This is a genomic window from Bacillus sp. FSL R5-0447, assembly GCF_038606125.1.
Taxonomy (GTDB): domain Bacteria; phylum Bacillota; class Bacilli; order Bacillales; family Bacillaceae; genus Bacillus; species Bacillus velezensis.
The window spans coordinates 1,682,710-1,740,380 of record NZ_CP152012.1; the positions used below are offsets into that span (position 1 = coordinate 1,682,710).

The window sequence follows — 57,671 nt, forward strand, 5'->3', positions numbered from 1 at the left end:
AGAAAAAAATCGAACAATACACTGTAGCCTTGGCAAAAGGCCTTAACATCATCGGGTTGCTGAACATCCAGTTCGTACTGTCGCAAGGTGAAGTGTATGTGCTTGAGGTAAATCCGCGGTCAAGCAGAACCGTGCCGTTCTTAAGCAAAATCACAAAGATTCCGATGGCGAATCTGGCGACAAAGGTCATTCTCGGCCAAAAGCTTGCTGATTTCGGCTATCAAGAGGGGCTGCAGCCTGAACAGCAGGGGGTATTCGTGAAAGCGCCTGTCTTCTCATTCGCGAAGCTGAGAAGAGTGGATATTACGTTAGGCCCTGAAATGAAGTCGACGGGAGAGGTCATGGGCAAAGATTCAACCCTGGAAAAAGCGCTCTATAAAGCGCTGATTGCTTCTGGCATTCAAATCCCGAACTACGGCTCAGTGCTGTTGACTGTTGCCGATAAAGATAAAGAAGAAGGACTGCTGATCGCGAAGCGGTTCCACGCCATCGGCTATAAAATCTTGGCGACGGAAGGAACGGCGGCTTATTTAAAAGACGCTCAGATTCCGGCTCAAGTCGTCGGAAAAATCGGCGAAGAAGGGAAAAATCTGCTCGATGTGATCAGAAACGGCGAAGCGCAATTTGTCATCAATACGCTGACAAAGGGCAAACAGCCGGCCAGAGACGGCTTCAGAATCCGCCGCGAATCCGTTGAGAACGGAGTCGCCTGCCTGACATCTTTAGATACGGCCGAAGCCATTTTGCGGGTACTGGAAAGCATGACATTCCGGGCGGATCATATGCCTGCATCCGAAACCAATCAAAAGGCGGCAGTCACGATATGAAGAAAGCGCATTTGACTGTTCAATCCAACTTAGAAATTGCCGACCGGATTTATAAGATGGTGCTGAAAGGAGAGCTTGTCCGGCACCTTACCGAGCCGGGTCAATTTCTTCATCTGAAGGTGAGTGACGCGGTCACGCCGCTATTAAGAAGACCGCTCAGCATTGCGGACGTCAATTTCGCCGCGAATGAAGTATCCGTTATCTACAGAGCTGACGGTGAGGGAACGCGTCTTTTGTCCGAGAAAAAAGAGGGCGGCAGGATAGACGTTCTCGGCCCTCTCGGCAACGGATTCCCCATCCGGCGGATTGAACCCGGCAAAACCGCGCTGTTAGTCGGAGGCGGAGTGGGGGTTCCGCCTTTGCAGGAACTGTCAAAGCGCCTGACGGAAAAAGGCGTAAACGTCATTCATGTGCTTGGATTTCAATCAGCAAAGGATGTTTTTTACGAACAGGAATGTCGTGCGTACGGAGACACCTATGTGGCGACGGCTGACGGCACATATGGAGAGAAAGGGTTTGTCACCGATGTCATCCGTGAAAAGCAACTCGAATTCGATGTCCTGCTAAGCTGCGGACCGACACCGATGCTGAAAGCTCTGAAGCAGCAGTACGGCCATAAAGAGGTTTATCTTTCGATGGAAGAGCGGATGGGCTGCGGCATCGGAGCCTGCTTCGCCTGCGTATGCCGCACGGGTGAAAGCGATACATCCTATGTAAAGGTCTGCCTTGACGGGCCGGTATTTAAAGCTGAGGAGGTGGCGCTGTAATGTTAGAGGTGAATCTGCCGGGTCTCCAATTGAAAAACCCGATCATCCCCGCTTCCGGATGTTTCGGTTTCGGGAAAGAATATGCCGGATTTTACGATTTATCATGCCTCGGAGGCATTATGATTAAAGCAACGACGAACGAAGCCCGCTTCGGAAATCCGACGCCGAGAGTGGCGGAGACAAGCGCGGGAATGCTGAATGCCATCGGTCTGCAAAATCCCGGCCTCGAGCATGTGCTCAATCATGAGCTGCCTTGGCTCGAACAATTTGACACGCCGATTATCGCAAATGTCGCCGGTTCTCAGGTGGACGACTATAAAGAAGTGGCCGAGCACATCAGCCAAGCGCCGAATGTGCATGCGCTTGAGCTTAACATTTCATGTCCGAATGTCAAAACGGGGGGGATTGCTTTTGGTACTGATCCCGTTATGGCGGCCGAACTGACAAAAGCGGTGAAAGAAGTTTCCGCAGTGCCTGTGTATGTGAAGCTTTCGCCTAATGTCGCAAACATAACCGAAATTGCCAAGGCGATTGAAGCGGCCGGTGCTGACGGTCTGACGATGATTAATACACTCATCGGGATGAGGCTCGATCTCAAGACGGGACGGCCGATCTTAGCAAATAAAACGGGCGGACTGTCAGGCCCGGCGATCAAACCGGTCGCCATCCGGATGGTATACGAAGTCAGCCAGGCCGTTCAAATCCCGATTATCGGGATGGGCGGCGTTCAGACCGCAGAGGATGCATTAGAATTTCTTCTTGCGGGAGCGAGTGCGGTTGCCGTCGGCACGGCAAACTTCGTCAATCCGTTCGTCTGCCCGGAAATCATAGAACAGCTCCCCCGTGTGCTGCGCCAGCACGGCTTTCAATCTGTAAGTGAATGCATCGGAAGGAGCTGGAAACATGAAAAACAACCTGCCCATCATCGCGCTTGATTTTGCATCAGGGGAAGAGACTTTAACGTTTTTAGACTTGTTTGAAAAGGAAAGACTTTTTGTCAAAACGGGGATGGAACTTTTTTATCAGGAAGGCCCCGCCATCATTCACCAATTAAAAGAACGGAACTGTGATATATTTTTAGATTTAAAGCTTCATGATATCCCGACTACGGTCAATAAAGCGATGAAGCGGCTGGCCGGCCTCGGCGTTGATCTCGTCAATGTGCATGCGGCAGGGGGCGCACGCATGATGCGCGCGGCCCTTGAGGGACTTGAAGAAGGCACGCCGGCAGGCAGCAAACGCCCGTCTTTAATCGCGGTGACTCAGCTGACCAGCACTTCAGAGCAGGTGGCGAAGGAAGAGCTTCTGCTGCATAAGCCGCTGTTAGAAACGGTTGTGCATTACGGCAAAATGGCGGAAGAGTGCGGGCTGGACGGAGTGGTATGTTCGGTACATGAAACAAAAGCCATTTATGAAGCGGTCCGGCCTTCATTTCTGACAGTCACACCGGGCATCCGCACGGCCAGTGACACAGCTGACGATCAAGTCCGGACGGCGACTCCGTCATTTGCGAAAGAAAACGGTTCGTCAGCCATCGTCGTGGGCCGCTCAATTACAAAAGCGGAAAACCCCGTTGAAGCATATGAAGCAATTAAACTGGAATGGGAGGGCGTTCGCCGATGAAACAGGCTATCGCAAAACATCTATTACACATTGAAGCTGTCTTTTTACGCCCGAATGAGCCGTTTACGTGGGCGAGCGGCATTTTATCACCGATCTATTGTGACAACCGTCTGACATTGTCGTATCCAAAAGTGAGAAATGATGTGGCGGACGGGCTTGGCAAACTGCTGAAAGAGCATTTTCCCGAGGCGGAGATGATCGCGGGCACTGCAACGGCGGGCATTCCGCATGCTGCGCTTCTCGCAGATCGTACAGGCGCGCCGATGTGCTACGTCAGAAGCAAACCGAAAGCGCACGGCAAAGGAAATCAAATAGAAGGCGCCATTAAGAAAGGACAAAAAACAGTCGTGATTGAAGACTTGATTTCTACCGGAGGCAGCGTGCTTGAAGCTGCGGCGGCCCTTCAAAGAGAGGGCGCGGAAGTCCTCGGCGTCATTTCCATTTTTACATACGGACTGCCGAAAGCAAAAGAAGCCTTTAAAAAAGCGGGTCTTCCTTATTACTCGTTAACGGATTATGACACGCTGATTGAAGTCGCGCTTGAAAACGGAACGATTCATTCAGATGACATTGAGAAACTGAAATCATGGAAACAGAATCCCGAGTCAGAAGATTGGTTTAAAAAATAATGACAATAAAAACAGGCCTCAGGGCCTGTTTTATTATTCCTATCAAAAAACTCGGGTTGACTTCTGTTAGAATTGTGCTAAAATTTAGTACAAATCTAAAAAGCTTATCAAGAGCGGCTGAGGGACTGGACCGATGACGCCCGGCAACCTGCGTGTCATGCAAGGTGCCGCATCCAGAAAAATGCACAGCATTTTGAAGATAAGGGCTATACCGGGTCACTGTCTTTCATTCCGCTGGATTGAAAGTTTTTTATATGAAAAAAAGATTGAGGGATAAGACAACCGGCAGAAAACAACAGCTGTTTGATTGTCTCCGGGAGGAGGAAAGGAAAAATGCTAACGTATGACACATGGGAAGAGCCGGCGATTACATTTCCGGAAGACGATTCCTATAAAGGCGCGCTGTCCGTTTTAAAATGGGCATACGGCCACTACGGAGACCAGCTTGTTTACGCGTGCAGCTTCGGGATTGAGGGCATCGTCCTGATCGATTTAATTTCTAAAGTAAAGAAAGACGCGGAAATCGTGTTTCTCGATACGGGTCTTCACTTTAAAGAAACATATGAAACGATCGAAAAAGTGAAAGAGCGTTACCCGGGACTGAACATTATCCTGAAAAAGCCAAGCCTTACTCTTGAAGAACAGGCCGAGGCTCACGGAGATAAACTGTGGGAAAGAGAACCGAACCAGTGCTGCTACATCAGAAAAATTCTGCCGTTAAGAGAAGCGCTCGCAGGGCATCCGGCATGGCTGTCCGGCCTTCGCCGGGATCAAGGGCCGAGCCGGGCGAATACGAATTTCCTGAATAAAGACGACAAGTTTCAATCGATTAAAGTATGCCCGCTGATCCATTGGACATGGAAAGACATCTGGAGATATACTTCCAAGCATGAGCTGGATTACAATATCCTTCATGATCAGGGGTATCCGAGCATCGGCTGTGAACCGTGCACTTCACCTGCGTTTACCGCGGAAGATTTGCGGAGCGGCAGATGGAACGGCATGGCGAAAACAGAATGCGGACTGCATGAATAAAGGAGCTGCACGATGGAATTAGCCGCTATTTTATTCTGCCTGTTTTTTGCCATGAATATCGGAGCCAGCGGAGCCGCGGCTTCAATGGGAGTCGCTTACGGGTCCGGCGCAGTTAAAAAGAAAACGTATGCGCTGATCATCTGCGCGGCCGGAGTCCTGTCAGGGGCGGTTATCGGCGGCGGAGAAGTCGTTAAGACGATCAGCGGCGGAATCATTCCCGAACAAACCATTACGCTCACCATTGTCTGCATTATTATCGGATCGGCGGCGCTATCGTTATTCACGGCGAATGTGCTCGGCATTCCGCTGTCGACGAGTGAGGTCACTGTCGGGGCGATTGTCGGTGTCGGCGTCGCGTACAAAGTATTGTTTTTACAGCATCTTTTAGTCATCGTGAGTTTTTGGGTGCTCGTACCGTTCGTCGCGTTCTGTTTCACGTTTCTCGTCTCGAAGGTATTCAGTTCTCTGAATATTCGAGTCATTTCGAATCGGAAACAGAAGATTTTGGGGATTGTGCTGCTGATTGCGGGGTTTTGGGAAGCTTTTTCAGCCGGAATGAACAATGTCGCAAATGCGGTGGGCCCTTTGGTTGCTGCGGGCGTGCTCAGCGTGTCCAAAGGAACGCTGTACGGAGGCATCTTTGTCGCTCTCGGCGCTCTGCTTTTAGGACGTAAAGTGCTTGAAACCAACGGGAAAAAGATTACGAGATTTTCAGCCGGAGAAGGCATACTGCTTTCAGGAACCGGCGCGGGGCTTGTCATTATCAGTTCCGTCTTCGGTCTGCCGGTCCCATTGGCGCAAGTCACATCATCATCAATTATCGGTATCGGAATGGCCAAAAACGGGCCGAACGTTTTTCATAAAGAAGTCGTGAAAACGATGCTCAAAGTATGGGTCGTTTCGCCGTTTTTGTCACTGTCGATTTCGTATTTGCTTGTCTCCCTGCTGTTAAAAGGAGATTACTATTCCATCTTTATGATGGCCAGCGTGCTTTTGGCAGCTGGCGGAGCCGCCAGTCTGATGAAAGCCATCCGAAAAGAGAAACGCTCTGTCCATGAACAAGGCGGAGGCATTTAACTATTAATCTGAGTTTATTTATCTGTTAACTGGGAGGAATCATGTATTATGAGTTTAGCACCGCACGGAGGAACATTAATTAATCGGGTAAATGAGCAGTATGATCTTACATCCGTCCAAAAAGAAATTGAGCTTGATTTGATTTCGTTCGCTGATTTAGAGCTGATCGGGATCGGGGGGTACAGCCCGATTGAAGGATTTTTCACAGAAAAAGATTACGTGTCAGTCGTTGAAAATATGCGTCTGGCATCCGGGGTTGTCTGGTCCCTGCCGATCACGCTTCCGGTCGATTCAGAAAAAGCGGCTGAGCTTGCCGTCGGCGACACGGTGAAACTGACTTACGGCGGAGAAACATACGGTGTAGTCGACATCGAAGATATTTATACGCCGGATAAACAAAAAGAAGCCGTTCACGTATATAAAACCGATGATGCCGCGCATCCGGGCGTGAAAAAATTATTTTCACGCGGCGATACGTATGTCGGCGGGCCGATCACATTAGTTAAAAAAGCGTCAAAGCAGTTTCCCGAGTTTACATTTGAACCTGCCGATACAAGACGAAGCTTCGAAGAAAAGGGCTGGAAAACCATCGTCGGTTTCCAAACGAGAAATCCGGTCCACCGCGCCCACGAATATATCCAAAAAACCGCGCTTGAGACGGTTGACGGCCTGTTTTTGAACCCGCTCGTCGGTGAAACAAAATCAGATGACATTCCGGCGGATGTCAGAATGGAAAGCTACCAGGTGCTGCTCGATCATTATTATCCGAAAGACCGCGTGTTCCTCGGCGTGTTTTTGGCGGCTATGCGGTATGCGGGGCCGAGAGAAGCCATTTTCCACGCGCTTGTCCGCAAAAACTACGGCTGCACGCATTTTATCGTCGGCCGCGATCATGCCGGCGTCGGTGATTACTACGGCACATATGAAGCGCAAGAGCTGTTTGATCAATTTACAGCGGATGAACTCGGGATTACACCGATGAAATTCGAGCACAGCTTCTTCTGCCAGAAATGCGGCAACATGGGAACGGCCAAAACATGCCCGCATGACAGAGAAGACCACGTCATTCTTTCAGGAACAAAGGTCAGAGAAATGCTGCGAAGCGGCGTCATGCCGCCGGCGGAATTCAGCCGTCCTGAAGTTGTCGAGGTGTTGATTAAAGGGCTGAAAACGAAAGAAGAAGCAGGCGTTTCTTAAGGAGGAAAATAGAGTGACAAATCGTGATATCGTGTGGCATGAAGCCTCAATAACGAAAGAAGAATACCAGCAGAAAAACAAGCATAAAAGCTCTATCCTCTGGCTGACGGGCTTAAGCGGTTCAGGGAAATCCACGATTGCAAACGCCGCAGCGCGCGAGCTGTTTGAACAAGGCTATCAAGTCATCGTGCTTGATGGTGATAACATCCGCCACGGCTTAAACAAGGACTTAGGTTTTTCTGATGATGACCGCAAGGAAAATATACGCCGCATCGGGGAAGTGGCGAAGCTTTTCGTTCAGCAGGGAACCATCGTCATCACGGCTTTTATTTCTCCGTTCCGTGAGGACAGAGATCAGGTGAGAGAGCTTGTGGCGGAGGGCGAATTTAATGAAATCTATGTTAAATGCGACCTCGATATATGTGAAAAGCGCGATCCGAAAGGTTTATATAAAAAAGCAAGAAATGGTGAAATTCCGTTCTTTACGGGGATCGACTCACCGTATGAAGAGCCGAAAGCGCCTGAGCTCGTACTTGATTCAGGCAAATGTGAACGCGAAGAATGCACCGGAAGACTGGTTGACTTTGTGAAAAACAGCTTAGCATAATAGGTCCAAAAAGGCCGCGCAATCAGCCGGATATCCCCCGCAATGGCGGGATATGGTAAAATAGCTGAAGTGCGGCCTCGCGGCTGTTCTGGGAAGATTTCAAAACGGATCGGGGAGACATGCTATGGGGAAAGTATTTATCGTTGGAGCCGGTCCGGGAGATCCGGACTTATTAACGGTGAAGGCAATGAAAGCCATACAGAAAGCGGATGTTATATTATATGACAGATTGGTAAGCAAAGAGATTTTACAATATGCCGGAGAAGAAGCGGATCTGATTTACTGCGGAAAGCTCCCGGATTTTCACATTATGAAACAGGATACGATCAACCGTTTCCTTGTGAAGTATGCGAAAAAGGGGAAAACCGTTGTAAGGCTCAAGGGAGGCGACCCGTTTGTTTTCGGCCGCGGAGGCGAAGAAGCGGAGGCTCTCGCACAAAACGCCATTCCGTTTGAGATCGTTCCCGGCATTACATCAGGAATCGCGGCTGCTGCTTATGCCGGCATTCCCGTGACGCACAGAGAGGCGAGCTCCAATGTCGCATTCGTTACGGGACATTATAAACAAGAAGACGACTTTGAAGAAAAATGGAAAGCGCTGGCGACGGGTATTGATACGCTGGTGATTTATATGGGAATTAAAAATATCCGGCAGATTGAAAGAATGCTGCTGGAAAACGGCAGAAACGCCGGCACCCCGGCAGCCTTTATTCATTGGGGAACGACGGACAGGCAAAAAACAGTCGTCTGCACCGTCGGCACGCTTTCAGACACAGTGATAAAAGAAGAAATCAAAAACCCGAGCTTAATTGTTATCGGCGATGTCGTCAATTATCACTGCAAACTGGACTGGTATGCATCTGATCAGAAAAATCTGGATTTGAGCGAGGCGTTGTAAATGAAGCAGGCGATTTTATACATCGGGCACGGAAGCAGGCTGAAAAAAGCGCAGACAGAGTCGGCGGCGTTTTTAAAAGGGTGCATGCCGCACGCTGACGCTCCCATTCAGGAAATTTGTTTTTTAGAACTGCAGGAACCGTCTATTGAAGCGGGATTTGAAGCATGTGTCAGACAAGGCGCCACTCATATTGCGGCCGTGCCTTTACTGCTGTTGACCGCTGCCCACGCAAAACATGACATTCCGGCTGAAATCGCCCGTGCGGCGGCCCTGCATCCCGATATAAAAGTGACATATGGTGTTCCGATCGGAGTGGACGATGAAGTCGTAAAAGCGGTGCATCATCGCATTGAAGATACCGGAGTGCCCATTGAGCAGGCGAAAGTGGTGCTGATCGGAAGAGGAAGCACAGATCCGGCAGTTAAAAACGCAGTCAGTGAGATTGCCGGAAAACTTGAGGCGATTACACCTGTTAAAGAAGTCATCCCATGTTTTTTAACAGCATGTGACCCGCACTATAAAGAAGTGTTTGCCGGCCTTGAAGAGGATGACGGAGCACCCGTTTTTATCGTTCCATATCTTCTGTTTACCGGGCTTTTAATGACTGAGATTGAACGGGAAGTTCAAAAGCTTCAAACGATCAATCAAAATGTTCATCTCGCTTCATACTTAGGTTTTCACCCGCATATTAAGCAGGCGTTTTTGAACCGTGTGACGGAAGCTGTTCGAAACCCCGGCGGTCAGTTTGATTTTAAGGGGGGACAGTATGCTGCCTCTGCACATTAATTTAAGCGGAAAAAGAATTATCATCGCGGGCGGTGGCAATGTTGCCTTAAGAAGGCTCAAAACGGTGCTTCCGGAAGGCGCGGATATTACTGTAATCAGTCCCGATGCCCTGCCCGAAATTAAACAGCTGGCGGATGAAGGACGTATCCGCTGGGTTTCCCGTAAAATTGAAATGAAGGATCTTGCGCCCGCTTTTTTCATCATTGCCGCGACAAATGACCGCAGCGTGAATCGGGAGATAGCCGAGGGCGCTTCTGAAACGCAGCTGGTCAATTGTGTAAGCGAGGCTGAACGGGGCAGCGTGTATATGCCGAAGATCATCCGCAAAGGGCGCATTCAAGTATCCGTATCAACAAGCGGCGCAAGCCCTGCACATACGAAAAGACTGGCTGAGGACATAAAGCCTCTCATTACTGCTGATTTGGCTGAAGAAGTGGATCGATTATTTGAGAAAAGAAGAAGACCATAGAAAACACCTTGTCTGTCATCAGGCAGGGTGTTTTTTATACTGTCCTCACAGTCCCCGAATGTGAACAATTCAAAACGAAAGCGGGCAGTTTGAACGGTATATGCCGGCAAGCGGTCAGGATTGCGAAGTGATGCGTAATATCTATCTGATCCCCATGCCGCCTGGATTCCGCCCGCATACAAGGAAAGGTCAGAGACCCGCCCGGATGTGCTCAGGTGCGGCGAGGGAAGGTGACAGTATCCGCCGCCAAATCAAGGTGTGACCGCTTTAATCAGAGACGGCCCCGGCGGATCAGGCAGACATGACGGGAAACTGATCAGATACTGTATAGATCGGTTCTGACGGCTGGGAGAGTTTCATCTCCGTTTATACGTAATAAAAAACACCTCCAAGCTGAGTGCGGGTTTCAGCTTGGAGGTGCGTTTATTTTTTCAGCCGTATGACAAGGTCGGCATCAGGTGTGACAAATACGGTATGCTGGCTGTCATAGGTGACAAATCCGGGCTTTGCGCCGTTTGGCTTTTTCACGTGTCTGATTTTTGTATAATCAACGGGAACGGAGCCGGAATCTTTCGCTTTGGAAAAATAAGCGGCGATCGCAGCCGCCTCCAGTATGGATTGTTCATCTGGATCGCTGCTTTTAATCACAACGTGGGAACCCGGAATGTCTTTCGTGTGGAACCATAAATCATCCCTTGCGGCAGCTTTTGTCGTTAAGTATTCATTTTGTTTATTGTTTTTGCCGACAAGAATCGTCAATCCCCGTGAAGATTCATATTGCTCCAAAACAGGAACGTGCTGCTTCTGTTTTTTCTGTCCTCGCTGCTGTTTCGGTCGCAGATATTTGCCTTCCACAAGCTCTTCCCTTATTTCGTGAATATCCTTTGTGGAGGCGGAGGAGAGCTGCTGGATCAGCTGATCGAAATAAGCGATTTCCTCCTCGGCCAGACGGATCTGTTCTTTTACCACCTCGACGGAATTCTTCGCCTTTTGATACTTTGTAAAATACATCTGCGCGTTTTCTGACGGTGTTTTGTTCGGATTTAAAGGGATGGTCACCGTCTTACTTTCTTCATCATAATAATTGATGACTTCCGCTTCTTTGTCACCTTTTTTCAGCATATACAAATTTGCCGTCAGCAGTTCGCCGTATAGCTGGAATTCCTTCGCATTTTCTGAGTAGTCGAGCGTCTTTTCCAGCTTTTTTATCTTATTGGCGTTCTTTTTCCGTTCGTTTGCGACAAACCGCTCGAGATCCTGAGCCTGCTGTTTGACGCGGTCGCGTTCCGCCTTGCCGAAATAAAACCGGTCCAACAGCTCACTCAGTGAGTGAAAGGTGCGCTCTTCTCCGTTTACATGTGTGAGAGACAGGAGATAAAAGTATTCCTTTCCGCCGGCTGTCGTAATGTTCGGTGTAAACCTGCAATCTTTCACGGCATGGAACATTTCAATCAGCGTCTTCGGCAGCGTTATTTTGTTAGCGAGGCCCGCTCTGTGCACGGCTTCTTTTGCAAACAGCGGAGAAACACCGGAGAAATGTCTGACGATCTGCTGGTCAAGCCGTCCTTCCTGAAAACTGAGATAACGCAAAACGTCCTCTTCATCCGCGGCAAGCGGCGAAATTTTTTCCTGAGCGGGAGGAAGCTTGTAATCATAGCCCGGCAGAACGGTCCGGTAGCTGTTCATCGACGGAGATAAATGCTTCAGTCCGTCGATAATTGCTCCTTCTCCGTCAGTCAGGATAATATTGCTGTGCCGTCCCATAATTTCCACATACAGCGTTCTGACGGTTTCGTCGCCGATTTCATTTCTGCTTTTTATCCGGAATATCATAATCCGGTCTAATCCGGCCTGTTCTATTTTCTCAATAAATCCGCCTTCTATATGCTTTCTGAGCAGCATACAAAACATCGGCGGCTCGCTCGGATTTTCATAGGCCTGGTTTGTCATGTGCACCCGTGAATAGCTCGGATGCGCCGATAATAATAATTTATGGTTTTTTCCGTTAGCGCGGATATGAAATATCACATCGTGCTTAAAAGGCTGATGGACTCTCGTAATCCGGCCTCCGGCGATCCGGCTGTTTAATTCATGTGTCATTCCGTATGTAAACATGCCATCAAAAGACATATAAAACACCCTTTCCTTCTTCCTGCATTCGATAATTATAGCATGAAAAGGGACGAGTCAGAATAAGCTTGTTTACAGAGTGACATCTCTAAAGCGAGGCAGGGGAGTGGACGAGAAGAATGAAGTTTCATGAAATGGGACAAACCGATTTGCTGAAAGCAACAAATACGTCCATTAAACAGGGGTTGACCGAAAAAGAGGTGAAAAAACGCCTTGAAAAGCACGGGCCGAACGAGCTTCAGGAGGGCAAGAGGACACCGGCGATCGCCGTGTTTTTCGCCCAATTTAAAGATTTTATGGTGCTCGTGCTGCTGGCGGCAACCTTAATATCCGGGTTTTTAGGCGAATATGTAGATGCCGTAGCGATTATGGCGATTGTATTTGTCAATGGGGTTCTCGGTTTTTTTCAAGAGCGGCGGGCGGAAAAGTCCTTACACGCATTAAAAGAGCTGTCAACGCCGTATGTGTCAGCGTTGCGGGACGGGAGCTGGAAGAAAATTCAGTCCAAGGAGCTCGTTCCCGGCGATATCATGAAATTTTCAAGCGGCGACCGGATTGGCGCGGATGTGCGGATCGTTGAAGCGAAAAGCCTTGAAATTGAGGAATCGGCGCTGACCGGGGAATCAATTCCGGTGGTTAAACAAGCTGATAAACTGAGAAAGCCGGATGTTTCGTTAGGCGACATCAGCAATATGGCGTTTATGGGTACGATCGTAACGCGCGGCAGCGGTGTCGGCGTCGTCGTCGGTACAGGAATGAATACGGCAATGGGCAAAATCGCCGATATGCTGGAATCCGCCGGCAGCCTTTCAACACCGCTGCAGCGAAGACTTGAAGAGCTCGGCAAAATTTTAATTATCGTCGCGCTCCTTTTAACGGTATTGGTCGTTGCAGTCGGCGTCTTACAGGGACATGATCTTTACAGCATGTTTTTGGCCGGGGTGTCATTGGCCGTCGCCGCGATTCCGGAAGGGCTTCCCGCCATTGTTACGGTGGCATTATCAATCGGCGTCCAGCGCATGATCAAACAAAAATCAATTGTCAGAAAGCTCCCGGCGGTTGAAACATTGGGCTGCGCCTCTGTCATTTGTTCTGATAAAACCGGCACGCTGACACAAAACAAAATGACCGTCACCCATATTTGGTCAGGCGGCAAAATTTATAAAGTGTCAGGCATCGGCTATGAGCCGGAGGGCGTTTTCACCCGAGATGAGCGGGAAATCAAGCCGAAAGATGAGAAGATTCTTGAACAGATGCTGGTTTTCGGCGCGTTGTGCAACACATCCGAAATCGCACTGAAAGACGGCCGTTATGTACTCGACGGCGATCCGACAGAAGGAGCGCTGCTGACGGCTGCAAGAAAGGGCGGCTATTCAAACGATTGGCTCAGCGGGCACTACCGCGTGGTTGCCGAGTTTCCGTTTGACTCCGTCCGCAAAATGATGACCGTCATTGTAGAGGATCAGGAAAAAAAGCAGTTCGTCATCACTAAAGGAGCGCCCGATGTGCTGATTGACCGCTCGTCACATCTGATGCACGGCGCAAGAAGTACGCCTTTTTCAGAAGAAAAGAAAGCAGAAACGGAAGCGGTTCTGAAAGAGCTGGCGTCGCAAGCTTTGCGTACGATCGCGATTGCTTATAAACCGCTTAAGCCCGGAGAAAAGCCGACAATGGAGCAGGCGGAAAAAAATCTGACGATGCTCGGCTTGTCAGGCATAATTGATCCGCCCCGTCCGGAAGTCAGACAGGCGATTAAAGAATGCCGTGAAGCCGGCATTAAAACGGTTATGATCACAGGGGATCACGTCGAAACGGCAAAGGCCATTGCAAAAGATTTGCGTCTTCTTCCGAAAAAGGGGCGTGTGATGGACGGGAAGACGCTGAATGAGCTTACGGACAAAGAACTTATCGAAACGGTCGATGATGTCTACGTCTTCGCACGCGTGTCGCCTGAACATAAATTGAAAATCGTCAAAGCGTTCCAGGAAAACGGACACGTCGTCGCCATGACGGGAGACGGGGTTAATGACGCGCCGGCCATAAAGCAGGCAGATATCGGTGTTGCCATGGGCGTGACGGGAACGGATGTGGCAAAGGAAGCCTCTTCTCTCATTCTGGTAGATGATAACTTTGCTACGATTAAATCAGCCATAAAAGAGGGACGGAATATCTATGAAAATATAAGAAAATTCGTCCGGTATTTGCTCGCCTCCAACGTCGGTGAAATTTTAGTGATGCTGTTTGCGATGCTTCTCGCTCTGCCGCTGCCGCTCGTTCCGATTCAGATATTGTGGGTGAACTTAGTCACTGACGGGCTGCCGGCGATGGCCCTCGGTATGGATCAGCCGGAAGGAGATCTGATGAGGCGGAAGCCGCGGCATCCGAAAGAAGGAGTGTTTGCGAGAAAACTGGGCTGGAAAGTCGTATCAAGGGGGTTTTTAATCGGAGCCGCAACCATTTTAGCGTTTATCATCGTCTATCACCGCAATCCTGAAAATCTGCCCTACGCACAGACCGTTGCATTCGCGACTCTTGTCCTGGCTCAGCTTATACACGTGTTTGACTGCCGGAGCGAAACGTCTGTTTTCTCCCGGAATCCGTTTGAAAATATCTATCTGCTCGGGGCCATCATTTCTTCTATCTTCCTGATGGTCATCGTCATCTATTATCCGCCGCTGCAGCCGATTTTCAAAACAGTGCCGATTACGCCGGGCGATTGGATGCTGATTATCGGTATGTCGGGCATACCTACTTTTTTGCTGGCGGGTTCACTTTTGACAAGAAAAAAATAATTCCATATGATATAATCTTAGGGGTAATAGCATGTCTATTGCCCTTTTATTTTGATAACGGGAAAGAATTGGGTGTTTCATATGATACGGAGTATGACAGGCTTCGGCAGCGCAAGCAGCACAAAAGGCGATCTCTCGGCAACCGTTGAATTGAAATCCGTCAATTACCGGTTCAAAGAAGTGAACGCCCGCCTGCCACGGCCTTTGCTATATGTAGAGGATAAGCTGAAACAAACGATATTGCAGCATATACAGCGCGGAAGAGTAGAGCTGTTTCTCACTGTAAACAGTGACGCGCTCATAAAAAGAAGCCTGAACATCGATTGGGAGCTCCTTGATGAATATGTGAGCGCCGCACGCGTCATGAAAGAGCGCTACAGCCTGGCCGCAGAACCCGATGCAATGGAGTTCTTTAAATTTGAACATATTGCGCAGATACACGAAGAACAGGTGCGTGATGACAAGCTTGAAGAAGTCATCAGGGAAGCCGCTGAGCTGGCTGTAAAGGAACTTTGTGACATGAGGGAAAAAGAAGGACGGCTTTTGGCGGAAGACTGCTTTCTGCACATTGAGCGGCTTGAGACGCTGTCCGAACAGGTAAAAGAGCGCGCTTCGGCCGTTGTTATTCAATATCGCGAGCGTCTTTACGCCCGAATGAAGGAATGGACGGAGGATGCGCTCGACGAAAGCCGGCTGATCACGGAATGCGCCATTTTCGCCGATCGTTCTGATATAACGGAAGAAATTACCAGATTGAAGAGCCATTTTGTTCAATTCCGTGATATATTAAAAGAAGGCGGGGCAGTCGGCCGCAAACTTGATTTCCTTGTTCAGGAGCTTAACCGAGAAGCGAATACGATCGGCTCAAAAGCCAATGATCATCAAATCACAAAGCTTGTCGTTGAAATGAAAAGTTCTATTGAAAAATTGAAGGAACAAGTGCAAAATATAGAATAGCGACTGTGCGTATTGTTTACAGACGGCCTCTTCAGGTTACACTAGAGACGTCTATTTTACAGGGGGAACGTAGAAGATGACGATTAAACTGATTAATATCGGATTTGGCAATATCATCTCCGCCAATCGGATGATTTCGATTGTCAGCCCGGAGTCTGCGCCAATAAAGCGAATGATCCAGGATGCAAGAGACCGCGGAATGCTAATAGACGCTACATACGGACGAAGAACCCGTGCAGTTGTCGTCATGGATAGTGATCACATTATCTTATCTGCCGTCCAGCCTGAGACAGTTGCACACAGACTTTCTGTGAAAGAAGAAATTATGGATGAAGGGCAGGGGTAATTGCCGCATGAAAGAAAGAGGGTTATTAATCGTTCTCTCAGGTCCCTCCGGAGTTGGAAAAGGAACGGTTCGGCAAGCAATATTTTCACAACAGGACACGAAATTTGAATACTCGATTTCAGTCACGACGAGAAACCCGAGAGAGGGCGAGGTCGATGGCGTCGATTATTTCTTTAAATCTAGAGATGAATTCGAACGCATGATTGAAAACAACAAACTGCTTGAGTGGGCGGAATATGTCGGCAACTATTACGGAACGCCCGTTGATTATGTCGAACAGACGCTTCAAGAAGGAAAAGACGTCTTCTTAGAGATTGAAGTGCAGGGCGCGCTCCAAGTGCGGAATGCATTTCCGGAAGGCCTGTTTATCTTCTTAGCGCCGCCGAGTCTTTCTGAGCTGAAAAACAGAATCGTGACAAGAGGGACTGAAACCGACGATTTAATCGAAAACAGAATGAATGCCGCAAAAGCTGAAATCGAAATGATGGACGCGTATGATTATGTCGTTGAAAACGACGATATCCAAACGGCTTGTGATAAGATTAACGCAATCGTTCTCGCCGAGCACTTAAAACGTGAACGCGTCGCTCCGAGATATAAGAAAATGCTGGAGGTAGAATAACTTATGTTAGATCCGTCAATTGACTCTTTAATGAATAAATTAGATTCTAAATATACGCTGGTGACCGTGTCTGCAAGACGCGCGCGTGAAATGCAGATCAAAAAAGACCAGCAGATTGAACATACCATTTCTCACAAATATGTAGGCAAAGCTTTAGAAGAAATTGACGCGGGCCTGCTTTCGTTTGAAAGAGAAGACAGCGAATAACAAGCACACGTAGCAACCTATCTCTACATAGGTTGTTATTTTTTTCCGTTTGGGATTTGTCCAATGCTTTCATAAAGGGGAGAAGACTTCATGAAAAACCGAAACATTTTGCTATGCGTAAGCGGAGGAATTGCCGTTTATAAAGCTTCCGCACTCACGAGCAAGCTGGTTCAGGCCGGCGCAAACGTCAAAGTGATTATGACTGAGTCCGCGCGTGAGTTTGTTTCTCCGCTGACATTTCAGGCGCTGAGCCGGAATGAAGTATATACAGATACATTTAATGAACAAAATCCGAAGGTGATTTCTCATATTGATGCCGCTGACTGGGCGGATTTAATTATTGTCGCGCCCGCTACGGCAAATATCATCGGCAAGCTTGCCAACGGAATTGCTGACGATATGCTCACAACGACGGTGCTGGCGGCTGAGGCCCCGGTCTGGGTGGCGCCTGCGATGAATGTCCATATGTATGATCATCCGGCGGTGAAACGGAACATCTCTGTGCTTTATCAGGACGGGGTCCGCTTTATCGAGCCGAGTGAAGGCTATTTGGCATGCGGATATGTCGGCAAAGGAAGGCTGGAGGAGCCGGAGCTTATTGTTGAGCGTGTCAGAGAGCATTTTAAGTTTAAGGAGCCTGAAGACGATGCGCCGCTGAAAGGAAAACATATTGTCATTACGGCCGGTCCGACGCGCGAAGCCGTGGACCCTGTCCGCTTCTTCACAAATAAATCCACCGGCAAAATGGGCTACGCCGCTGCTGAAGCCGCCGTCCGTCTCGGGGCGCGGGTGACGCTGATTTCAGGCCCGGTGTCAATAGAGCCGCCAGTCGGGCTGTATCAGTTTCTTCCTGTGCAATCGGCAGCCGATATGAGAGAAGCCGTGCTTTCTGTGTTTGATTCATGCGACATGGTGATTAAGACGGCGGCCGTGGCCGATTTTACGCCGGCGGCTGTTTCTGATCACAAAATGAAGAAGAAAGACGGTTCGCTCGTGATCGAATTCAACCGTACGGCAGACATACTGAAAGAACTCGGCGAACGGAAAACACACCAGCTGCTGGTTGGTTTTGCGGCTGAAACGCAAGACGTCGAACGCTATGCGCGCAGAAAACTCGAACAGAAAAACCTTGATATGATCGTTGCGAATGATGTGAAAGCAGAAGGGGCCGGATTTGGCACGGATACGAATGTCGTCACCTTCTATTTCCGGGACGGAAGAAAACGGGAGCTTGCGCTTATGTCTAAACTTGACGTTTCCTTTGAAATGCTGAAGGAAATGACCGCTTTGAAAGCCGAGGACCGAAAACCCGTATGAATGTAGCAGAAGTCATTGTCGATGTCAGCTCCAAAAACATTGACAGACCCTTTGATTACAAAATTCCCGATCATTTAAAAGGGATGATCGAAGTCGGCATGCGGGTGATTGTCCCGTTTGGCCCGCGCAAGCTTCAAGGATTTGTGACCGGTTTGAAAGATTCGTCTGAATTAAACGGCGGCTCAATGAAGGAAGTCGAGAAGCTTCTTGATTTGACGCCCGTTCTGACTGAGGAACTGATGCAGCTGTCTTCATGGCTTTCTGACAAAACGCTGTCGTTTAAAATCACGGCGCTTCAGGCAATGCTGCCCGCCGCACTGAAGGCGAAGTACGAGAAAGAGCTGAAAGTCGTTGACGAAGAAGCGCTGACACCGGACATTAAACAGCTTTTCAGGAATCAAAAAAGTCTTCTGTACTCGGATATTACCGATGAAAGCATTCTTTCGTCACTTCAAAAATTCGTGCGCAAAGGAAGCATTGATGTCACATATAAAGTCGCCCAAAAAACGAATAAAAAAATGATCCGCATGATCGAAGCGGGGGCGGACAAAGAAGAACTCGCCCGGCACGCAGATTCATTGACAAAGCAGGCTTCTAAACAGCTCGCCGTGCTTACTTATTTTATCGGCGGGGGAGCAAAGATTTCCGCGGCCGAGCTTTGCAAAAAGACCGATTCCAGTTCCGCGACGCTGAAAACGCTTCTTAAAAAGGGGCTTCTTACGGAAAGCTTTGAGGAGGTTTACCGCGATCCTTATCAGGACAGAATGTTCAAAAAAACAGAGCCGCTCTCTCTTACAGAAGAGCAGCAGGCCGCTTTTGAGCCGATTAAACAAGCTGTAGCCAATCATGTCCATCACGTCTTTTTGCTTCACGGCGTCACGGGAAGCGGCAAAACGGAAATTTACCTGCAATCCATTGAAAAAGTGCTGGCAAAAGGACAAGAAGCCATCGTGCTCGTTCCGGAAATCTCGTTGACACCGCAAATGGTCAACCGTTTTAAAGGCCGCTTCGGCTCACAGGTTGCGGTCATGCACAGCGGATTATCCACAGGTGAAAAATACGATGAATGGCGGAAGATTCAGCGCAAGGAAGTCCGGCTTGTCGTCGGAGCCAGATCGGCCATCTTTGCCCCGTTTGAAAATCTCGGCATGATCATTATTGATGAAGAGCACGAATCTTCCTATAAGCAGGAGGAAATGCCGCGGTATCATGCAAAGGACGTAGCCATCCGCCGGGCCGAGCATCACAGCTGTCCGGTCGTCCTCGGGAGCGCCACGCCGACATTGGAGTCATTTGCGCGGGCGAAAAAAGGCGTTTATGAGCTGCTTCCGTTAAAACATCGCGTAAATCGCCAGCTCATGCCTGACGTTTCTCTCGTTGATATGAGAGAAGAACTGAGAAACGGCAACAGATCAATGTTTTCAAGAGAGCTGATGGAACAGCTGGAAGAGAAGCTTGCAAAAAAAGAGCAGGCCGTCCTTTTTCTGAATAAACGGGGGTATTCCTCGTTTGTGATGTGCCGGGACTGCGGTTATGTGCCGCAATGTCCGCATTGCGACATTTCAATGACTTATCACCGCTACGGACAAAGGCTGAAATGCCATTACTGCGGCCATGAGGAACCTGTACCGGGAACATGCCCGGAATGCGGCAGCGAACATATCCGCTTTTTTGGCACGGGCACGCAGCGTGTGGAGGAGGAGCTTACCAAAGTGCTGCCTCAGGCGCGCGTGATCAGGATGGATGTGGACACCACTTCAAGAAAAGGCGCCCATGAAAAACTGTTGTCAGCGTTCGGTGAAGGGAAGGCGGATATCCTGCTCGGTACGCAAATGATCGCAAAAGGGCTTGATTTTCCGAACGTGACGCTCGTCGGAGTATTAAGCGCAGATACGACGCTTCACATCCCTGATTTCAGGGCCGCGGAGAAGACATTCCAGCTGCTGACGCAGGTAAGCGGACGGGCCGGGCGGCATGAAAAGCCGGGAACGGTGGTCATTCAAACGTATACACCGTCTCATTACAGCATTCAGCTGACGAAAACGCACGACTATGAAACTTTTTTTCAGCAGGAAATGGCGCACAGAAGGGCCCAGTCATACCCGCCTTATTATTACGTGGCGCTGGTGACCGTTTCTCATGAAGAAGCGGCAAAAGCCGCGGTCACCGCAGAAAAGATTACAAACTATTTAAGAGCGGGATGCGGGCCTGATACGAAAATTCTCGGGCCGGCGGCTTCCCCGATCGCCAGGATCAAAGATAGATATCGCTATCAATGCGTGATAAAATACAGACAGGAAAACGAGTTGCAGATTCAGTTGAAAAAGATACTGGAGCACTATAAACGCGACATTGCGCAAAAGCATGTCATGATTTCAATCGATATGAATCCGTACATGCTGATGTAACATTAGTTTTTGGAGGGCAAAATTTTGGCTGTAAAAAAAATCGTCACACACCCGGCGGAGGTTCTGGAAACACCTGCCGATGAAGTGACAGTGTTTGATAAAAAATTAAAAAAACTGCTTGACGATATGTACGATACGATGCTCGAAATGGATGGCGTCGGCCTCGCCGCGCCGCAAATCGGCATTTTAAAAAGAGCGGCCGTCGTGGACATCGGTGAAGAAAGCGGCCGGATCGACCTTGTAAATCCGGTTATTCTTGAAAAGAGCGGTGAACAGACCGGAGTCGAGGGCTGCTTAAGCTTTCCAGGGGTCTACGGCGATGTCACCCGCCCGGATTACGTAAAGGTAAAAGCCTATGACCGTAAAGGAAAACCGTTTGTTTTAGAAGCGGAGGGTTTTTTGGCCAGAGCCGTTCAGCATGAAATGGATCATTTAGACGGCATTTTATTCACATCAAAAATTACGGCTTACTACACTGAAGAAGAACTGGCAGAAATGGAAGGATGATTGGATGACAAGGATCGTTTTTATGGGAACGCCCGATTTTTCAGTTCCCGTCCTGCGCACGCTTATTGAAGGCGGGTATGAAGTGGTTGGTGTCGTTACGCAGCCTGACCGCCCGAAAGGCAGAAAAAAAATCATGACGCCCCCTCCTGTAAAGGCTGAAGCTGAACGTCACGGCATTCCCGTGCTTCAGCCCGAAAAAGTAAGGCTTGAAGAAGAAATAGAAAAAGTGCTCAGCCTGAAGCCGGACCTGATTGTTACGGCGGCATTCGGACAGATCCTGCCCAAGCAGCTGCTGGACGGCCCGAAATACGGCTGTATCAACGTACACGCGTCACTATTGCCTGAATTAAGAGGCGGAGCGCCGATACATTATTCGATTCTCCAAGGCAAGAAGAAAACGGGCGTGACGATCATGTATATGGTTGAAAAGCTTGATGCGGGCGATATGATTTCGAAAATCGAAGTGGAAATTGATGAAACGGATAACGTCGGCACGCTTCACGACAAATTAAGCATAGCGGGGGCAAAGCTTTTGTCAGAGACCGTCCCGAACGTCATTTCCGGAAATATTAAACCGATCAAACAGGACGAATCAAAAGCGACTTACGCGCCTAACATTAAGCGTGAGCAGGAGCGGATTGATTGGGCAAAGCCCGGAGAAGAGATTTACAACCAGATCAGAGGTTTAAACCCTTGGCCTGTCGCCTATACAACTTTGAACGGTCAAAATATGAAAGTATGGGCTTCTGAAAAAGTTGCGGCAAAAACTGAAGCTGCGCCCGGAACAGTCATCCGCACGGAGCAAAACGGCATTGTCGTCGCATCAGGAAACAGCACCGCCCTTTTAATCACTGAACTGCAGCCGGCGGGAAAAAAACGGATGAAGGGCGAAGATTTTGCAAGAGGCAAAAATGTGCAGCCCGGTGACGTGTTAGGAGAAGCAAATGAAGAAAATTAATGTCCGGGAGCTCGCCCTTGAAGCGCTTGAGAAGCTTGAGCAAAATCAGGCATACAGCAACCTGCTTCTTACATCGGTTATCAAAACGAACACGCTCGGCGATCAGGACAGAGGACTGCTGACAGAGCTTGTCTACGGAACGCTGCAAAATAAAATCGCCTTAGACTACATGCTGAAGCCTTTTATCCGAAAGCCGAATAAAGTGAAGCCATGGGTGATTCAGCTGCTTCGTCTGTCCGCGTATCAAATGGAGTATTTAGAAAAAATACCGGATCGCGCCGCCATTCATGAAGCGGTTGAGATCGCCAAAAAACGCGGGCATAAGGGCATTGCGTCCTTTGTCAACGGCATCCTCCGCTCCCTGCAGCGTGAAGGGGCGCCGTCATTCGCTGAAATTGAAGACCCGGTTCTCCGTCTTTCCACAGAGACAAGCCATCCCGAATGGCTCGTAAAAGAGTGGGTCGAGGCGTACGGCTTTGAGGCGGCTGAAAAGATCTGCCGGATTCATCTCATTCCGCCGAAGCAGACGCTCCGTGTCAATCACATAAAGAGCGACAGGGACACGGTGCTGAATGAGATGGAGAATGCCGGTCTTGAAGCTGAAGCCGGAGACCTTTCTCCTGATGCGATTAAGCTTTTAAAAGGAAGCATCGCGAACACGGCATTTTTCCAAAACGGCCGGGTATCCATACAGGATGAAAGCTCAATGCTTGTCGCGCGGGCGCTGGACCCGAAGCCGGGCGAAACCGTTTTAGACGCATGCGCCGCACCGGGCGGAAAGTCGGCTCACATTGCGGAACTGATGGAGAACGAGGGGAGCCTCACATCGCTTGATCTTCACCGCCATAAAGTGAAGCTGATTAAAGAGGGCGCAGAACGGCTCGGGCTTACGATCATCGACGCGCAAACGATGGATGCGCGAAAAGCGGGAGAGGCCTTTGGCGCAGAACGGTTTGACCGTGTTCTCGTTGATGCCCCTTGCTCAGGTTTCGGCGTCATCAGAAGAAAACCCGATATGAAATATACGAAGACGCCGGAGGACAGCAGACGGCTGTCAGAAATCCAGCTCGGCATTTTAAGGGAAATCGCCCCATTAGTAAAAAAAGGTGGCACACTCGTATACAGTACGTGTACAATGGATCGGACAGAAAATGAAGAAGTTATGCATGCGTTTATACAAGAACACCCTGAGTTTGAACCCGATTTGTCTCTTGAAAAGCGGCTGCCTGAAAAGGCGAGACCCTTTGTTCAGGATGGAAGCCTTCAAATTCTTCCGCATTATTTCGGAACAGACGGTTTCTTTATTAGCAGCATGAGAAAGAAGGGATAAAAAATGACACAATTAAAAAAGACAAGCGTACGGAAAGAGCTGCGGACTGAGCAGCCGTCCATTTACTCTTTTGAATTAGATGAAATCAAACAATGGCTGACCGAGAATGGCGAAAAGCCGTTCCGCGCAGCACAGATTTTTGAATGGCTTTATGAGAAGCGGGTTTCTTCATTTGATGAAATGACAAACCTCTCAAAAAGTCTGCGTGAAAAACTCGAGAGCAATTTTGTGCTGACAACGCTGAAAACGGCTGTAAAACAGACATCTCAAGACGGCACGATGAAATTTTTATTTGAGCTTCATGACGGTTATACGATCGAAACGGTTTTAATGAGACACGAGTATGGTAATTCTGTATGTGTAACGACACAGGTCGGCTGCCGGATCGGCTGCACATTTTGCGCGTCAACGCTCGGCGGACTGAAACGGAATCTTGAAGCGGGAGAAATCGTCGCTCAAGTCGTGAAAGTGCAAAAGGCGCTTGATGAAACGGATGAACGCGTCAGCTCAGTCGTCATCATGGGAATCGGAGAGCCGTTTGATAATTTCAATGAAATGCTCGCTTTCTTAAAAATCATTAACCACGATAAAGGGCTGAACATCGGAGCGCGTCATATCACAGTTTCCACCAGCGGAATCATTCCGAAGATTTACGATTTCGCCGATCAAAAAATGCAGATCAATTTCGCGATTTCTCTGCATGCTCCGAATACGGAAATCAGAAGCCGTCTGATGCCGATTAACAAAGCCTATAAGCTTCCTGACCTTATGGAGGCCGTCAAATATTACATCGAGAAAACAGGCAGACGGATCAGCTTTGAATACGGGCTGTTCGGCGGCGTAAATGATCAGGTCGAACATGCAGAAGAGCTTGCAGAACTGTTAAAAGACGTGAAATGCCATGTCAATTTAATTCCGGTAAACTATGTGCCTGAACGGGATTACGTCCGCACACCGAGAGATCAGATTTTCGCATTCGAAAAAACGTTAAAATCCCGCGGTGTAAATGTCACGATCAGAAGAGAGCAAGGCCATGACATTGACGCGGCCTGCGGTCAGCTTCGCGCGAAGGAGCGTCAAGACGAGACGAGGTGAAGAGGTTGATTACAGCCTTGAAAACAGATACAGGTAAAGTCCGCCGGCATAATGAAGATGCGGCGGGCATTTTCACAAAAGAAGACGCGGTGCTTGCGGTTGTCGCCGACGGCATGGGCGGTCATCTTGCCGGAGATGTAGCGAGCAGGATGGCGGTTGCGGCGATGGAAGAGCAGTGGAACCGGACCGAAACGGTTCCATCTCTGCCGTCTGCTTGCGAAGATTGGCTGAAAGACCGGATTCATGAGGCGAATGTCAAAGTACATGACCACGCTAAAGCGAATGAAGAATGCCGGGGAATGGGAACCACCGTTGTTTGCGCCTTTTTCACCGGGAAGTTTGTCACTGTGGCTCATATCGGTGACAGCCGGTGCTACCTGCTTCAAGAGGGGGAATTCACTCAGCTGACTGAAGACCATTCGCTTGTGAATGAGCTGGTCAAGACGGGGGAAATTTCGAAAGAGGACGCCGAGCACCATCCGCGGAAAAATGTATTGACGAGAGCGCTGGGGACAGATGAAACCATCAGTCCCGACGCCCGTTCTTTTGAACTGTCTGACGGCGATCAGCTGCTTTTATGCTCTGACGGACTGTCAAATAAAATAGAAGATCACGAGATCAAACAAATGCTTCAAGCCGAATCTGATCCTCAGGAAAAAGTAGACCTTCTCATCAGCAAAGCGAATCAAAACGGCGGCGAAGATAACATCACGGCTGTGTTGATTGAGTTTTCCGCAGATGCAAAAGAGGGTGAAGACAAGTGCTAACCGGCAAGCGGATCAGCGGGCGTTATCATATCCTCCGGCCCATTGGCGGCGGCGGAATGGCAAACGTTTTTTTAGCTGAGGACATCATTCTCGAACGTGAAGTCGCAATTAAAATTCTGCGGTTTGACTTTGTGAATGACATTGATTTTATCAGGCGTTTCAGAAGAGAAGCACAGTCGGCATCAAGCCTCGATCATCCGAATATCGTCAGTATTTACGATATCGGGGAGGAAGGCGATATTTATTACATTGTCATGGAATATGTGGAAGGCATGACATTAAAGGAATACATAAACGCACACGGACCGCTTCATCCGAAAGAAGCGCTGTCTGTTATGGAGCAGATCGTCTCGGCCATCGCCCATGCCCATCAAAACCATATCGTGCACCGGGATATTAAACCGCACAATATATTGATAGATCATTTAGGGCATATCAAGGTGACGGATTTCGGCATCGCCACAGCGCTTACGTCTACGACAATCACACATACGAATTCTGTGCTGGGCTCGGTTCATTATTTGTCTCCGGAGCAAGCGAGAGGCGGTCTGGCAACGAAAAAATCAGATATTTACGCGCTCGGCATCGTGCTGTTTGAGCTTTTAACAGGTAAAATTCCTTTTGACGGAGAATCAGCCGTCAGCATAGCGCTAAAGCATCTGCAAACAGAAACGCCTTCCGCCAGAAAGTGGAACCCTTCCATTCCGCAGAGCGTCGAAAACATTATTTTAAAGGCAACCGCTAAAGACCCGTTTCACCGCTATGAAAGCGCCGAGGACATGGAAGCGGACATCAGAACGGCTTTTGACGCCGGCAGGCTGAATGAACAAAAATTTTCCGTGCAGGATGATGAGGAAATGACAAAAGCCATTCCCGTCATTACTGACGGCGCAAAAGCCGCGCCTCAGGCGGAAACGCCGGGGGAGACAGATGATAAGGAACAGCAGCCCGCCAAAAAGAAAAAACGGAAATGGCCGTGGGTTTTGCTGGCCGTCTGTTTCATTTTCATTATGGCAGCTGTTCTTGCGGTCACCGTGTTCCCGTCTTTGTTTATGCCTAAAGATGTAAGCGTCCCCGACGTACGGGGCATGAAGTACGAAAAAGCGGAAGCCCTGCTTGAAAAGAACGGGCTCCGGGCGGATCCTGATATAACGGATATTGAAGATGAAAAAATAGAAGAGGAATTAATGGTCAAAACGGACCCAAAAGCGGGGTCTACCGTTAAAGAAGGCTCTTCTGTAAAACTGTACAAAAGCCTCGGAAAACCGAAAACCCAGCTGATCGACGTGAAAGGGCGGCAGATCGGCGACGCAAAAAAAGCGCTGAAGGAAAAAGGCTTCAAACATGTCAATGTCAAAGAAGAGAACGATGACAGCGAGGCCGGCACCGTAATTGATCAGAACCCGTCAGCCGGCACCGACATGGTTGCAAGCGACGATGAAGTCAATCTAACGGTCAGCCTCGGCCCGGCGGACGTTACGCTGAGGGACTTAAAGACTTACAGCAAAGAAGCGGCTTCAGGGTATCTTGAAGATAACGGCCTGCAGCTTGTTGAAAAACAAGCCCATTCAGATGACGTGCCAAAAGGACAAGTCATGAAACAAGAGCCGGCAGCCGGCACTGCGGTTAAGCCGGGAAGTAATGTTGAAGTGACGTTCTCGCTCGGACCTGAAGAAAAACCGGCGAAAACGGTAAAAGAAAAAATCAGCATTCCTTACGAACCCGAACATGAAGGGGACGAGCTTGAAGTGCAAATCGCCATCGATGATAAGGACCACAGCATCTCTGATACGTATGACTCATTTAAAATAAAAGAGCCGACTGAAAAAACAATTGAACTGAAGATTGATCAGGGACAGAAGGGGTATTATCAAGTGATGGTCGATCATAAAGTCGTCAGCTACAAAACGATTGAATACCCGAAAGATAATGACTGACAAGGAGGGACCCTATGCCTGAGGGCAAAATTATAAAAGCGTTAAGCGGATTCTATTATGTCTTGGATGAATCACAGGACAAGATCATTCAATGCAGGGGCCGGGGCATTTTCAGAAAAAATAAAATAACGCCCCTGGTCGGCGATTATGCCGTTTATCAGGCTGAAAATGATAAAGAAGGCTACCTGCTGGAAATCAAAGAACGAACAAACGAGCTGATCAGGCCGCCAATTTCAAATGTCGATCAGGCCGTTCTTGTCTTTTCTGCCGTTCAGCCGGCGTTCAGCACGTCTTTATTGGACCGTTTTCTCGTCCTTGTGGAAGCCAACGGCATTCACCCGATCATCTGCATAACCAAAATGGACTTAGCTGCAGACGGGGAATCGAAAGAGGCGATACTTTCTTACGTGCAAGACTATCAGGCGATCGGTTATGACGTATATGTGACGTCATCAAAAGAAAACAGCGGCTTAACAGGCATTGTGAAACACTTCGAGAACAAAACAACGGTGTTTGCCGGTCAGTCCGGAGTCGGAAAATCTTCGCTTTTAAATGCGATCAGCCCGGAGCTTGAGCTGAAAACAAACGAGATTTCCGCGCATTTGGGACGCGGAAAACATACGACGCGCCATGTGGAGCTCATTCATACATCAGGCGGTCTGGTTGCGGATACTCCGGGGTTCAGTTCGCTTGAATTTACCGGCATTGAGGAAGAAGAGCTGGGCAGCACGTTCCCTGAGATCAGAGAAATAAGCGCCTCTTGCAAATTCAGAGGCTGTCTGCATCTTAAAGAGCCGAAATGCGCGGTAAAGCAAGCGGTGGAAGAAGGAGAGATTCAGCCGTACCGCTATGAGCATTACAAAGAATTTATGCAGGAAATAAAAGAGAGAAAGCCGAGGTATTAATATGATTAAGGTTGCGCCATCAATTCTTTCCGCCGATTTTGCTTCACTGGGCGAGGAAATTAAAGACGTGGAAAAAGGAGGGGCGGACTATATCCATATTGATGTCATGGATGGCCATTTCGTCCCTAACATTACAATCGGGCCGCTTATCGTTGAAGCCGTCCGTCCGGTGACTGATCTGCCGCTGGATGTCCATCTTATGATTGAAAACCCGGACCGCTACATCCCGGCATTCGCAAAAGCCGGTGCGGACATCCTTTCCGTTCATGCTGAAGCGTGTCCGCATCTTCACCGGACCATTCAATTGATAAAAGAGCAGGGGGTAAAAGCGGGAGTTGTGCTCAATCCGCATACGCCCGTCCACATGATTGAACATGTGATCGGGGAGCTTGACCTTGTGCTGTTAATGACGGTTAACCCCGGTTTTGGCGGACAGCGCTTCATTCATTCGGTTCTGCCGAAAATCCGTCAGGTCAAACAGCTGGCTGAGGAGAAAGGCCTGTCTGAGCTTTTAATCGAGGTGGACGGAGGCGTTAATAAAGAAACAGCCCCTTTATGCACTGAAGCGGGCGCCAATCTGCTTGTTGCCGGGTCTGCCGTATATAATCAGCCGGATCGGAAAAAAGCCATCGCTGACATCCGAAACGCGTAATAAACATGCTGAAAAAGAGCCCGGTGAAAGCCGCCGGCTCTTTTCGCGTCTAAGAGAGAGGAAAACATATGAAGACAATCAATATCGTTGCGGGCGGCCCGCGGGAGCTTATTCCCGATCTATCCGAATACACTGACAGAGATACGATGTGGGTCGGAGTCGATAAAGGGACGGTTGCTCTTTTGGAAGCCGGAATCATTCCGCAGGAAGCTTTCGGTGATTTTGACAGCATTACGGAAGAGGAGCTCATGCAGATTCAAAAAGCGGCGCCGGCCCTCCATGTGTATCAGGCGGAAAAAGATTATACCGATCTTGAACTCGCCCTTGACTGGGCTTTACAAATAGAACCGGAAACCATTCGGATATTCGGTGTGACGGGCGGAAGAGCCGATCACTTTTTAGGGAACATCCAGCTGCTGTATAAAGCCTTACATAAGAACACCGATGTCGAGCTGATCGACCGGCAGAATGACATTCAGATGTTCGGGCCCGGCCGTTATACAATTGAAGAAAAAGCGCGCAGACGCTATATTTCTTTCATTCCGTTTACGGAAGCGGCAGACGGCCTGACACTCGACGGTTTTAAATATCCCCTTGATAATTGTCATATTCCTCTGGGTTCCACACTATGTATTAGTAACGAACTCATTCATTCACGAGGTACTTTTTCGTTTGCAAAAGGCATATTAATAATGGTAAGGAGCGCGGATTAGAAAAGCGGCTTCTGCCATATGCGGAAAAAACCATGAATCCTAAAGTGATGAACGCAGCGGATACGGGACTTATAGGAGGGGACAAAATGAAATTTTATACCATTAAATTGCCGAAGTTTTTAGGAGGAATTGTCCGGGCGATGCTGGGCTCATTTAGAAAAGAGTAAGCCCAAGAAGCTGAAATTGCCCTCTTTGAACGCATAAAAAACGCCTGCCGCATAAAAGGGCAGGCGTTCATTTTTGCTTATACACGTTCAACTTTACCGGATTTTAAAGCCCGGGCAGATACATACACTTTTTTAGGTTTGCCGTCAACGAGGATGCGGACCTTTTGAAGGTTGGCGCCCCAAGTACGCTTAGAAGCGTTCATTGCGTGAGAACGGTTGTTTCCGGCTTTTGTTTTTTTACCTGTAATAAAACATTTACGTGCCATTTGTTTCCCTCCTAACTGCGCGAAACATCTTTTCAAACATAGTGTCTCAGATGCTTTCGTTATACAATACTTTAAATAATTTACCACAGCTAAAAACCGTTTGCAACTATTGTTTCCCTTACTTTCAAGAAAAATCACTTGACATGTAAAACCAATCACATTTCCGCGCTGAAGGCCGCTGTCTGTATCTTTTCTTTTCATAATGGGATACATATAGTAGAATAATGATAACTCTATGCACCTGAAGGAGGAACCTGTGTGTCCATTGAAATGAAGACAAAATACGGACAGATTGATATATCCAACGAAGTCATCGCAATGGTTGCCGGAGGCGCTGCCATTGACTGTTACGGAATAGTGGGGATGGCCTCAAAAAACCAGATTAAAGACGGTTTGTCTGAAATCCTCCGGAGAGAGAACTTCGCAAAAGGCGTACATGTCCGTCAGGAAGCCGAACAAATACATATCGACATGTACATTATTGTCAGCTACGGCACTAAAATATCCGAAGTAGCCCACAATGTTCAGACGAAGGTAAAATACACAGTAAATCAAACAATCGGACTTGCAGTTGATTCTGTAAATATTTATGTCCAAGGCGTACGAGTAACGAACCCGTAGTGAGGAGGATGAGTATTGTCTAGACGAAACTTAGATGGGAGAGCTTTTGCGGCAATGATTCTGGCGGGGGCTGAGACATTGTCTCAAAACGCATCCGCGGTGGATGCGCTGAACGTGTTTCCCGTGCCTGACGGCGATACCGGAACAAATATGAATTTATCGATGTCATCCGGTGCAAGAGAGGTAGAGCACATTGACTCACCCGACATCGGCAAAGTCGGCATCGCCCTGTCAAAAGGCCTGCTTATGGGGGCGAGAGGAAACTCAGGGGTGATCTTGTCCCAATTGTTCAGAGGTTTCACAAAGAGCATTGAAAACAAAAACCAAATAGACGCCAAAGAATTTGCCGCAGCACTCCAAGCGGGAGTGGATATGGCATATAAGGCGGTCATGAAACCGGTTGAAGGAACGATTTTAACCGTGGCCAAGGATGCGGCTAAAAAAGCGGTCGCCTCGGCTAAAGAAGAAACCGATATCATTGCTCTCATGGAGGCCGTTATTGAAGAAGCGGAAGCGTCGCTGAACCGCACGCCGGATCTGCTTCCTGTTTTAAAGGACGTCGGTGTCGTTGACAGCGGCGGAAAAGGTCTGCTTTGTGTATATGAAGGCTTTTTGGCTGCTTTAAAAGGAGAGGCCGTACCGAAAAAAGCGGTTCTTCCGGCACTCGATGATATGGTGAATGCCGAGCATCATAAAAGCGCGCAGAGCATGCTGAGTACAGAAGACATTGAATTCGGATTTTGTACGGAAGTGATGGTGAGGCTGGATCAAGATAAACGGACGTTCAAGGAAGAGACGTTCAGAAACGAACTGAGCCGTTTCGGCGATTCATTGCTGGTCGTGGCTGATGATACGCTGGCGAAAGTTCATATTCATGCCGAAGAACCAGGGAACGTACTCAATCTCGCACAGCGTTACGGCGATTTGATTAAAATTAAAATTGAAAACATGAGGGAACAGCATACTTCAATCATCAGCCAAGAACATGATGAAAAAAAGCCGGCCGGCGTTATGAAAGAAGCCCGCAAGCCTTTTGGCATCGTGACTGTGGCAATGGGAAAGGGCATTTCTGAATTGTTTACGAGCATCGGCGCTTCACACGTAATCGAAGGCGGCCAGACAATGAATCCGAGCACGGAAGATATTGTTGAAGCCGTTCAGTCTGTCAATGCGGAGACGGTTTTCATTCTTCCGAACAATTCCAATATTGTGATGGCTGCCAATCAGGCGGCGAGCGTGGCTGAAGAAAATGTCATTGTCATTCCGGCAAAAACGGTCCCTCAAGGCATGACCGCCCTGCTTGCGTTTAACCCTGACCAGCCGGCTGACGTAAATGAAGCCAATATGCTTGAGGCCATCCGGAATGTGAAAAGCGGACAGGTGACATATTCAGTCAGAGACACCCATATCGACGGCAAAGATATTAAAAAAGGTGATTTTATCGGCATTTTAAACAGTTCAATTATCGGCAGCGCCGAAGATCGGATAAGTGCGGCGAAATTGCTGCTGGATGAAATGATCGGGGAAGAAGATGAAATCGTAACCATCTTGTACGGAGAGGACGCGCCCGAAGAAGAAGCTGAGAAACTCGCTGAGTATATTGCAAGCGTCTGTGAAGATATCGAGGTTGAAATCCATAGCGGCAGACAGCCTCTGTATCCATATATATTTGCGGCAGAATAGAAGGGCTTATCAGGCCCTTCTATTCTTATGCCTTTATTTACCTGCGGCAGTGCGGCAGTGTGCCTGCTTGCCAATTGAGAAATGTTCAATTAGTCTAAAGAAAAGCGCTGAATGAAGTGATGTTAAGGAGGAGCAAACCAGCATGAAGTATAGAAGCGTTTTTGATATTATCGGCCCGGTAATGATCGGTCCGTCCAGTTCACATACCGCAGGCGCCGCCCGGATCGGCAGAGTGGCCAGAAGCTTATTCAGGCGGGAGCCCCGCCGGATCGTTGTGTCTTTTTACGGATCATTTGCGGAGACGTATAAGGGTCACGGCACTGATGTCGCGATTATCGGCGGCCTGCTTGATTTTGATACATTTGATGAACGGATTAAAACAGCGATTCAAATTGCGGAAGAGAAGGGCATATATGTAGAGTTCCGTACAGAGGATGCCGTGCCCGTTCATCCGAATACGGCGCGCATCGTCATTTCTGATGATGAGGGAGAGCTTGCCCTTACCGGTATTTCCATCGGCGGCGGAAAAATAGAAATCACGGAGCTCAACGGCTTTGAGCTGCGTTTGTCCGGAAACCATCCGGCTATTTTAGTCGTTCACAATGATAAATTCGGCACGATTGCAGGCGTTGCCAATGTGCTTGCGAAATTCTCCATCAACGTCGGACATATGGAAGTGGCGCGTAAGGACGTCGGCCAGCTTGCGCTGATGACGATTGAGGTCGATCAGAATATTGAAGAAGAAGTGCTTGACGAGCTTTCAACACTTCCTAATATTATACAGGTTACTAAGATAGCTGACTAAAAAGTCAGGAGGAAAATGACATGTTTCGTAATGTAAAAGAATTAATAGAAATCACTCAAGAAAAACAAATTCCGATTTCGGAAGTGATGATCACGCAAGAGATGGAAGTGACGCAAAAAACGCGGGAAGAAATCTTTCAAGGAATGGAGCGCAATCTCTCCGTCATGGAAGCAGCTGTTGAAAAAGGGCTGAAGGGCGTCACGAGTCAGACCGGTTTAACAGGCGGAGATGCCGTGAAACTTCAGGCATATATCCAATCGGGAAGAAGCCTGTCGGGCAATCTGATTTTAGACGCCGTTTCTAAAGCTGTGGCGACAAATGAAGTCAATGCGGCGATGGGAACGATCTGCGCTACACCGACCGCCGGCTCTGCCGGGGTCGTGCCGGGAACGTTATTCGCCGTAAAGCATAAGCTGAACCCTACGACAGAACAAATGATCCGTTTTCTGTTTACAGCCGGCGCGTTCGGTTTTGTCGTAGCAAATAATGCGAGTATTTCAGGAGCGGCAGGAGGCTGTCAGGCGGAAGTCGGGTCAGCATCAGGCATGGCAGCGGCTGCGATTGTGGAAATGGCGGGCGGAACGCCTCAGCAATCAGCGGAAGCAATGGCGATTACACTGAAAAATATGCTCGGTCTCGTATGTGACCCGGTCGCCGGATTGGTAGAAGTGCCGTGTGTCAAACGAAACGCAATGGGAGCATCCAACGCAATGATCGCGGCGGATATGGCGCTGGCCGGGGTTACAAGCCGCATACCTTGCGATGAGGTGATTGACGCGATGTACAAAATCGGCCAGACAATGCCGACAGCACTGCGTGAAACGGGACAAGGCGGTTTAGCCGCGACACCGACGGGAAGAGAATTAGAGAAAAAAATTTTCGGAGGAGCGCTGAAATCAAGTGACACACCATCAGCAAACTAGTATAGCGGAAATTAAGGGCATTGGGCCGGAAACAGAAAAAACATTGCACGAACTTGGTATCTATGACATTTCTGATCTTCTGAATTATTTCCCTTACCGTTATGACGACTATGAGCTGAGGGATTTAGAAGAAGTAAAACATGAAGAAAGAGTGACGGTAGAAGGGAAGGTTCATTCAGAACCTTCTCTTACCTATTACGGCAAAAAACGAAACAGGCTGACATTCAGGGTGCTTGTCGGCAATTATTTAATTACCGCGGTCTGCTTTAACCGTCCCTACTTAAAAAAGAAACTGACGTTAGGTTCTGTCGTCACGATATCCGGGAAATGGGATAAACACAGACAGACCGTTTCCGTGCAGGAATTAAAAAACGGTCCTCATCAAGAAGATAAAAGCATTGAGCCTGTTTATTCCGTTAAAGAAAACGTCACCGTAAAAATGATGAGACGGTTTATTAAGGAAGCGCTGCAGCATCATTTGGACAGTGCGGCTGATCCGCTTCCTGAAAAATTGAGAATCCGCTACAAGCTTCCTGACTACAAACATGCCCTGCAGACGATGCATCAGCCTGAAACGAGGGAATCGTTACAGCAGGCAAGACGCCGGTTTGTTTACGAAGAATTCTTATTATTTCAGCTGAAAATGCAGGCGTTCCGTAAAGCGGAAAGGGAACAGTCAAAAGGCATCAGCCATGTGTTTCCTGCTGAAAAGCTCGCCGATTTCACAGACAGCCTGCCGTTTTCGCTCACGACCGCACAGACGCGCGTGCTTCGGGAAATTACCGCTGATATGACATCCCCTTACCGAATGAACCGTCTGCTGCAAGGTGATGTCGGATCAGGGAAAACGGCCGTCGCCGCCATCGCTTTGTACGCTGCGATTTTGTCGGGGTATCAGGGGGCATTAATGGTGCCGACTGAAATTCTGGCCGAACAGCATGCAGATTCTCTCGTATCGTTGTTTGCAAATGAAGATGTAAATATCGCGCTTTTGACGAGTTCTGTCAAAGGAAAGCGGCGCAGGGAGCTTTTGGAGCGGCTTGCTCTCGGAGAGATTGATATTTTAGTAGGGACCCATGCTTTAATCCAGGATGAAGTGGAATTCAAAGCGCTGAGCCTTGTTATTACGGACGAGCAGCACCGGTTCGGGGTCGAACAGCGCAAAAAACTCAAGAATAAAGGTCAGGATCCGGATGTGCTGTTTATGACAGCCACCCCGATTCCGAGAACGCTGGCCATTACCGTCTTCGGAGAAATGGATGTTTCCGTGATAGATGAAATGCCCGCGGGGCGAAAACAAATCGAAACGTATTGGGTGAAACACGACATGCTGGAGCGGATTTTGGCTTTTATAGAAAAAGAGCTGAAGCAGGGAAGGCAAGCCTATATTATCTGCCCGCTCATTGAAGAGTCGGATAAACTGGATGTACAGAATGCGATTGACGTATATAACATGCTGTCTGACGTTTACCGCGGTAAATGGAATGTCGGCCTGATGCACGGGAAGCTCCATTCTGATGAAAAAGATCAGGTGATGAGAGAATTCAGCGCCAATCAATGTCAGGTACTTGTGTCAACAACTGTCGTAGAAGTCGGCGTGAACGTGCCGAATGCCACGATTATGGTCATCTATGACGCCGACCGTTTCGGGTTATCTCAGCTCCATCAGCTCCGCGGCCGGGTCGGGCGGGGAGACCACCAATCTTTCTGCATCTTGATGGCAGATCCGAAATCCGAAACCGGGAAGGAACGGATGAGAATCATGTCGGAGACAAACGACGGCTTCGAGCTGTCTGAAAAGGACCTTGAACTGCGCGGCCCCGGTGATTTCTTCGGAAAAAAACAGAGCGGTATGCCCGAGTTCAAGGTGGCGGATATGGTTCATGACTACAGAGCTTTGGAAACGGCCCGCCAGGATGCGGCCAATCTGGTGTCTTCAGAGGCTTTTTGGAAAGATGACGAATACCGCATGCTGCGCGGTCAATTACTTTCAAGCGGCGTCCTGGAAGGGGAGAAATTAAGCTGATTCTGCAAAATTCGGCGGCTTTCAAAAAACAATCATTGCATTCCAATCTATGAGATTATATACTACTATTAGTACCTAGTCTTAATTGTCCGGATGGTGTTTACAGATGAGAAGAAGCAAGAAAGAACGCCAAAAATTATTGCAGCAGACGATCAAATCGACACCCTTCATCACAGATGAAGAATTAGCGGGGAAATTCGGCGTCAGCATTCAGACGATCCGTTTAGACCGCTTAGAGCTCTCAATACCGGAGCTGAGGGAAAGAATTAAAAACGTGGCAGAACAAACGCTTGATGATGAAGTGAAATCACTGTCTTTAGACGAAGTGATCGGTGAAATTATTGATCTGGAGCTTGACGGCCAGGCCATTTCCATATTAGAAGTAAGACGCGAGCATGTCTTCAGCCGCAATCAAATTGCGCGGGGGCATCATTTGTTTGCGCAGGCGAACTCACTCGCCGTAGCCGTCATTGATGATGAGCTGGCGCTGACCGCAAGCGCAAATATCCGCTTTACAAGACAGGTGAAAGAAGGCGAGCGCGTCGTTGCGAAAGCCAAAGTGACGGCAGTCGAAAAAGAAAAAGGCAGAACGGTAGTTGAAGTCAACAGCTATGTGGGAGAAGAAGTCGTGTTCTCCGGCAGCTTTGACATGTACCGTTCAAAACAATCATAAAGGTGGAGCATGCATGAGAATAGCTGTAGATGCAATGGGAGGCGACAACGCACCCAAAGCTGTTATTGACGGAGTAATGAAGAGTATTGAGGCATTTGACGATCTTCATATTACGCTGGTCGGTGACAAGACAACGATAGAATCACACTTGCCAACAACATCAGACCGCATCACTGTGTTGCACGCCGATGAAGTGATTGAACCGACGGATGAACCGGTCCGCGCCGTACGCAGAAAGAAAAACTCTTCTATGGTGCTGATGGCGCAGGAAGTGGCTGAAAACAGAGCGGACGCCTGCATCTCAGCGGGGAATACGGGCGCACTCATGACAGCGGGACTGTTTATCGTCGGCAGAATTAAAGGAATCGACCGGCCTGCGCTTGCGCCGACGCTTCCGACCGTTTCAGGCGACGGTTTCCTTCTTTTGGACGTGGGAGCCAATGTCGATGCCAAACCGGAGCATCTCGTCCAGTACGGAATTATGGGATCTGTATATGCCCGGCAGGTTCTCGGTATCAGCTCGCCCCGCGTCGGATTGTTAAATGTCGGCACGGAAGAAAAGAAAGGAAACGACCTGACAAAAAAGACGTTTGAATTATTAAAAGAAACAAACGTGAATTTTGTCGGAAACGTTGAGGCGAGAGACTTGCTCGAAGGCGCTGCTGACGTCATTGTCACAGACGGCTTTACGGGCAACGTCACGTTGAAAACATTGGAAGGTTCAGCGTTATCGATTTTCAAAATGCTGAAAGATACACTGACTTCAAGTTTTGTTTCTAAGCTCGCAGCGGGAGTGCTGAAGCCGAAGCTGATGGAAATGAAACTGAAAATGGACTATTCTGAGTACGGCGGGGCGAGTCTTTTCGGTTTGAAAGCGCCCGTCGTTAAAGCGCACGGCTCTTCTGACGCACGCGCTGTTTACCATGCGCTGCGCCAGGCGAGAGAAATGGTCAGCCAAAACGTGGCCGCATTTATAGAAGAAGAAGTAAAAGAAGAAAAAACAGATGAGTAGTCTGGAGGTTACCGCATCATGAGTAAGATTGCATTTTTATTTCCCGGACAGGGATCACAATATATCGGTATGGGAAAAGACCTGTACGAACGCGAAGAAGCGTCAAAACGTATTTTTGATGAAGCGGATGAAACGCTTGAAACAAAGCTGAGCTCGCTCATTTTTGAAGGCGACGCCGAAGAATTAACCCTTACATACAATGCGCAGCCTGCGCTGTTGACAACGAGCATCGCCGTATTGGAAAAGTTTAAAGAATCCGGCATCACGCCTGATTTCACCGCCGGCCACAGCCTCGGAGAATATTCGGCGCTTGTTGCGGCGGGAGCGATGACATTTAAGGATGCCGTTTACACGGTAAGAAAACGGGGAGAATTCATGAATGAAGCCGTGCCGGCCGGAGAAGGCGCCATGGCCGCTATTCTCGGCATGGATGCGGAGTCCTTGAAAAAGGTAACGGATCAAGTGACGGAAAACGGTCATCTCGTACAGCTTGCAAACTTGAACTGCCCCGGCCAGATCGTCATTTCCGGAACGGCAAAAGGCGTGGAGCTGGCTTCAGAAGAAGCGAAAAACAACGGAGCAAAACGGGCAATCCCATTAGAAGTAAGCGGACCGTTCCATTCTGAATTAATGAAGCCGGCAGCGCAAAAACTCGAGGAGGTGCTCAGCGCCTGTGAGTTAAAAAATGCGGCTGTTCCCGTGATTTCAAACGTTTCGGCTGACGTTATGACAGAAAAAGACGATATCAAGAAAAAACTGATCGAACAGCTGTACTCACCTGTTCGCTTTGAAGAAACCATTAACAAACTGATTGACGAAGGCGTCACGACGTTTGTTGAAATCGGGCCGGGAAAAGTGCTTTCAGGCCTTGTGAAAAAAGTGAACCGCCGCCTTAAAACAATCGCGGTTTCTGACCATGAAACCATCGAACTGGCGATTCAAACGCTGAAGGAGGAGAATCAGGATGCTTAATGAAAAAACAGCAGTGGTAACGGGAGCGTCCCGCGGAATCGGGCGGGCGATCGCGCTTGATCTTGCGAAAAACGGCTGTAACGTAGTAGTCAACTACTCCGGGAATGAAGCGAAAGCGAACGAAGTCGTAGATGAAATCAAATCTTTGGGCCGAAACGCGATCGCGGTAAAAGCCGATGTATCAAATTCCGAAGAAGTACAAAACATGATGAAAGAGGCTGTCGCTGCATTTTCTTCAATTGACATTCTCGTGAACAATGCGGGGATCACAAAAGACAATCTTCTGATGAGAATGAAAGAAAATGAATGGGATGACGTCATTAACATTAACTTAAAAGGTGTATTCAACTGCACGAAAGCCGTGACAAGACAGATGATGAAACAGCGCTCCGGCCGGATTATCAACGTATCATCAATCGTCGGCGTCAGCGGAAACCCCGGCCAGGCGAACTATGTGGCGGCAAAAGCCGGTGTAATCGGCTTAACGAAGTCATCAGCCAAAGAGCTTGCGAGCCGAAATATTACGGTCAACGCCATTGCTCCGGGCTTTATTTCCACGGATATGACGGACAAGCTTTCTAAAGAAGTCCAAGATGAAATGCTGAAGCAGATTCCGCTCGCGCGTTTCGGTGATCCTTCCGATATCAGCAGCGTTGTTACGTTCCTTGCTTCTGAAGGATCGCGTTATATGACGGGCCAAACCCTTCATATTGACGGCGGAATGGTGATGTAAAGATTTGTTTTTAAAATTTCATCCTAGTTTCTCTAGTTTTTTAAAAACGAATCCTCTATAATACTTGAGGGGAGGTGAATTGCTATGGCAGATACATTAGAGCGTGTAACGAAAATCATCGTAGACCGCCTTGGCGTTGATGAAGCTGACGTCAAACTTGAAGCTTCTTTCAAGGAAGACTTAGGTGCTGATTCCCTAGATGTAGTTGAGCTTGTTATGGAACTTGAAGACGAGTTTGATATGGAGATTTCTGACGAAGATGCTGAAAAGATTGCAACAGTCGGCGACGCTGTGAACTACATACAAAACCAGCAATAAGCTGATGCTAAAAGTCCCGCCTGACAGCGGGGCTTTAGCCCTTTAATCGTTCGGTTACCGGCGTCTGACGCTGTACGCGCTGCCGATTCCGTTTACGGCGGGGAGCGCGGTGAACCTGATGTGCCTATGGAGGTTACTATGTCAAAACACTCACATTTTAAAGATAAAAAAAAGTTCTATAAAAAAATAGAGCAATTTAAAGAGTTCCAAGAACGGATTTCGGTTCATTTTCAAAACGAGAAACTTTTGTATCAAGCATTTACACATTCATCTTATGTGAATGAGCATCGGAAAAAGCCGTATGAAGACAATGAAAGGCTTGAATTTTTAGGTGACGCTGTTTTGGAACTGACGATCTCCCAATTCTTATTTGCCAAATACCCGGCCATGAGTGAAGGAGATTTGACGAAGCTGAGAGCCGCTATCGTATGCGAGCCGTCACTCGTCTCACTTGCCCATGAATTGTCATTCGGCGATCTTGTTCTCTTGGGAAAAGGAGAAGAAATGACGGGCGGCAGAAAGCGTCCTGCGCTTTTAGCGGATGTGTTTGAAGCGTTTATTGGCGCACTGTATCTGGATCAGGGCCTTGAGCCGGTTCAGCAATTCCTGAAAGTGTACGTGTTCCCTAAAATAAACGATGGTGCTTTTTCTCATGTGATGGATTTCAAAAGCCAGCTTCAAGAATTTGTACAGCGGGACGGAAAAGGATCGCTTGAGTACAAAATTCTCAATGAAAAAGGGCCTGCCCACAACCGGGAATTCGAGGCGCTTGTCTCTCTTAAAGGTGAGGCGCTCGGTATCGGGAACGGACGTTCCAAAAAAGAAGCCGAGCAGCATGCGGCACAGGAAGCTCTTGCAAAAATGCAAAAACATCATACGAAACAATAAAATCCCCCTGTTTCCCTAGGGGGATTTCAGTATGTCTGCGCCTGATATAAGCGGGTGATTATGATAATATTGAGATACTTATACGATAAGGAGGATCTGGGATGTTCCTCAAACGTTTAGACGTTATAGGATTTAAATCATTTGCAGAACGGATATCCGTTGACTTTGTAAAAGGCGTCACGGCCGTTGTCGGTCCGAACGGCAGCGGAAAGAGCAACATTACCGAAGCCATCCGCTGGGTGCTCGGCGAACAATCAGCCCGCTCGCTTCGGGGCGGAAAAATGGAAGATATCATTTTTGCGGGAAGTGATTCGCGCAAGCGGCTGAACCTTGCCGAAGTCACGTTAACGCTTGATAATGAAGATCATTTTCTCCCGATCGATTACCACGAAGTCAGCGTGACGAGACGGGTGTACCGTTCCGGAGAGAGTGAATTTCTCATCAACAATCAGCAGTGCCGTTTGAAAGACATCATTGACTTATTTATGGACTCCGGGCTCGGAAAAGAAGCATTCTCTATTATCAGTCAGGGGAAAGTCGAAGAGATTCTCAGCAGCAAAGCGGAAGACCGCCGCAGTATTTTTGAAGAAGCGGCCGGCGTGCTGAAATATAAAACAAGAAAGAAAAAAGCGGAAAACAAACTGTTTGAGACGCAGGATAACTTAAACAGGGTGGAAGATATTCTCCATGAGCTTGAAGATCAGGTCGAACCGCTGAAAATCCAGGCATCAATCGCCAAAGACTACTTAGAAAAAAAGAAAGAGCTTGAGCATGTCGAAATTGCCCTTACCGCCTTTGACATCGAACAACTGCATGGCAGATGGTCGGGTTTAAAAGACAAGGTGCAGGCTGCTAAAGAAGAAGAATTGGCGGAATCATCGGCTCTATCCGCAAAAGAAGCGATGATAGAAGAGACGAGAGATAAAATCCACGCGCTTGATGAATCCGTCAACGAACTGCAGCAGGTTCTGCTCGTGACAAGTGAAGAGCTGGAAAAGCTGGAAGGCCGGAAAGAAGTGCTGAAAGAGCGCAAAAAAAATGCCGCGCAAAACCGGGAACAGCTTGAGGAATCCGTTACACATTACACGAACAAAGAAGCCGAACTGAAAGCCGACATTGAAAAACAGTCTGCCGTCTATGATAAGCTGCGTGCGGAAGTGAAGCGGTTAAACGCCCAAGTGAAAGAAAAGCAGCAGGCTCTCAGTCTGCATAATGAAAATGTAGAAGAGAAAATTGAACAATTAAAAAGCGATTACTTTGAATTGTTAAACAGCCAGGCGTCGATTCGCAACGAGCTGCAGCTTTTAGATGACCAGATGTCCCAATCTGCGGTCCAGCAGGCGAGACTGACCGCAAACAATGAAAAATATCTTGAAGAACGTAACGATATTGCAGTCCGCAAAGCGGCGTGCGAAGAAGAATTGGCTGCCGTTGAAGAGGATATTCACAATCAGGTCGTCCGCTTTCGCGAAGTCCAGACAGCATATGAACAGAAAAAACGCCAATATGAAAAGAAAGAATCAGCGCTGTATCAGGCATATCAATTCGTCCAGCAGGCCAGATCCAAAAAAGATATGCTTGAAACGATGCAAGGCGATTTTTCAGGATTTTACCAAGGCGTAAAAGAAGTGCTGAAGCAGAAAGAGCAGCTCGGCGGCATCCGCGGCGCCGTTCTCGAACTGATTGCCACCGAACAAAAATATGAAACGGCGATCGAGATTGCACTCGGCGCAGCGGCGCAGCACGTTGTCACAGACGATGAGCAGGCGGCGCGGAAAGCGATTCAATATTTAAAACAGAATTCCTTCGGCCGCGCGACGTTCCTGCCGCTTACGGTTATGAAACCGCGCCAGCTCCAAACCCGTGATGAACAGACGGCTCAGAAGCATCCGTCTTTCCTCGGCACAGCGAGCGGGCTTGTCACATATGATGCCGCGTATCGGAATGTCATTCAAAACCTTCTCGGCACCGTGCTGATCACTGAAGATTTAAAAGGTGCGAATGAACTGGCCAAGCTTCTCGGGCACCGCTACCGCATCGTGACGCTTGAGGGCGATGTCGTCAATCCAGGCGGATCAATGACAGGCGGCGCGGTCAAAAAGAAAAACAATTCTCTGCTCGGCAGAAGCCGTGAGCTTGAGACGGTGACTGCGCGGCTTGCCGAAATGGAAGAAAAAACAGCTCTGCTCGAAAAAGAGGTCAAAACGCTGAAGCAGGCCATTCAAGAGCTTGAACATACGCTGAGCGGTCTCCGTGAAGACGGTGAAGCTTTCAGAACAAAGCAGCAGGATGTAAAAGGCAGGCTGTATGAACTCGAAGTTGCTGAAAAGAACATCAATACCCATCTGGAGCTTTACGATCAGGAGAAAGCATCACTGACGGAAAGCAGCCGGGAAAAAGAGACGCGCAAATCAGCTCTGGAAGAACAGCTGAGTGAGGCATCCGGCCAGCTGAAAGAGCTTGAGGAAGAGATGGAAAGGCTGACAAAACAAAAGCAGACCCTATCCTCAACAAAAGAAACGCTCTCTCATGAACTGACGGAATGTAAAGTGGCTGCTGCGAAAAAAGAACAGGCTTGTTCGAGTGAAGAAGACAACCTCAAACGGCTGAAAAAAGAGCTTGAAGAAACGCAGCTCGCTCTGAAAGAAACACGGGAAGATTTAAGCCTCCTGACCTCAGAGATGACGTCCAGCACAAGCGGTGAGGAGCAGCTTGAAGAAGCAGCCCATCACAAGCTTCACGATAAAACGAGAACGATCGAATTGATCGCCAGCCGGCGCGACCAGCGTGTGAAGCTCCAGCGGGCTCTTGATACGAACGAGCTTGAACTGAAAGAGATGAAGCGTCTGTATAAGCAAAAAACAGACATTCTGAAAGATGAAGAGGTAAAACTCGGCCGGATGGAAGTTGAGCTTGATAATCTCTTGCAGTATTTACGTGAGGAATACAGCTTATCCTTTGAAGGAGCAAAAGAACAATATCAGCTCGAACTCGAGCCTGAAGAGGCGAGAAAACGGGTCAAACTGATCAAGCTTTCAATTGAAGAGCTCGGAACGGTCAATCTCGGCAGCATCGATGAATTTGAAAGAGTAAACGAACGGTATCAGTTTTTAACAGAGCAGAAAAATGACCTGACGGAAGCGAAAAACACACTGTTTCAAGTCATTGAAGAAATGGATTCTGAAATGACGAAGCGATTCCATGAAACGTTTATCCAGATCCGTTCTCAATTCAACGACGTGTTCCGTTCTTTATTCGGAGGAGGACGGGCTGAACTGAAGCTGACTGATCCGAATGATCTTCTTAATTCCGGGGTGGACATTATCGCGCAGCCTCCGGGCAAAAAACTGCAAAACTTAAATCTTTTGTCAGGGGGAGAACGGGCGCTGACTGCCATTGCCCTTTTATTCTCCATTCTGAAAGTAAGGCCCGTGCCGTTCTGCGTCCTTGATGAAGTGGAAGCTGCGCTTGATGAAGCCAATGTATTCAGGTTTGCGCAATATTTAAAAAAATACAGCGGCGACAGCCAGTTTATCGTCATCACCCACAGAAAAGGCACCATGGAAGAAGCGGATGTCCTCTACGGTGTTACGATGCAGGAATCCGGCGTTTCCCGAATGGTTTCGGTCAAACTGGAAGAAACAAAAGAATTCGTTCAGTAACGAGGAAAGAGGTTGAAAGATGAGCTTTTTTAAAAAATTAAAAGAGAAAATCACGAAACAGACAGACTCCGTCTCTGAAAAATTTAAAGATGGTCTTGAAAAAACAAGAAATTCCTTCTCAAATAAAGTGAACGAACTTGTCTCCCGCTACCGGAAAGTCGACGAGGATTTCTTCGAGGAGCTTGAGGAAGTGCTGATTGGCGCTGACGTAGGTTTTACAACCGTTATGGAGCTGATTGATGAGCTCAAAAAAGAAGTGAAGCTGAAAAACATCCAGGATCCTCAGGAAGTGCAGTCCGTCATTTCTGAAAAGCTTGTCGACATTTATAACAGCGGCGACGAACAGATTTCTGAATTAAATATTCAGGACGGGCGCCTGAACGTTATTCTGCTTGTCGGGGTAAACGGCGTCGGAAAAACGACAACGATCGGAAAACTTGCCCATAAGCTGAAGAATGAAGGCAAATCCGTTGTGCTCGCTGCCGGAGACACCTTCAGAGCCGGGGCGATTGAACAGCTTGAAGTGTGGGGGGAGCGTACAGGCGTGCCTGTCATTAAACAGGCTGCCGGAAGCGACCCTGCTGCGGTTATTTATGATGCCGTACACGCGGCTAAAGCAAGAGGAGCGGATGTGCTGATTTGTGATACGGCCGGCCGCCTTCAGAATAAAGTAAACTTAATGAAAGAGCTTGAAAAAGTCAAACGCGTCATCGAACGCGAAGTGCCTGAGGCTCCGCATGAGGTTCTCCTTGCGCTGGACGCGACGACAGGCCAAAATGCGATGGCGCAGGCGAAAGAATTCTCCAAAGCGACGAATGTGACGGGTATCGCGTTAACGAAGCTTGACGGCACCGCTAAAGGCGGTATCGTCCTGGCGATCCGCAATGAGCTTCACATCCCCGTGAAACTGGTCGGCCTCGGAGAAAAGGTTGACGATCTCCAGCGGTTTGATGCAGAATCTTACGTATACGGTCTCTTTTCTGATTTAGTTGAAAAAGCCGAGGATTAATGAATAAAAAACGAGTATAAAATGGACGGTTTTATACTCGTTTTTTTATACGCATTGATAGATCGGAATGGAGGGGGCAATTGTTGGACAAATGGCTGAAAGCTGAATTGGAAAGTAAGATCGGCGCGATAAACCATATGTCGCTGTTGGATGAACAGGGAGGCACTTCAACCGTTCGAAAAATAGTGGCCGGCCAAGACGCATTTCTGCTGAAAAGTTCTTTTCAACAGAAGTATCGGGAATGGTTAATGAGAGAAGCCTTCGTTTTACAAAAACTGGCGGAAACTCGTCGTCTGCCTGTTCCTATTTATTATGGGATGATACAGGAACAGCATGCCAGCCATATCATCATGTCATTTGAGGATGGAATCACCCTGACTTCGGCTTTAAGAAAAGCAAAAGGGGATACTGAAAAGAAAAAGCTGATCAAAAGTTTCGGCCAGTTTCTGCAACGTCTGCATGAAACCGAAATGGTCCCTGGTTTACAGCCGGAATCAGACTGGCTCGATCTGCAAATCAAACGAGCCGGGGAATATGTCAAAAAAGGACAGGCTGAAGGAAGTGCAGAGCTTTTGAAGGAATTGGACAGGTACAGGCCTGTTCCTGTTCAGCAGACAATGATTCACGGTGACTGCACGACTGATAATGTGCTGGTGAAAGACGGAGAGGTCTATCTGTTTATCGATGCTGCGGGAATATCGGCGGGAGATCCGCGATATGATGAATCATTAGCGATCAGTCATTTTGTCACAAATGAAGCATGCCTCAATGCTTTTTACGAAGGCTATTGCCGCTATCGTGTATCAAAACAAGAATTCGAGTATTTTAACGACGGTCTATATGAATTTTTTTAAAAAAACTTATTATGTAAAAAGAGCATCCTGCTTTGACAAGATAAAAACTTGACACACGCTCTGAAACCATGTAAACTAAGTTTTTGTAAAGGGATTTGACTTAACAAAGGGGAGAGCTCAAATGTCGCTCGAAAAAACGACGAGAATGAACTATTTATTTGACTTCTATCAGTCGTTGCTGACGTCAAAACAAAAGAGCTATATGTCGCTTTATTATCTGGACGATTTCTCCCTTGGTGAAATAGCCGAAGAGTATGACGTTTCAAGGCAAGCCGTTTACGATAACATCAAACGGACTGAAGCGATGCTTGAACAATATGAAGAAAAACTGCTCCTTTTTAAAAAGTTTCAGGAGCGTAAAGAAATGTTTACAAAGCTGAAAGAGCTTGCTTCCGGTTTGCAGGAAGAGGAAAAAATGACGGCTCTGATTGAAGCGCTTGAGAAATTAGATTAGGAGGCGGCAAACAATGGCATTTGAAGGATTAGCCGACCGACTGCAAAAGACGATTTCAAAAATCCGCGGAAAAGGAAAAGTCAGCGAACAAGACGTAAAAGAGATGATGCGTGAAGTTCGTCTTGCGCTTCTTGAGGCTGACGTTAACTTTAAAGTCGTAAAGGATTTTGTGAAAAAAGTAAGTGAACGGGCTGTCGGACAGGACGTTATGCAGAGTCTGACACCCGGTCAGCAGGTTATTAAAGTCGTAAAAGAAGAGCTTACCGAGCTGATGGGCGGCGAAGAAAGCAAAATTGCCGTCGCCAAACGCCCGCCGACCGTTATTATGATGGTCGGGCTCCAAGGTGCCGGTAAAACGACAACCACGGGGAAGCTTGCCAACCTGCTGCGCAAAAAACATAACCGCAAACCGTTGCTCGTGGCTGCGGATATTTACCGACCCGCCGCGATTAAACAGCTGGAAACACTGGGGAAACAGCTTGATATGCCGGTCTTTTCGCTTGGCGATCAGGTCAGCCCGGTGGAAATCGCCAGACAGGCGATTGAAAAAGCGAAGGAAGAGCATCATGATTATGTGATTTTAGATACCGCCGGACGGCTGCACATCGATCATGAACTGATGGATGAGCTCTCCGGCGTAAAGGAAGTCGCAAATCCTGAGGAAATTTTCCTTGTCGTCGACTCAATGACCGGTCAGGATGCGGTAAACGTCGCCAAAAGCTTTAATGACCAGCTCGGTTTAACGGGCGTCATTTTAACAAAGCTTGACGGGGATACCCGCGGAGGTGCGGCGCTTTCTATCCGCGCGGTCACCGAAACGCCGATTAAATTCGCCGGAATGGGAGAAAAGCTCGATGCTCTTGAAGCGTTCCATCCCGAACGGATGGCATCCCGGATTCTCGGAATGGGTGACGTGCTGACCTTGATTGAAAAAGCTCAGGCGACCGTTGATGAAGACAAAGCCAAAGAGCTTGAGCAGAAAATGAGAACGATGAGCTTCACGTTGGATGATTTTCTGGAGCAGCTCGGCCAGGTCCGAAACATGGGGCCTCTTGACGAACTGCTGCAAATGATGCCCGGCGCAGGCAAAATGAAAGGCTTAAAAAACATCCAAGTCGATGAAAAACAGCTGAATCATGTGGAAGCGATCATTAAATCAATGACTGTTCTTGAAAAAGAACAGCCGGATATTATTAACGCCAGCCGGCGGAAGCGGATTGCCAAAGGAAGCGGAACATCCGTTCAGGAAGTCAACCGTCTTTTAAAGCAGTTTGAGGAAATGAAAAAAATGATGAAGCAGATGACCAACATGTCAAAAGGGAAGAAAAAAGGCTTTAAATTACCTTTTATGTAATCGGTTATACATGATAAAACCGTTGTTAAGAAAAAACACTTTACAAACACTTTTATCATTGTTAATATACTATCTTGTTGAAATATTTTCGGAGGTGCTAGTAAAATGGCAGTAAAAATTCGTTTAAAACGTATGGGAGCAAAAAAATCTCCTTTCTATCGTATTGTTGTAGCAGATTCTCGTTCACCGCGTGACGGCCGTTTCATCGAAACAGTCGGCACATACAACCCGGTTGCAAAGCCGGCTGAAGTGAAAATCAACGAAGAGCTTGCTCTTAAATGGCTTCAAACAGGAGCTAAACCTTCTGATACAGTCCGCAACTTGTTCTCAAGCCAAGGAATTATGGAAAAATTCCACAACGCTAAACAAGGCAAGTAATGACTGATCAGAACTTGGAAGATTTGATTGTCAGCATTGTGGCTCCGCTTGTCGACCATCCGGAAGACATAACGGTCACAAAGGAAGAGACTGATCAAAAGATTGCGCTGCGCTTATCTGTCAATAAGTCAGATACCGGTAAGATTATCGGAAAGCAAGGCCGGACTGCAAGAGCGATTCGAACCGTCGTTTTTGCAGCTGGCGCACAGTCTTCTAAGAAAGTTCAATTTGAAATATTTGACTGAAAAAGGGAGAGGGCCGGCACCTCCCCTTTTTTTACACGTAAAAAAGGCAAATGAACAGAAATATGTTGGAAGAGTGGGGAGTCTGGTCCTATGCAGATTATTCACAGGGTAACCGTTATGCAGGTTCTGACCGAGCAAAGCAAGGAAAAGCTTTTGGCCTCTTTTGCAGAAAAAAAGCAAACGCTTGAACGAGAATGCAGCCAGCTCTATTTTCAGCTTAGAAAACATGAAAAAGATCAGCAGAATCCCGATGTAGCAGAATCTTTTAAAAAAGCCATTGAGAAAAGACAAGACAAAATCAAAATGATCGATTTCCAAATAAGCCAGACAGAGTCGCTCCCGCTTGGAAGCGAAGTGAAGGAAAAGGAGATCGATGCGCTGCTTTCAATCAATGTCGGTGATAACTGGCATGAAAAAACAGCGGCAAATACCATCGTCATAAAAGACGGGGTAGTAATTGAAATCCGCCCGAGGTGATAATATGACAAACAGATGGTTTAATGTAGGCAAAATTGTAAATACCCACGGCATTAAAGGCGAAGTGCGGGTCATTTCTAAAACGGACTTTGCCGAAGAACGGTACAAGCCCGGCAATACGCTCTATTTGTTTGCGGAAGGGGTTGCGGAGCCAATCAAAGTAACGGTCAGCGCCCACAGGCTTCACAAGCAGTTTCATCTGCTGCAATTCAAAGAAATGCCGAGTCTCAATGAAGTCGAACACCTAAGAAACATGGTGATCAAAGTCCCTGAAGAAGACTTGGGAGAGCTTGAAGAAGATGAATTTTATTTTCATGAAATCATCGGCTGCGAGGTTGTGTCAGAAGACGGGGAACTGATCGGCACAGTGAAGGAAATCTTGACGCCAGGGGCTAATGACGTATGGGTGGTTGCAAGAAAAGGCAAAAAAGATGCGCTCATTCCGTATATTGCTTCTGTGGTAAAGGATATTAATATAAATGAGAAGAAAATTAAGATTCATGTAATGGAAGGGTTAATAGACGAATGAAAATCGACTTTTTAACACTGTTTCCCGAAATGTTTCAAGGGGTGCTCGGCTCCTCCATTCTGCAAAAAGCACAGGAAAAAGAGGCTGTCCGTTTTGACGTCATCAATTTCCGGGCTTTTTCGGATAATAAACACCAAACGGTTGATGATTACCCGTACGGCGGGGGAGCCGGGATGGTGTTAAAGCCGCAGCCCGTATTTGATGCGGTTGAAAAGCTGACAGCCGGTACGGACGCCAAGCCGCGCATTATTCTCGTCTGCCCGCAAGGTGAGCGTTATACGCAGAAGAAAGCCGAGGAGCTGGCACAAGAGGAACATCTCATGTTTATTTGCGGACATTATGAAGGGTATGATGAACGGATCCGGGAACATCTTGTCACTGATGAAATCTCCATCGGGGATTTTGTGCTGACCGGGGGAGAGCTCCCTGCCATGATGATTGCCGACAGCGTTGTCAGGCTTTTGCCGGGCGTCCTCGGAAAAGAAGCATCCCACGTGGAGGATTCCTTCAGCACGGGGCTTTTAGAGCATCCTCACTATACGAGGCCAGCAGATTATAAAGGCTTAAAAGTGCCTGAGACCCTTTTGTCGGGCAACCATGCCAAAATACAAGAATGGCGAAATAAAGAATCAATCAGAAGAACCTTTTTAAGACGTCCGGATCTTCTTGAAAACTATCCTCTCACTGATGAGCAAAGAAAATGGATTTCCGAGTGGGAAAACGAATAGATTCTATTGCGCAGGCGATGAAGATATGATAAGATACTACTTGTGGCTTAAGGAGGCTTATCCTTCAGAAGCTTGAAAACGATGTTCCGCTGTGCCTTGCAGTTGTGGCCAAGAGCATCTGTTGGAAGGAGTTGAAAACGATGCAAAAACTAATTCAAGATATCACAAAAGAACAGCTTCGCACTGATCTTCCTGCGTTCCGTCCTGGTGACACTTTACGTGTACACGTAAAAGTTGTTGAGGGTAACCGTGAGCGTATCCAGATCTTCGAAGGTGTTGTGATCAAGCGTCGTGGTGGTGGAATCAGCGAAACGTTCACAGTTCGTAAGATTTCTTACGGTGTTGGCGTTGAACGTACATTCCCTGTACACACACCAAAAATCGCGAAAATCGAAGTTGTACGTTACGGTAAAGTACGTCGCGCTAAGCTTTACTACCTGCGTGAACTTCGCGGAAAAGCGGCTCGTATTAAAGAAATCAGACGATAATGATAACGAACGAAAAGAGCTTGTTACCCGTAACAGGCTCTTTTTTTATATGAAATTTGTAAAAGCGGAACAAGCAACGTAAAATACATAAGAGATCATCGGAACATCCGGTTCCGGTAAATAAGGCAGGTGTCGAAGTCACATGACCATTCAATGGTTCCCGGGCCATATGGCTAAAGCGAGACGGGAAGTAACAGAAAAACTGAAATTAATTGATATCGTATACGAATTGGTGGATGCGAGAATCCCGATGTCATCGAGAAATCCGATGATTGAGGAGATTTTAAAAAATAAGCCGCGCATTATGCTTTTAAATAAAGCCGATAAGGCGGATGCGGCTGTGACTGCACAGTGGAAGGACCACTTTCAGGAACAGGGCATTCCCTCTCTTTCAATAAACTCCGTTAACGGGCAGGGACTGCATCAAATCGTGCCGTCCTCGAAAGAGCTGCTGAAAGATAAGTTCGATAAAATGAAAGCAAAAGGTGTTAGGCCAAGAGCAATCCGCGCATTAATCATCGGCATTCCAAATGTCGGCAAGTCTACGCTCATTAACCGGCTGGCCAAAAAAAACATTGCCAAGACGGGAGACAGGCCCGGCATTACCACTTCACAGCAGTGGGTAAAGGTAGGCAAGGAATTAGAGCTGCTCGATACACCGGGAATTTTATGGCCTAAATTTGAAGATGAGCTTGTCGGCTTGCGCCTGGCGATCACCGGGGCGATTAAAGATACGATTATCAACCTGCAGGATGTGGCCGTCTTCGGGCTGCGCTTTCTGGAAGAGCATTATCCCGACCGCTTGAAGGAGCGCTACGGACTTCAGGAAATCCCTGAGGATATCGCCGCTCTTTTCGACGCGATCGGTGAAAAACGCGGCTGTTTGATGGGCGGCGGAATGGTTGACTATGATAAAACAACGGAAGTCATCATTCGGGACATCCGGACGGAAAAATTCGGCAGGCTTTCATTTGAAACACCATCAGAATAAAGACGCGCAGCGATGCGGGTCTTTATTTTTTCCGCAGAATACCGATATACATAATGTAAGGGAGAAGAGAACGTGAATACATTAACCGTAAAAAGCGTAAAAGAACGCCTGCAAGAGGTCAGGGACGAAAGCGACCCCTTCCTTGCCCAATGTGAGAAAGACCCGAGAAAAAGCGTACAGACGCTTTTAGAGCAATGGCTGAAAAAGCATGTGAAGGAAAAAGCTCTTAAAGAGCAATGGCTGAACATGACGGCATACGAAAGACTGTCATCCAAAAAGGGCTTCCGCCTGATTGCGGGTGTTGACGAAGCCGGAAGAGGGCCGCTTGCCGGACCGGTTGTCGCCGGCGCCGTCATTTTGCCGGCAGAATGCGAAATTCTCGGTCTCACGGACTCGAAGAAATTGTCGGAAAAGAAGCTCGAGGAATATTACAGCCGGATCACGGAAGAAGCGGCGGCAGTAGGAGTCGGCATTGTCCATGCGGACGTCATTGACCGGATCAACATTTATGAGGCCGCGAGACTGGCGATGGTAAAAGCCGTCAATGCTTTAACGGAAACACCTGATTATCTGCTTGTTGATGCCATGACCCTTCCCCTTGACATTCCGCAGTCATCAGTTATAAAAGGGGATGCCAAAAGCGTGTCAATTGCCGCCGGAGCCTGCATCGCAAAAGTAACGCGGGACCGTCTCATGGCTGAGTACGCCAAAACCTACCCCATGTACGGCTTTGAAAAAAATAAAGGCTACGGAACGAAAGAACATCTTGAAGCTCTTCAGGCATACGGACCGACAACTATTCACCGAAAAACGTTCGCTCCCGTTCAATCTTATTGTTAGAAAAGAGGCTTAAGACATGAACATAAGCGGCGAAATCCAAGCGGCTTTCAGACAGCTGACGGCGGAAATCCCTCCGGACCGGCAAGACGGCGGTAAAGACAGCGGCTCTCAAAGGCTGCTGTTAGGGAAGGTTCTCCGTTTGCTGGACGATCAAAGCGCTCTTATCCAAATCGGCGGCCGGACGATGCAGGGAAAACTTGAAACCGCCCTTCGTCCGCAGGCGTATTACTGGTTTTCTTATGACAAACAGCCGGCGGAAAAAACGGGCCGGCTTCATGTCATTGACCAATTCGAAGGAAGCCCGAAAACCGTTCAGGAAGCGGCGGGAAGACTGTTAAACGCTCTTTCTGTCAAACCGGGCCCTGTGTCTCTGCAGATTGCCGAAACGTTTATGCAGCAGAAGCTGCCGATGACGGAAAACAGCCTCAAAGCTTGCATCCGCTGGGCTGAATCGCTTCCGGCCGCCGAATTGAAAAAAGCGGCGGAAACAATCGTATTTGCGCTGAAACGGGAACTGCCCGCACATCCGGAAGTCTTGTCAGCCATTCATGCCGTTAAATATCCGGTTCCGACCCGGCGCCTCCTCTCAGGACTGCTTCAGGCAATCAATCAGGCTCCGCAATCGGCAAAAGAGCTGTCTGTGCTCAAAGAGGCGGTTTCTGACGTGTTAAACGCGGAAACGGATCTTCATGCAGAACGTCTCCTGAAGAAGCTTGCCGAGACTGCACGCATGCCGCTCTCAGAAACCGGGCTGATGGATGAAGGAGAACGGACGGAATCAAAACAATCACCATTTGTCCGAGAGACTCGTGAAAACGGAAAGGCAGTCTCAAGCCAGCCTTCTCCTTCGAGTGCACGGGCAAATCCGGAACTTCCTGAAAAAACGGCAAAACAGATTATAGAGAAATTAATGACATCGGCAGAAAAAACTGAAAATCGTCCTGTAAAAGTAACGGCGGAGATCATTAAGGCTTTCATTTCTCAAGAAAAAACATTTAAAACAGCACCTGTTCTTCAAAACGCACATCTGACAGAACAGGAGGCGGCTGTTTTTGAAAAAGCCGCTCAGCTCACCGAATTGAAATATGCAGAAAAACATGATGTATTAAGCCTTTTGCAGAAAATCAAAAAAGGACTGGGCACACGTGATGAATTATCATTCATTACAGCGCTTGAAAAAGGCGTGTCTCCGCAGCCGGAGAAACAAGCGCTGAAAACAGCCCTCCAAGCCGTCCGGACGCTTCAAGAAGCGCCCCAATCCGTTAAACAAGAGGCGGAACCGCTTATTCATAAATTAAACGGCCAGCTGTTTATTGAGCAGCATAACCCTTCTTTTACGCAGATGGTGCTGTCATTTCCGCTGGGAGCGTCCGCGTATGAGAATGACATCACAGTTCTCTTTAAAGGACGGAAGAAGCCGGACGGAAAACTCGATCCGTCACATTGCAGGCTCCTGTTTTTGCTGCACCTTGAAACACTGCAAGAAACCGTTGTGGACTGCATGATTCAGCAAAATGTAATGACCATTACGGTTGAGACTGATTTTGAGCTTCAGGCGGCCATCGACCCTCTCGTACCGGCTTTAAAAGAAGCCGTAAAAGAAACGGGCTTCAGCCTGTCAGGCGTCACGGCTAAAAAACGGCGCCCGAAAGACCAGAGCGCTCTTGTGGAAGAGTTTATAGAAAAAGACGGCGGAAGAAAAGTGGATGTGAAAATATGAAAGAGCAAACGCCGTTAAGAAGAGCTGTCGCCCTGCATTACGACCGGCAGAAAGACCAAGCCCCGAAGGTTGTCGCAACAGGCAGGGGGCACGTGGCGGAAAATATTATAAAAGAAGCTGAGAAGGCGGGGGTTCCCATTCAGGAAGACAGAACCCTTGTCGAATTAATGCGCCATTTGACGGTTGACGATCAGATACCGGAGGCGCTCTATGAAACCGTTGCCGAAATTTTTTCATTTGTTTACAGACTGGACGAAACCCTGAAAAACGAAAAATAAGGACCATTCATTTCCCGGACTCCATTTAAATTTATATTTTCAATAAAATAAAAGTTAGAATGTTTGGAAGGATATAAAGATTTTGTTTTGAACCCTAGACAATTCTTCCAGTATTATATAGAATGAAAGCGCAGTCTATTTTTAGTTTTGCTACATAAGTTAGGAGGATGGGAAATGAATATCCATGAGTACCAGGGAAAAGAAGTCCTCAGAAAATACGGGGTGTCTGTTCCTGAAGGTAAAGTGGCTTTTACAGCAGAGGAAGCAGTTGAAAAAGCAGAGAGCCTGTCAAGCTCGGTTTATGTCGTAAAGGCGCAAATCCATGCTGGCGGCCGCGGCAAAGCTGGTGGGGTAAAGATTGCAAAAACAAAAGATGAAGTGAAAGAGTATGCCGAAGAACTGTTAGGCAAGACGCTCGTCACACATCAAACGGGTCCGGACGGACAAGTAATAAAACGCTTACTTATTGAAGAAGGCTGCGATATTAAAAAGGAATACTATGTCGGGCTTGTACTTGACCGCGCTACTTCAAGAATCGTTTTAATGGCGTCTGAAGAAGGCGGAACGGAGATTGAAGAAGTAGCGGAAAAAACACCTGAAAAAATTAAAAAAGCGGTAATTGATCCGGCTGTCGGCCTTCAGGGCTATCAGGCAAGGGAAATTGCATTCGCAATTAACATCCCGAAAGAGCTTGTCGGCAAAGCCGCTAAATTTATGCTCGGTTTATACAAAGCATTTGTTGAGAAGGACTGCTCCATCGCCGAGATCAACCCTCTCGTCGTTACGGGGGACGGAAACGTCATGGCGCTGGATGCTAAGCTGAACTTCGACAGCAATGCGTTATACAGACAAAAAGACATTATGGAATACAGAGATTTAGATGAAGAAGATCCGAAAGAAATCGAAGCGTCAAAATACGATTTAAGCTACATTTCCCTTGATGGAAATATCGGCTGTATGGTAAACGGCGCGGGTCTTGCAATGTCTACTATGGATATCATTAAACACTACGGCGGAGAACCTGCAAACTTCCTTGATGTCGGGGGCGGCGCAACCGCAGAAAAAGTTACGGAAGCTTTTAAAATCATTCTTTCCGATCAAAACGTAAAAGGAATTTTCGTCAATATTTTCGGAGGCATCATGAAGTGTGATGTCATCGCCGAGGGCGTTGTTGAAGCGACGAGACAAGTCGGATTGACATTGCCGCTGGTCGTGCGCCTTGAAGGGACAAACGTAGATTTAGGAAAGAAAATCCTGAATGAATCAGGCTTAAACATCACATCTGCGGAATCAATGGCAGACGGCGCACAGAAAATCGTATCCTTAGTTTAGGAAAGAATGAAAGGCAGGGGACCAGATAATGAGTGTTTTTATCAATAAAGATACAAGAGTTATTGTACAGGGGATTACAGGTTCTACCGCTTTATTTCATACAAAGCAGATGCTGGAATACGGCACGAATATCGTTGGCGGTGTAACACCTGGAAAAGGCGGAACGGAAGCGGAAGGCGTACCGGTATTCAATACGGTCGCAGAAGCGGTTCATACAACGGGCGCAGATGCGTCAGTTATTTACGTGCCGGCTCCGTTTGCGGCGGACGCAATTATGGAAGCGGTTGACGCGGAAATTGATCTTGTCATTTGTATCACTGAGCACATTCCGGTTTTGGACATGGTGAAAGTGAAGCGTTTTATGGAAGGCAAGAAAACGAGATTAATAGGGCCGAACTGCCCTGGTGTTATTACACCTGAAGAATGCAAGATCGGCATTATGCCGGGATACATTCATAAAAAGGGTCATGTAGGCGTTGTGTCCCGTTCAGGAACATTGACATACGAGGCCGTCCATCAGCTTTCAGAAGCCGGCGTAGGCCAATCTACCGCTGTAGGGATCGGCGGCGACCCGGTCAACGGCACGAACTTTATTGACGTGTTAAAAGCGTTCAACGAAGATCCTGAAACACATGCAGTCATCATGATCGGAGAAATCGGCGGCACAGCTGAAGAAGAAGCGGCTGAGTGGGTGAAAGCGAACATGACGAAGCCTGTTGTCGGCTTTATCGGCGGTAAAACCGCGCCTCCGGGAAAACGCATGGGCCATGCGGGCGCCATCATCTCCGGAGGAAAAGGCACGGCAGAAGAAAAAGTCAAAACGATGAACGCCTGCGGAATTGAAGTCGCGGAAACCCCTTCTGTAATGGGTGAAACGCTGATTAAGGTGTTAAAAGAAAAAGGCTTATTTGAAACGTGCAAAACGCACTGATCGAAGCAGGGGCAGCCGTAACGGCTGTTCCTGTTTTTGCTGAAAAAAAGAGGAGGTTTCCAGATTTGGATCAAGCATCGCGATGTTTAATGGTCTGCAGTATTAATCAAATCATTTCCCCGTCTCTTCTATTAAAATGGTGGAAAGCTGATCATTCTCTGTCTTTTTTACCGGATCCGCATCCATTAACTGTTTTATCAGAAGGGAAAACAGCCCCGGAAGCAATTTTTCGGGAAATAGAGCGCAAGGATCCGAAACTTGATGAAGTTCTGTCCGATTACCGCCGCGAAGGCATTACTGTCATTCCGATTTCATCAAGCCGCTATCCAACATGGCTTAAAGCGATTTATGATCCGCCGGCTGTCTTGTATGCAAAAGGGAACACGCTGCTTCTTGAAAAAGGCAGAAAAATCGGGATTGTAGGAACGCGGAAACCGACGGAAGACGGAATAAAAGCGGTTGGGCATCTTTCCGCCGAACTCTCAAAAAAAGGCTGGGTCATTGTAAGCGGGCTTGCATCCGGTATAGACGGATTGTCTCATAAGGCGAGCATCAGGGCAAAAGGGCTTACGATCGGCGTGATAGCCGGCGGATTCCATCACATCTATCCCCGGGAAAATCTCCTGTTAGCAGAATACATGGCTGAACACCATCTCCTACTCTCAGAACATCCTCCTGAAACAAAGCCGAAAAAATGGCACTTTCCGATGAGAAACCGCATAATCAGCGGACTAAGTGAAGGAATTGTGGTCGTGC

60 protein-coding genes and 1 riboswitch (2 of these 61 only partly in view) are annotated in these 57,671 nt (G+C 48.0%); of the genes, 58 read left to right on the forward strand and 2 right to left on the reverse strand.

The window, feature by feature from the left end; translation table 11 throughout:
- The 12 genes from carB to NYE68_RS08630 form a co-directional block, all read left to right on the forward strand.
- A protein-coding gene (gene carB, locus NYE68_RS08575) for a carbamoyl-phosphate synthase (glutamine-hydrolyzing) large subunit (protein ID WP_324635861.1) crosses the window boundary here: on the forward strand, positions 1-827 show its 3' portion. 2,389 nt of this gene lie to the left of the window's left edge; only the last 827 of its 3,216 coding nucleotides appear in the window; the start codon falls outside the window, past its left edge; it ends in the stop codon at positions 825-827.
- Complete coding sequence (locus NYE68_RS08580) at positions 824-1,594, forward strand: dihydroorotate dehydrogenase electron transfer subunit (protein ID WP_324635860.1); 771 nt, start codon at positions 824-826, stop codon at positions 1,592-1,594. The genes carB and NYE68_RS08580 overlap by 4 nt, the downstream gene beginning before the upstream one ends.
- Positions 1,594-2,529: a dihydroorotate dehydrogenase gene (locus NYE68_RS08585; RefSeq protein ID WP_003154377.1), complete on the forward strand. Its 936-nt coding sequence runs from the start codon at positions 1,594-1,596 to the stop codon at positions 2,527-2,529. Before NYE68_RS08580 ends, NYE68_RS08585 begins: the two co-directional genes overlap by 1 nt.
- The gene (pyrF, locus tag NYE68_RS08590; protein WP_095352172.1) at positions 2,498-3,217 is read left to right on the forward strand and encodes an orotidine-5'-phosphate decarboxylase; all 720 of its coding nucleotides are present in this window, start codon (positions 2,498-2,500) and stop codon (positions 3,215-3,217) included. Before NYE68_RS08585 ends, pyrF begins: the two co-directional genes overlap by 32 nt.
- Positions 3,214-3,846 carry an orotate phosphoribosyltransferase gene (pyrE, locus tag NYE68_RS08595; protein WP_061861443.1) on the forward strand — a complete coding sequence of 211 codons (633 nt, stop codon included), beginning with the start codon at positions 3,214-3,216 and terminating at the stop codon, positions 3,844-3,846. Before pyrF ends, pyrE begins: the two co-directional genes overlap by 4 nt.
- A 101-nt stretch (positions 3,847-3,947) precedes the next feature.
- Positions 3,948-4,052, forward strand: a riboswitch (SAM riboswitch).
- 127 nt (positions 4,053-4,179) lie between these two features.
- Positions 4,180-4,881: a phosphoadenylyl-sulfate reductase gene (locus NYE68_RS08600; RefSeq protein ID WP_003154369.1), complete on the forward strand. Its 702-nt coding sequence runs from the start codon at positions 4,180-4,182 to the stop codon at positions 4,879-4,881.
- Between the two features lie 12 nt (positions 4,882-4,893).
- Positions 4,894-5,958 (forward strand): inorganic phosphate transporter, encoded by a 1,065-nt coding sequence (locus tag NYE68_RS08605; RefSeq protein ID WP_012117522.1) that lies wholly within the window; start codon positions 4,894-4,896, stop codon positions 5,956-5,958.
- Between the two features lie 48 nt (positions 5,959-6,006).
- Positions 6,007-7,155, forward strand: coding sequence for a sulfate adenylyltransferase (gene sat, locus NYE68_RS08610; RefSeq protein ID WP_007409738.1), 1,149 nt, complete (start codon positions 6,007-6,009; stop codon positions 7,153-7,155).
- Positions 7,156-7,168: 13 nt separating this feature from the next.
- Positions 7,169-7,762 (forward strand): adenylyl-sulfate kinase, encoded by a 594-nt coding sequence (cysC, locus tag NYE68_RS08615; protein WP_007611313.1) that lies wholly within the window; start codon positions 7,169-7,171, stop codon positions 7,760-7,762.
- 124 nt (positions 7,763-7,886) lie between these two features.
- Positions 7,887-8,660 carry a uroporphyrinogen-III C-methyltransferase gene (gene cobA, locus NYE68_RS08620; RefSeq protein WP_062623342.1) on the forward strand — a complete coding sequence of 258 codons (774 nt, stop codon included), beginning with the start codon at positions 7,887-7,889 and terminating at the stop codon, positions 8,658-8,660.
- Entirely contained in the window at positions 8,661-9,446 is a 786-nt protein-coding gene (locus tag NYE68_RS08625) for a sirohydrochlorin chelatase (protein WP_064115978.1), read from the forward strand.
- Positions 9,427-9,915 carry a bifunctional precorrin-2 dehydrogenase/sirohydrochlorin ferrochelatase gene (locus tag NYE68_RS08630; RefSeq protein ID WP_324635859.1) on the forward strand — a complete coding sequence of 163 codons (489 nt, stop codon included), beginning with the start codon at positions 9,427-9,429 and terminating at the stop codon, positions 9,913-9,915. Before NYE68_RS08625 ends, NYE68_RS08630 begins: the two co-directional genes overlap by 20 nt.
- Positions 9,916-10,338: 423 nt before the next feature.
- Here the strand turns inward: NYE68_RS08630 and NYE68_RS08635 are convergent, their stop codons facing one another.
- Entirely contained in the window at positions 10,339-12,045 is a 1,707-nt protein-coding gene (locus NYE68_RS08635) for an NFACT RNA binding domain-containing protein (RefSeq protein WP_031378752.1), read from the reverse strand.
- Positions 12,046-12,164: 119 nt separating this feature from the next.
- Between NYE68_RS08635 and NYE68_RS08640 the strand changes: the two genes are divergently transcribed.
- The 17 genes from NYE68_RS08640 to spoVM all read left to right on the forward strand — a co-directional run bounded on the left by NYE68_RS08640 (position 12,165) and on the right by spoVM (position 29,725).
- Complete coding sequence (locus NYE68_RS08640; protein ID WP_324635858.1) at positions 12,165-14,837, forward strand: calcium-translocating P-type ATPase, SERCA-type; 2,673 nt, start codon at positions 12,165-12,167, stop codon at positions 14,835-14,837.
- An 81-nt stretch (positions 14,838-14,918) separates the two neighbouring features.
- On the forward strand, positions 14,919-15,794 hold the full coding sequence (locus NYE68_RS08645) for a YicC/YloC family endoribonuclease (RefSeq protein WP_061890949.1): 876 nt from the start codon (positions 14,919-14,921) through the stop codon (positions 15,792-15,794).
- A gap of 76 nt (positions 15,795-15,870) precedes the next feature.
- Positions 15,871-16,140, forward strand: coding sequence for an extracellular matrix/biofilm regulator RemA (gene remA / locus NYE68_RS08650; RefSeq protein ID WP_003154355.1), 270 nt, complete (start codon positions 15,871-15,873; stop codon positions 16,138-16,140).
- A 7-nt stretch (positions 16,141-16,147) separates the two neighbouring features.
- Positions 16,148-16,762, forward strand: coding sequence for a guanylate kinase (gene gmk, locus NYE68_RS08655; RefSeq protein WP_003154347.1), 615 nt, complete (start codon positions 16,148-16,150; stop codon positions 16,760-16,762).
- Positions 16,763-16,765: 3 nt separating this feature from the next.
- Entirely contained in the window at positions 16,766-16,969 is a 204-nt protein-coding gene (gene rpoZ, locus NYE68_RS08660; protein ID WP_003154346.1) for a DNA-directed RNA polymerase subunit omega, read from the forward strand.
- Between the two features lie 90 nt (positions 16,970-17,059).
- Positions 17,060-18,286: a bifunctional phosphopantothenoylcysteine decarboxylase/phosphopantothenate--cysteine ligase CoaBC gene (gene coaBC / locus NYE68_RS08665; protein ID WP_324635857.1), complete on the forward strand. Its 1,227-nt coding sequence runs from the start codon at positions 17,060-17,062 to the stop codon at positions 18,284-18,286.
- On the forward strand, positions 18,283-20,694 hold the full coding sequence (gene priA, locus NYE68_RS08670; protein WP_015417447.1) for a primosomal protein N': 2,412 nt from the start codon (positions 18,283-18,285) through the stop codon (positions 20,692-20,694). Before coaBC ends, priA begins: the two co-directional genes overlap by 4 nt.
- 24 nt (positions 20,695-20,718) lie before the next feature.
- Complete coding sequence (gene def, locus NYE68_RS08675; protein ID WP_064115471.1) at positions 20,719-21,201, forward strand: peptide deformylase; 483 nt, start codon at positions 20,719-20,721, stop codon at positions 21,199-21,201.
- Between the two features lie 4 nt (positions 21,202-21,205).
- Positions 21,206-22,159, forward strand: a complete 954-nt coding sequence (fmt, locus tag NYE68_RS08680; RefSeq protein WP_324635856.1) for a methionyl-tRNA formyltransferase — start codon at positions 21,206-21,208, stop codon at positions 22,157-22,159.
- Positions 22,146-23,489: a 16S rRNA (cytosine(967)-C(5))-methyltransferase RsmB gene (gene rsmB / locus NYE68_RS08685; protein ID WP_254003711.1), complete on the forward strand. Its 1,344-nt coding sequence runs from the start codon at positions 22,146-22,148 to the stop codon at positions 23,487-23,489. Before fmt ends, rsmB begins: the two co-directional genes overlap by 14 nt.
- A 3-nt stretch (positions 23,490-23,492) precedes the next feature.
- On the forward strand, positions 23,493-24,584 hold the full coding sequence (rlmN, locus tag NYE68_RS08690) for a 23S rRNA (adenine(2503)-C(2))-methyltransferase RlmN (RefSeq protein ID WP_003154339.1): 1,092 nt from the start codon (positions 23,493-23,495) through the stop codon (positions 24,582-24,584).
- Between the two features lie 5 nt (positions 24,585-24,589).
- Complete coding sequence (locus NYE68_RS08695; protein WP_324635855.1) at positions 24,590-25,351, forward strand: Stp1/IreP family PP2C-type Ser/Thr phosphatase; 762 nt, start codon at positions 24,590-24,592, stop codon at positions 25,349-25,351.
- Complete coding sequence (pknB, locus tag NYE68_RS08700; RefSeq protein WP_015417452.1) at positions 25,345-27,288, forward strand: Stk1 family PASTA domain-containing Ser/Thr kinase; 1,944 nt, start codon at positions 25,345-25,347, stop codon at positions 27,286-27,288. Before NYE68_RS08695 ends, pknB begins: the two co-directional genes overlap by 7 nt.
- Positions 27,289-27,302: 14 nt before the next feature.
- Complete coding sequence (gene rsgA / locus NYE68_RS08705; protein WP_033574582.1) at positions 27,303-28,193, forward strand: ribosome small subunit-dependent GTPase A; 891 nt, start codon at positions 27,303-27,305, stop codon at positions 28,191-28,193.
- A gap of 1 nt (position 28,194) precedes the next feature.
- A complete protein-coding gene (rpe, locus tag NYE68_RS08710; RefSeq protein WP_227051240.1) occupies positions 28,195-28,845 on the forward strand; it encodes a ribulose-phosphate 3-epimerase in 651 nt (216 codons plus the stop codon).
- Positions 28,846-28,913: 68 nt separating this feature from the next.
- Positions 28,914-29,558: a thiamine diphosphokinase gene (locus tag NYE68_RS08715; protein WP_324635854.1), complete on the forward strand. Its 645-nt coding sequence runs from the start codon at positions 28,914-28,916 to the stop codon at positions 29,556-29,558.
- An 86-nt stretch (positions 29,559-29,644) separates the two neighbouring features.
- Entirely contained in the window at positions 29,645-29,725 is an 81-nt protein-coding gene (spoVM, locus tag NYE68_RS08720; protein ID WP_003154329.1) for a stage V sporulation protein SpoVM, read from the forward strand.
- Positions 29,726-29,802: 77 nt separating this feature from the next.
- On the opposite strand, the gene rpmB is transcribed toward spoVM, so the two are convergent.
- On the reverse strand, positions 29,803-29,991 hold the full coding sequence (gene rpmB, locus NYE68_RS08725; RefSeq protein ID WP_003154328.1) for a 50S ribosomal protein L28: 189 nt from the start codon (positions 29,989-29,991) through the stop codon (positions 29,803-29,805).
- 258 nt (positions 29,992-30,249) lie between these two features.
- Between rpmB and NYE68_RS08730 the strand changes: the two genes are divergently transcribed.
- The 29 genes from NYE68_RS08730 to dprA form a co-directional block, all read left to right on the forward strand.
- A complete protein-coding gene (locus NYE68_RS08730; RefSeq protein WP_003154327.1) occupies positions 30,250-30,612 on the forward strand; it encodes an Asp23/Gls24 family envelope stress response protein in 363 nt (120 codons plus the stop codon).
- A 15-nt stretch (positions 30,613-30,627) separates the two neighbouring features.
- On the forward strand, positions 30,628-32,295 hold the full coding sequence (locus NYE68_RS08735) for a DAK2 domain-containing protein (RefSeq protein ID WP_039251530.1): 1,668 nt from the start codon (positions 30,628-30,630) through the stop codon (positions 32,293-32,295).
- A gap of 142 nt (positions 32,296-32,437) precedes the next feature.
- Complete coding sequence (gene sdaAB / locus NYE68_RS08740; RefSeq protein ID WP_003154325.1) at positions 32,438-33,100, forward strand: L-serine ammonia-lyase, iron-sulfur-dependent subunit beta; 663 nt, start codon at positions 32,438-32,440, stop codon at positions 33,098-33,100.
- Between the two features lie 20 nt (positions 33,101-33,120).
- Positions 33,121-34,023 carry an L-serine ammonia-lyase, iron-sulfur-dependent, subunit alpha gene (gene sdaAA, locus NYE68_RS08745; RefSeq protein WP_324635853.1) on the forward strand — a complete coding sequence of 301 codons (903 nt, stop codon included), beginning with the start codon at positions 33,121-33,123 and terminating at the stop codon, positions 34,021-34,023.
- The gene (gene recG, locus NYE68_RS08750; protein WP_324635852.1) at positions 34,001-36,049 is read left to right on the forward strand and encodes an ATP-dependent DNA helicase RecG; all 2,049 of its coding nucleotides are present in this window, start codon (positions 34,001-34,003) and stop codon (positions 36,047-36,049) included. Before sdaAA ends, recG begins: the two co-directional genes overlap by 23 nt.
- Positions 36,050-36,155: 106 nt before the next feature.
- On the forward strand, positions 36,156-36,722 hold the full coding sequence (fapR, locus tag NYE68_RS08755; protein WP_003154320.1) for a transcription factor FapR: 567 nt from the start codon (positions 36,156-36,158) through the stop codon (positions 36,720-36,722).
- 13 nt (positions 36,723-36,735) lie between these two features.
- On the forward strand, positions 36,736-37,734 hold the full coding sequence (plsX, locus tag NYE68_RS08760) for a phosphate acyltransferase PlsX (RefSeq protein WP_007409758.1): 999 nt from the start codon (positions 36,736-36,738) through the stop codon (positions 37,732-37,734).
- 18 nt (positions 37,735-37,752) lie between these two features.
- Positions 37,753-38,706: an ACP S-malonyltransferase gene (fabD, locus tag NYE68_RS08765; protein ID WP_007409759.1), complete on the forward strand. Its 954-nt coding sequence runs from the start codon at positions 37,753-37,755 to the stop codon at positions 38,704-38,706.
- The gene (gene fabG, locus NYE68_RS08770; protein WP_003154312.1) at positions 38,699-39,439 is read left to right on the forward strand and encodes a 3-oxoacyl-[acyl-carrier-protein] reductase; all 741 of its coding nucleotides are present in this window, start codon (positions 38,699-38,701) and stop codon (positions 39,437-39,439) included. Before fabD ends, fabG begins: the two co-directional genes overlap by 8 nt.
- An 84-nt stretch (positions 39,440-39,523) precedes the next feature.
- Positions 39,524-39,757, forward strand: coding sequence for an acyl carrier protein (acpP, locus tag NYE68_RS08775; RefSeq protein WP_003154310.1), 234 nt, complete (start codon positions 39,524-39,526; stop codon positions 39,755-39,757).
- 138 nt (positions 39,758-39,895) lie between these two features.
- Complete coding sequence (gene rncS / locus NYE68_RS08780; RefSeq protein ID WP_014417754.1) at positions 39,896-40,645, forward strand: ribonuclease III; 750 nt, start codon at positions 39,896-39,898, stop codon at positions 40,643-40,645.
- A gap of 101 nt (positions 40,646-40,746) precedes the next feature.
- On the forward strand, positions 40,747-44,307 hold the full coding sequence (gene smc / locus NYE68_RS08785) for a chromosome segregation protein SMC (protein WP_324635851.1): 3,561 nt from the start codon (positions 40,747-40,749) through the stop codon (positions 44,305-44,307).
- Positions 44,308-44,326: 19 nt separating this feature from the next.
- Positions 44,327-45,316 (forward strand): signal recognition particle-docking protein FtsY, encoded by a 990-nt coding sequence (gene ftsY, locus NYE68_RS08790; RefSeq protein ID WP_003154301.1) that lies wholly within the window; start codon positions 44,327-44,329, stop codon positions 45,314-45,316.
- Between the two features lie 83 nt (positions 45,317-45,399).
- A complete protein-coding gene (locus NYE68_RS08795) occupies positions 45,400-46,170 on the forward strand; it encodes an aminoglycoside phosphotransferase family protein (RefSeq protein ID WP_163068962.1) in 771 nt (256 codons plus the stop codon).
- A gap of 121 nt (positions 46,171-46,291) precedes the next feature.
- Entirely contained in the window at positions 46,292-46,624 is a 333-nt protein-coding gene (locus NYE68_RS08800) for a putative DNA-binding protein (protein WP_003154299.1), read from the forward strand.
- 13 nt (positions 46,625-46,637) lie between these two features.
- The gene (ffh, locus tag NYE68_RS08805; protein WP_014417759.1) at positions 46,638-47,978 is read left to right on the forward strand and encodes a signal recognition particle protein; all 1,341 of its coding nucleotides are present in this window, start codon (positions 46,638-46,640) and stop codon (positions 47,976-47,978) included.
- Positions 47,979-48,083: 105 nt separating this feature from the next.
- Positions 48,084-48,356 (forward strand): 30S ribosomal protein S16, encoded by a 273-nt coding sequence (rpsP, locus tag NYE68_RS08810; protein ID WP_003154296.1) that lies wholly within the window; start codon positions 48,084-48,086, stop codon positions 48,354-48,356.
- Positions 48,356-48,601, forward strand: coding sequence for a KH domain-containing protein (locus tag NYE68_RS08815; protein ID WP_007611392.1), 246 nt, complete (start codon positions 48,356-48,358; stop codon positions 48,599-48,601). The genes rpsP and NYE68_RS08815 overlap by 1 nt, the downstream gene beginning before the upstream one ends.
- A gap of 90 nt (positions 48,602-48,691) precedes the next feature.
- Positions 48,692-49,078, forward strand: coding sequence for a YlqD family protein (locus tag NYE68_RS08820; RefSeq protein WP_003154291.1), 387 nt, complete (start codon positions 48,692-48,694; stop codon positions 49,076-49,078).
- Positions 49,079-49,082: 4 nt separating this feature from the next.
- On the forward strand, positions 49,083-49,607 hold the full coding sequence (gene rimM, locus NYE68_RS08825; protein WP_174747563.1) for a ribosome maturation factor RimM: 525 nt from the start codon (positions 49,083-49,085) through the stop codon (positions 49,605-49,607).
- On the forward strand, positions 49,604-50,335 hold the full coding sequence (gene trmD, locus NYE68_RS08830) for a tRNA (guanosine(37)-N1)-methyltransferase TrmD (protein WP_015417462.1): 732 nt from the start codon (positions 49,604-49,606) through the stop codon (positions 50,333-50,335). Before rimM ends, trmD begins: the two co-directional genes overlap by 4 nt.
- Positions 50,336-50,475: 140 nt before the next feature.
- Positions 50,476-50,823 carry a 50S ribosomal protein L19 gene (gene rplS, locus NYE68_RS08835; RefSeq protein ID WP_003154288.1) on the forward strand — a complete coding sequence of 116 codons (348 nt, stop codon included), beginning with the start codon at positions 50,476-50,478 and terminating at the stop codon, positions 50,821-50,823.
- A gap of 142 nt (positions 50,824-50,965) precedes the next feature.
- On the forward strand, positions 50,966-51,814 hold the full coding sequence (gene ylqF / locus NYE68_RS08840) for a ribosome biogenesis GTPase YlqF (protein ID WP_007409766.1): 849 nt from the start codon (positions 50,966-50,968) through the stop codon (positions 51,812-51,814).
- Positions 51,815-51,886: 72 nt separating this feature from the next.
- On the forward strand, positions 51,887-52,654 hold the full coding sequence (locus NYE68_RS08845) for a ribonuclease HII (protein WP_174747562.1): 768 nt from the start codon (positions 51,887-51,889) through the stop codon (positions 52,652-52,654).
- A gap of 16 nt (positions 52,655-52,670) precedes the next feature.
- A complete protein-coding gene (locus NYE68_RS08850) occupies positions 52,671-54,374 on the forward strand; it encodes a glycosyl transferase (protein WP_324635850.1) in 1,704 nt (567 codons plus the stop codon).
- Entirely contained in the window at positions 54,371-54,652 is a 282-nt protein-coding gene (locus tag NYE68_RS08855) for a FlhB-like flagellar biosynthesis protein (RefSeq protein ID WP_007409769.1), read from the forward strand. The genes NYE68_RS08850 and NYE68_RS08855 overlap by 4 nt, the downstream gene beginning before the upstream one ends.
- Before the next feature lie 174 nt (positions 54,653-54,826).
- The gene (gene sucC / locus NYE68_RS08860; protein ID WP_003154283.1) at positions 54,827-55,984 is read left to right on the forward strand and encodes an ADP-forming succinate--CoA ligase subunit beta; all 1,158 of its coding nucleotides are present in this window, start codon (positions 54,827-54,829) and stop codon (positions 55,982-55,984) included.
- A 28-nt stretch (positions 55,985-56,012) separates the two neighbouring features.
- Entirely contained in the window at positions 56,013-56,915 is a 903-nt protein-coding gene (sucD, locus tag NYE68_RS08865; RefSeq protein ID WP_003154281.1) for a succinate--CoA ligase subunit alpha, read from the forward strand.
- Between the two features lie 65 nt (positions 56,916-56,980).
- On the forward strand, positions 56,981-57,671 hold the 5' portion of the coding sequence (gene dprA / locus NYE68_RS08870) for a DNA-processing protein DprA (RefSeq protein WP_033574575.1). It continues 209 nt past the right edge of the window; only the first 691 of its 900 coding nucleotides appear in the window; its start codon is at positions 56,981-56,983; its stop codon lies beyond the right edge, outside the window.

Bases quoted from the DNA above. Each gene is read 5' to 3' on its own strand.
- NYE68_RS08715 (WP_324635854.1), top strand. From the start codon at position 28,914: ATGAAGACAATCAATATCGTTGCGGGCGGCCCGCGGGAGCTTATTCCC.
- NYE68_RS08630 (WP_324635859.1), top strand. From the start codon at position 9,427: ATGCTGCCTCTGCACATTAATTTAAGCGGAAAAAGAATTATCATCGCG.
- rimM (WP_174747563.1), top strand. From the start codon at position 49,083: ATGACAAACAGATGGTTTAATGTAGGCAAAATTGTAAATACCCACGGC.
- sdaAB (WP_003154325.1), top strand. From the start codon at position 32,438: ATGAAGTATAGAAGCGTTTTTGATATTATCGGCCCGGTAATGATCGGT.
- NYE68_RS08820 (WP_003154291.1), top strand. From the start codon at position 48,692: ATGCAGATTATTCACAGGGTAACCGTTATGCAGGTTCTGACCGAGCAA.
- sucC (WP_003154283.1), top strand. From the start codon at position 54,827: ATGAATATCCATGAGTACCAGGGAAAAGAAGTCCTCAGAAAATACGGG.
- plsX (WP_007409758.1), top strand. From the start codon at position 36,736: ATGAGAATAGCTGTAGATGCAATGGGAGGCGACAACGCACCCAAAGCT.
- priA (WP_015417447.1), top strand. From the start codon at position 18,283: ATGAATGTAGCAGAAGTCATTGTCGATGTCAGCTCCAAAAACATTGAC.
- cobA (WP_062623342.1), top strand. From the start codon at position 7,887: ATGGGGAAAGTATTTATCGTTGGAGCCGGTCCGGGAGATCCGGACTTA.
- NYE68_RS08850 (WP_324635850.1), top strand. From the start codon at position 52,671: ATGAACATAAGCGGCGAAATCCAAGCGGCTTTCAGACAGCTGACGGCG.
- rpe (WP_227051240.1), top strand. From the start codon at position 28,195: ATGATTAAGGTTGCGCCATCAATTCTTTCCGCCGATTTTGCTTCACTG.
- rplS (WP_003154288.1), top strand. From the start codon at position 50,476: ATGCAAAAACTAATTCAAGATATCACAAAAGAACAGCTTCGCACTGAT.
- remA (WP_003154355.1), top strand. From the start codon at position 15,871: ATGACGATTAAACTGATTAATATCGGATTTGGCAATATCATCTCCGCC.
- rlmN (WP_003154339.1), top strand. From the start codon at position 23,493: ATGACACAATTAAAAAAGACAAGCGTACGGAAAGAGCTGCGGACTGAG.
- rsgA (WP_033574582.1), top strand. From the start codon at position 27,303: ATGCCTGAGGGCAAAATTATAAAAGCGTTAAGCGGATTCTATTATGTC.
- smc (WP_324635851.1), top strand. From the start codon at position 40,747: ATGTTCCTCAAACGTTTAGACGTTATAGGATTTAAATCATTTGCAGAA.
- rncS (WP_014417754.1), top strand. From the start codon at position 39,896: ATGTCAAAACACTCACATTTTAAAGATAAAAAAAAGTTCTATAAAAAA.
- pyrE (WP_061861443.1), top strand. From the start codon at position 3,214: ATGAAACAGGCTATCGCAAAACATCTATTACACATTGAAGCTGTCTTT.
- gmk (WP_003154347.1), top strand. From the start codon at position 16,148: ATGAAAGAAAGAGGGTTATTAATCGTTCTCTCAGGTCCCTCCGGAGTT.
- rpsP (WP_003154296.1), top strand. From the start codon at position 48,084: ATGGCAGTAAAAATTCGTTTAAAACGTATGGGAGCAAAAAAATCTCCT.
- NYE68_RS08855 (WP_007409769.1), top strand. From the start codon at position 54,371: ATGAAAGAGCAAACGCCGTTAAGAAGAGCTGTCGCCCTGCATTACGAC.
- trmD (WP_015417462.1), top strand. From the start codon at position 49,604: ATGAAAATCGACTTTTTAACACTGTTTCCCGAAATGTTTCAAGGGGTG.
- fapR (WP_003154320.1), top strand. From the start codon at position 36,156: ATGAGAAGAAGCAAGAAAGAACGCCAAAAATTATTGCAGCAGACGATC.
- sdaAA (WP_324635853.1), top strand. From the start codon at position 33,121: ATGTTTCGTAATGTAAAAGAATTAATAGAAATCACTCAAGAAAAACAA.
- spoVM (WP_003154329.1), top strand. From the start codon at position 29,645: ATGAAATTTTATACCATTAAATTGCCGAAGTTTTTAGGAGGAATTGTC.
- rpmB (WP_003154328.1), bottom strand. From the start codon at position 29,991: ATGGCACGTAAATGTTTTATTACAGGTAAAAAAACAAAAGCCGGAAAC.
- NYE68_RS08645 (WP_061890949.1), top strand. From the start codon at position 14,919: ATGATACGGAGTATGACAGGCTTCGGCAGCGCAAGCAGCACAAAAGGC.
- sat (WP_007409738.1), top strand. From the start codon at position 6,007: ATGAGTTTAGCACCGCACGGAGGAACATTAATTAATCGGGTAAATGAG.
- NYE68_RS08800 (WP_003154299.1), top strand. From the start codon at position 46,292: ATGTCGCTCGAAAAAACGACGAGAATGAACTATTTATTTGACTTCTAT.
- fabD (WP_007409759.1), top strand. From the start codon at position 37,753: ATGAGTAAGATTGCATTTTTATTTCCCGGACAGGGATCACAATATATC.
- rsmB (WP_254003711.1), top strand. From the start codon at position 22,146: ATGAAGAAAATTAATGTCCGGGAGCTCGCCCTTGAAGCGCTTGAGAAG.
- rpoZ (WP_003154346.1), top strand. From the start codon at position 16,766: ATGTTAGATCCGTCAATTGACTCTTTAATGAATAAATTAGATTCTAAA.
- NYE68_RS08625 (WP_064115978.1), top strand. From the start codon at position 8,661: ATGAAGCAGGCGATTTTATACATCGGGCACGGAAGCAGGCTGAAAAAA.
- ffh (WP_014417759.1), top strand. From the start codon at position 46,638: ATGGCATTTGAAGGATTAGCCGACCGACTGCAAAAGACGATTTCAAAA.
- NYE68_RS08605 (WP_012117522.1), top strand. From the start codon at position 4,894: ATGGAATTAGCCGCTATTTTATTCTGCCTGTTTTTTGCCATGAATATC.
- sucD (WP_003154281.1), top strand. From the start codon at position 56,013: ATGAGTGTTTTTATCAATAAAGATACAAGAGTTATTGTACAGGGGATT.
- acpP (WP_003154310.1), top strand. From the start codon at position 39,524: ATGGCAGATACATTAGAGCGTGTAACGAAAATCATCGTAGACCGCCTT.
- coaBC (WP_324635857.1), top strand. From the start codon at position 17,060: ATGAAAAACCGAAACATTTTGCTATGCGTAAGCGGAGGAATTGCCGTT.
- pyrF (WP_095352172.1), top strand. From the start codon at position 2,498: ATGAAAAACAACCTGCCCATCATCGCGCTTGATTTTGCATCAGGGGAA.
- NYE68_RS08640 (WP_324635858.1), top strand. From the start codon at position 12,165: ATGAAGTTTCATGAAATGGGACAAACCGATTTGCTGAAAGCAACAAAT.
- NYE68_RS08815 (WP_007611392.1), top strand. From the start codon at position 48,356: ATGACTGATCAGAACTTGGAAGATTTGATTGTCAGCATTGTGGCTCCG.
- NYE68_RS08585 (WP_003154377.1), top strand. From the start codon at position 1,594: ATGTTAGAGGTGAATCTGCCGGGTCTCCAATTGAAAAACCCGATCATC.
- NYE68_RS08600 (WP_003154369.1), top strand. From the start codon at position 4,180: ATGCTAACGTATGACACATGGGAAGAGCCGGCGATTACATTTCCGGAA.
- fmt (WP_324635856.1), top strand. From the start codon at position 21,206: ATGACAAGGATCGTTTTTATGGGAACGCCCGATTTTTCAGTTCCCGTC.
- fabG (WP_003154312.1), top strand. From the start codon at position 38,699: ATGCTTAATGAAAAAACAGCAGTGGTAACGGGAGCGTCCCGCGGAATC.
- NYE68_RS08635 (WP_031378752.1), bottom strand. From the start codon at position 12,045: ATGTCTTTTGATGGCATGTTTACATACGGAATGACACATGAATTAAAC.
- NYE68_RS08580 (WP_324635860.1), top strand. From the start codon at position 824: ATGAAGAAAGCGCATTTGACTGTTCAATCCAACTTAGAAATTGCCGAC.
- ftsY (WP_003154301.1), top strand. From the start codon at position 44,327: ATGAGCTTTTTTAAAAAATTAAAAGAGAAAATCACGAAACAGACAGAC.
- ylqF (WP_007409766.1), top strand. From the start codon at position 50,966: ATGACCATTCAATGGTTCCCGGGCCATATGGCTAAAGCGAGACGGGAA.